Source organism: Paenibacillus sp. FSL H8-0317 (assembly GCF_045040685.1).
Taxonomy (GTDB): Bacteria; Bacillota; Bacilli; order Paenibacillales; family Paenibacillaceae; genus Paenibacillus.
The window spans coordinates 7,150,041-7,207,711 of the sequence record NZ_CP150294.1 but is presented as its reverse complement, the minus strand read 5'-3'; the positions used below and the strand labels follow the sequence as shown (position 1 = coordinate 7,207,711).

Annotated in this window: 52 protein-coding genes (2 of these 52 cut by a window edge); 42 read left to right on the top strand and 10 right to left on the bottom strand. The window is 44.6% G+C overall.

Annotated features, from left to right (window positions below; genetic code table 11):
- On the top strand, nt 1–648 hold the 3' portion of the coding sequence (locus tag MHB43_RS32055) for a leucine-rich repeat domain-containing protein (RefSeq protein ID WP_339180794.1). 114 nt of this gene lie to the left of the window's left edge; only the last 648 of its 762 coding nucleotides appear in the window; the start codon falls outside the window, past its left edge; it ends in the stop codon at nt 646–648.
- A gap of 158 nt (nt 649–806) precedes the next feature.
- Here the strand turns inward: MHB43_RS32055 and MHB43_RS32050 are convergent, their stop codons facing one another.
- Nucleotides 807–1,898, bottom strand: a complete 1,092-nt coding sequence (locus tag MHB43_RS32050; protein WP_339185478.1) for a GntR family transcriptional regulator — start codon at nt 1,896–1,898, stop codon at nt 807–809.
- Between the two features lie 434 nt (nt 1,899–2,332).
- Here MHB43_RS32050 and MHB43_RS32045 point away from each other — a divergent pair, with 434 nt between their 5' ends.
- The 5 genes from MHB43_RS32045 to MHB43_RS32025 all read left to right on the top strand — a co-directional run bounded on the left by MHB43_RS32045 (nt 2,333) and on the right by MHB43_RS32025 (nt 9,299).
- Nucleotides 2,333–3,949 carry an FGGY-family carbohydrate kinase gene (locus MHB43_RS32045; protein WP_339180792.1) on the top strand — a complete coding sequence of 539 codons (1,617 nt, stop codon included), beginning with the start codon at nt 2,333–2,335 and terminating at the stop codon, nt 3,947–3,949.
- Nucleotide 3,950: 1 nt separating this feature from the next.
- The gene (locus MHB43_RS32040; protein WP_036611813.1) at nt 3,951–4,646 is read left to right on the top strand and encodes an L-ribulose-5-phosphate 4-epimerase; all 696 of its coding nucleotides are present in this window, start codon (nt 3,951–3,953) and stop codon (nt 4,644–4,646) included.
- A 272-nt stretch (nt 4,647–4,918) separates the two neighbouring features.
- Nucleotides 4,919–6,337 carry an L-arabinose isomerase gene (gene araA / locus MHB43_RS32035; RefSeq protein ID WP_133386379.1) on the top strand — a complete coding sequence of 473 codons (1,419 nt, stop codon included), beginning with the start codon at nt 4,919–4,921 and terminating at the stop codon, nt 6,335–6,337.
- A 160-nt stretch (nt 6,338–6,497) separates the two neighbouring features.
- Complete coding sequence (locus tag MHB43_RS32030; RefSeq protein WP_339180789.1) at nt 6,498–7,268, top strand: AAC(3) family N-acetyltransferase; 771 nt, start codon at nt 6,498–6,500, stop codon at nt 7,266–7,268.
- A 336-nt stretch (nt 7,269–7,604) separates the two neighbouring features.
- Nucleotides 7,605–9,299, top strand: a complete 1,695-nt coding sequence (locus MHB43_RS32025; RefSeq protein ID WP_339180786.1) for a diguanylate cyclase — start codon at nt 7,605–7,607, stop codon at nt 9,297–9,299.
- A gap of 75 nt (nt 9,300–9,374) precedes the next feature.
- Here the strand turns inward: MHB43_RS32025 and MHB43_RS32020 are convergent, their stop codons facing one another.
- On the bottom strand, nt 9,375–9,722 hold the full coding sequence (locus tag MHB43_RS32020; RefSeq protein ID WP_339180784.1) for a helix-turn-helix transcriptional regulator: 348 nt from the start codon (nt 9,720–9,722) through the stop codon (nt 9,375–9,377).
- A gap of 165 nt (nt 9,723–9,887) precedes the next feature.
- Between MHB43_RS32020 and MHB43_RS32015 the strand changes: the two genes are divergently transcribed.
- A complete protein-coding gene (locus MHB43_RS32015) occupies nt 9,888–10,703 on the top strand; it encodes an LLM class flavin-dependent oxidoreductase (protein WP_339180781.1) in 816 nt (271 codons plus the stop codon).
- Between the two features lie 99 nt (nt 10,704–10,802).
- Here the strand turns inward: MHB43_RS32015 and MHB43_RS32010 are convergent, their stop codons facing one another.
- From MHB43_RS32010 to MHB43_RS32000, 3 genes are all read right to left on the bottom strand, one after another.
- Nucleotides 10,803–11,459 (bottom strand): DUF1871 family protein, encoded by a 657-nt coding sequence (locus MHB43_RS32010; RefSeq protein ID WP_282319805.1) that lies wholly within the window; start codon nt 11,457–11,459, stop codon nt 10,803–10,805.
- Between the two features lie 143 nt (nt 11,460–11,602).
- Complete coding sequence (locus MHB43_RS32005; RefSeq protein WP_339180778.1) at nt 11,603–12,034, bottom strand: SMI1/KNR4 family protein; 432 nt, start codon at nt 12,032–12,034, stop codon at nt 11,603–11,605.
- 94 nt (nt 12,035–12,128) lie between these two features.
- Nucleotides 12,129–12,251, bottom strand: a complete 123-nt coding sequence (locus MHB43_RS32000) for a hypothetical protein (protein ID WP_339180775.1) — start codon at nt 12,249–12,251, stop codon at nt 12,129–12,131.
- Nucleotides 12,252–12,533: 282 nt separating this feature from the next.
- Here MHB43_RS32000 and MHB43_RS31995 point away from each other — a divergent pair, with 282 nt between their 5' ends.
- A complete protein-coding gene (locus MHB43_RS31995; RefSeq protein WP_339180774.1) occupies nt 12,534–13,079 on the top strand; it encodes a hypothetical protein in 546 nt (181 codons plus the stop codon).
- 58 nt (nt 13,080–13,137) lie between these two features.
- Here MHB43_RS31995 and MHB43_RS31990 read toward each other — a convergent pair whose 3' ends face one another.
- A complete protein-coding gene (locus tag MHB43_RS31990; RefSeq protein WP_339180772.1) occupies nt 13,138–13,398 on the bottom strand; it encodes a hypothetical protein in 261 nt (86 codons plus the stop codon).
- 153 nt (nt 13,399–13,551) lie between these two features.
- Between MHB43_RS31990 and MHB43_RS31985 the strand changes: the two genes are divergently transcribed.
- The 16 genes from MHB43_RS31985 to MHB43_RS31910 all read left to right on the top strand — a co-directional run bounded on the left by MHB43_RS31985 (nt 13,552) and on the right by MHB43_RS31910 (nt 28,056).
- Nucleotides 13,552–13,809: a DUF3221 domain-containing protein gene (locus tag MHB43_RS31985; RefSeq protein WP_405132490.1), complete on the top strand. Its 258-nt coding sequence runs from the start codon at nt 13,552–13,554 to the stop codon at nt 13,807–13,809.
- A 392-nt stretch (nt 13,810–14,201) separates the two neighbouring features.
- Nucleotides 14,202–15,404 carry a WXG100 family type VII secretion target gene (locus MHB43_RS31980; RefSeq protein ID WP_339180770.1) on the top strand — a complete coding sequence of 401 codons (1,203 nt, stop codon included), beginning with the start codon at nt 14,202–14,204 and terminating at the stop codon, nt 15,402–15,404.
- A 2-nt stretch (nt 15,405–15,406) separates the two neighbouring features.
- Nucleotides 15,407–15,823, top strand: coding sequence for a hypothetical protein (locus tag MHB43_RS31975; RefSeq protein ID WP_339180768.1), 417 nt, complete (start codon nt 15,407–15,409; stop codon nt 15,821–15,823).
- Between the two features lie 62 nt (nt 15,824–15,885).
- Complete coding sequence (locus tag MHB43_RS31970; RefSeq protein ID WP_339180767.1) at nt 15,886–16,287, top strand: Imm7 family immunity protein; 402 nt, start codon at nt 15,886–15,888, stop codon at nt 16,285–16,287.
- Nucleotides 16,284–16,880: a pentapeptide repeat-containing protein gene (locus tag MHB43_RS31965; protein WP_339180764.1), complete on the top strand. Its 597-nt coding sequence runs from the start codon at nt 16,284–16,286 to the stop codon at nt 16,878–16,880. The genes MHB43_RS31970 and MHB43_RS31965 overlap by 4 nt, the downstream gene beginning before the upstream one ends.
- A gap of 579 nt (nt 16,881–17,459) precedes the next feature.
- Entirely contained in the window at nt 17,460–17,759 is a 300-nt protein-coding gene (locus MHB43_RS31960; RefSeq protein ID WP_282319815.1) for a hypothetical protein, read from the top strand.
- 555 nt (nt 17,760–18,314) lie between these two features.
- Nucleotides 18,315–18,719, top strand: coding sequence for a hypothetical protein (locus MHB43_RS31955; RefSeq protein ID WP_405131064.1), 405 nt, complete (start codon nt 18,315–18,317; stop codon nt 18,717–18,719).
- A 118-nt stretch (nt 18,720–18,837) separates the two neighbouring features.
- The gene (locus MHB43_RS31950) at nt 18,838–19,320 is read left to right on the top strand and encodes a hypothetical protein (protein ID WP_339180756.1); all 483 of its coding nucleotides are present in this window, start codon (nt 18,838–18,840) and stop codon (nt 19,318–19,320) included.
- 31 nt (nt 19,321–19,351) lie between these two features.
- Nucleotides 19,352–19,681, top strand: a complete 330-nt coding sequence (locus MHB43_RS31945; protein WP_339180754.1) for a hypothetical protein — start codon at nt 19,352–19,354, stop codon at nt 19,679–19,681.
- A gap of 64 nt (nt 19,682–19,745) precedes the next feature.
- Nucleotides 19,746–20,246: a hypothetical protein gene (locus tag MHB43_RS31940; protein WP_339180752.1), complete on the top strand. Its 501-nt coding sequence runs from the start codon at nt 19,746–19,748 to the stop codon at nt 20,244–20,246.
- 811 nt (nt 20,247–21,057) lie between these two features.
- The gene (gene nikA / locus MHB43_RS31935; protein WP_339180747.1) at nt 21,058–22,608 is read left to right on the top strand and encodes a nickel ABC transporter substrate-binding protein; all 1,551 of its coding nucleotides are present in this window, start codon (nt 21,058–21,060) and stop codon (nt 22,606–22,608) included.
- Nucleotides 22,608–23,555, top strand: coding sequence for a nickel ABC transporter permease (gene nikB, locus MHB43_RS31930; protein ID WP_339180743.1), 948 nt, complete (start codon nt 22,608–22,610; stop codon nt 23,553–23,555). The genes nikA and nikB overlap by 1 nt, the downstream gene beginning before the upstream one ends.
- On the top strand, nt 23,552–24,406 hold the full coding sequence (gene nikC / locus MHB43_RS31925) for a nickel transporter permease (protein ID WP_339180740.1): 855 nt from the start codon (nt 23,552–23,554) through the stop codon (nt 24,404–24,406). The genes nikB and nikC overlap by 4 nt, the downstream gene beginning before the upstream one ends.
- Nucleotides 24,403–25,203 carry an ABC transporter ATP-binding protein gene (locus MHB43_RS31920; protein ID WP_339180737.1) on the top strand — a complete coding sequence of 267 codons (801 nt, stop codon included), beginning with the start codon at nt 24,403–24,405 and terminating at the stop codon, nt 25,201–25,203. Before nikC ends, MHB43_RS31920 begins: the two co-directional genes overlap by 4 nt.
- Entirely contained in the window at nt 25,200–26,171 is a 972-nt protein-coding gene (locus tag MHB43_RS31915) for a dipeptide/oligopeptide/nickel ABC transporter ATP-binding protein (RefSeq protein WP_339180734.1), read from the top strand. Before MHB43_RS31920 ends, MHB43_RS31915 begins: the two co-directional genes overlap by 4 nt.
- A gap of 379 nt (nt 26,172–26,550) precedes the next feature.
- Complete coding sequence (locus MHB43_RS31910; RefSeq protein ID WP_036611787.1) at nt 26,551–28,056, top strand: malate:quinone oxidoreductase; 1,506 nt, start codon at nt 26,551–26,553, stop codon at nt 28,054–28,056.
- A 259-nt stretch (nt 28,057–28,315) separates the two neighbouring features.
- Here MHB43_RS31910 and MHB43_RS31905 read toward each other — a convergent pair whose 3' ends face one another.
- Complete coding sequence (locus MHB43_RS31905; protein WP_405131063.1) at nt 28,316–31,312, bottom strand: ATP-binding protein; 2,997 nt, start codon at nt 31,310–31,312, stop codon at nt 28,316–28,318.
- A gap of 270 nt (nt 31,313–31,582) precedes the next feature.
- Here MHB43_RS31905 and MHB43_RS31900 point away from each other — a divergent pair, with 270 nt between their 5' ends.
- The 5 genes from MHB43_RS31900 to MHB43_RS31880 all read left to right on the top strand — a co-directional run bounded on the left by MHB43_RS31900 (nt 31,583) and on the right by MHB43_RS31880 (nt 41,557).
- A complete protein-coding gene (locus MHB43_RS31900; protein WP_339180726.1) occupies nt 31,583–32,719 on the top strand; it encodes a response regulator in 1,137 nt (378 codons plus the stop codon).
- Between the two features lie 178 nt (nt 32,720–32,897).
- On the top strand, nt 32,898–36,677 hold the full coding sequence (locus MHB43_RS31895; RefSeq protein ID WP_339180723.1) for an S-layer homology domain-containing protein: 3,780 nt from the start codon (nt 32,898–32,900) through the stop codon (nt 36,675–36,677).
- 329 nt (nt 36,678–37,006) lie between these two features.
- Nucleotides 37,007–39,115: a TerD family protein gene (locus MHB43_RS31890; protein WP_339180721.1), complete on the top strand. Its 2,109-nt coding sequence runs from the start codon at nt 37,007–37,009 to the stop codon at nt 39,113–39,115.
- A gap of 209 nt (nt 39,116–39,324) precedes the next feature.
- Nucleotides 39,325–40,134, top strand: a complete 810-nt coding sequence (locus tag MHB43_RS31885) for a hypothetical protein (RefSeq protein ID WP_405131062.1) — start codon at nt 39,325–39,327, stop codon at nt 40,132–40,134.
- A 472-nt stretch (nt 40,135–40,606) separates the two neighbouring features.
- A complete protein-coding gene (locus MHB43_RS31880; protein WP_405131061.1) occupies nt 40,607–41,557 on the top strand; it encodes an SMI1/KNR4 family protein in 951 nt (316 codons plus the stop codon).
- 184 nt (nt 41,558–41,741) lie between these two features.
- On the opposite strand, the gene MHB43_RS31875 is transcribed toward MHB43_RS31880, so the two are convergent.
- Nucleotides 41,742–42,239: a DinB family protein gene (locus MHB43_RS31875; RefSeq protein ID WP_339180715.1), complete on the bottom strand. Its 498-nt coding sequence runs from the start codon at nt 42,237–42,239 to the stop codon at nt 41,742–41,744.
- Nucleotides 42,240–42,413: 174 nt separating this feature from the next.
- Between MHB43_RS31875 and MHB43_RS31870 the strand changes: the two genes are divergently transcribed.
- The 6 genes from MHB43_RS31870 (at nt 42,414) to MHB43_RS31845 (ending at nt 50,796) form a co-directional block, all read left to right on the top strand.
- Entirely contained in the window at nt 42,414–43,571 is a 1,158-nt protein-coding gene (locus MHB43_RS31870) for a response regulator (protein ID WP_339180714.1), read from the top strand.
- 3 nt (nt 43,572–43,574) lie between these two features.
- Nucleotides 43,575–46,712, top strand: coding sequence for an ATP-binding protein (locus MHB43_RS31865; protein ID WP_339180712.1), 3,138 nt, complete (start codon nt 43,575–43,577; stop codon nt 46,710–46,712).
- A gap of 92 nt (nt 46,713–46,804) precedes the next feature.
- The gene (locus tag MHB43_RS31860) at nt 46,805–47,494 is read left to right on the top strand and encodes a helix-turn-helix domain-containing protein (RefSeq protein WP_339180709.1); all 690 of its coding nucleotides are present in this window, start codon (nt 46,805–46,807) and stop codon (nt 47,492–47,494) included.
- Between the two features lie 127 nt (nt 47,495–47,621).
- Nucleotides 47,622–48,368, top strand: a complete 747-nt coding sequence (locus MHB43_RS31855) for an IS3 family transposase (protein ID WP_083656962.1) — start codon at nt 47,622–47,624, stop codon at nt 48,366–48,368.
- A gap of 243 nt (nt 48,369–48,611) precedes the next feature.
- Nucleotides 48,612–49,931 carry an ATP-binding protein gene (locus MHB43_RS31850; RefSeq protein WP_237178029.1) on the top strand — a complete coding sequence of 440 codons (1,320 nt, stop codon included), beginning with the start codon at nt 48,612–48,614 and terminating at the stop codon, nt 49,929–49,931.
- The gene (locus MHB43_RS31845) at nt 49,903–50,796 is read left to right on the top strand and encodes a response regulator (RefSeq protein ID WP_339180706.1); all 894 of its coding nucleotides are present in this window, start codon (nt 49,903–49,905) and stop codon (nt 50,794–50,796) included. Before MHB43_RS31850 ends, MHB43_RS31845 begins: the two co-directional genes overlap by 29 nt.
- Before the next feature lie 108 nt (nt 50,797–50,904).
- Here MHB43_RS31845 and MHB43_RS31840 read toward each other — a convergent pair whose 3' ends face one another.
- On the bottom strand, nt 50,905–51,522 hold the full coding sequence (locus tag MHB43_RS31840; RefSeq protein ID WP_339180703.1) for an NUDIX hydrolase: 618 nt from the start codon (nt 51,520–51,522) through the stop codon (nt 50,905–50,907).
- Nucleotides 51,523–51,734: 212 nt separating this feature from the next.
- Between MHB43_RS31840 and MHB43_RS31835 the strand changes: the two genes are divergently transcribed.
- Nucleotides 51,735–52,103, top strand: a complete 369-nt coding sequence (locus MHB43_RS31835) for a DUF4180 domain-containing protein (protein ID WP_339180700.1) — start codon at nt 51,735–51,737, stop codon at nt 52,101–52,103.
- Nucleotides 52,104–52,167: 64 nt separating this feature from the next.
- Nucleotides 52,168–53,292 carry an SGNH/GDSL hydrolase family protein gene (locus MHB43_RS31830; protein WP_339180696.1) on the top strand — a complete coding sequence of 375 codons (1,125 nt, stop codon included), beginning with the start codon at nt 52,168–52,170 and terminating at the stop codon, nt 53,290–53,292.
- Nucleotides 53,293–53,409: 117 nt separating this feature from the next.
- On the opposite strand, the gene MHB43_RS31825 is transcribed toward MHB43_RS31830, so the two are convergent.
- Nucleotides 53,410–53,976: a dihydrofolate reductase family protein gene (locus MHB43_RS31825; protein ID WP_339180694.1), complete on the bottom strand. Its 567-nt coding sequence runs from the start codon at nt 53,974–53,976 to the stop codon at nt 53,410–53,412.
- Between the two features lie 69 nt (nt 53,977–54,045).
- Between MHB43_RS31825 and MHB43_RS31820 the strand changes: the two genes are divergently transcribed.
- The 5 genes from MHB43_RS31820 to MHB43_RS31800 form a co-directional block, all read left to right on the top strand.
- The gene (locus MHB43_RS31820) at nt 54,046–54,954 is read left to right on the top strand and encodes a YafY family protein (RefSeq protein WP_339180691.1); all 909 of its coding nucleotides are present in this window, start codon (nt 54,046–54,048) and stop codon (nt 54,952–54,954) included.
- Between the two features lie 60 nt (nt 54,955–55,014).
- Nucleotides 55,015–55,941 (top strand): oxidoreductase, encoded by a 927-nt coding sequence (locus tag MHB43_RS31815; RefSeq protein ID WP_339180688.1) that lies wholly within the window; start codon nt 55,015–55,017, stop codon nt 55,939–55,941.
- Nucleotides 55,942–56,212: 271 nt separating this feature from the next.
- Nucleotides 56,213–56,482 (top strand): CD3324 family protein, encoded by a 270-nt coding sequence (locus tag MHB43_RS31810; RefSeq protein ID WP_221820118.1) that lies wholly within the window; start codon nt 56,213–56,215, stop codon nt 56,480–56,482.
- A 185-nt stretch (nt 56,483–56,667) separates the two neighbouring features.
- Nucleotides 56,668–57,222, top strand: a complete 555-nt coding sequence (locus tag MHB43_RS31805) for a hypothetical protein (RefSeq protein ID WP_339180685.1) — start codon at nt 56,668–56,670, stop codon at nt 57,220–57,222.
- Nucleotides 57,223–57,335: 113 nt separating this feature from the next.
- Nucleotides 57,336–57,671 carry the 5' portion of an IS3 family transposase gene (locus MHB43_RS31800; protein ID WP_338539556.1) on the top strand. 993 nt of this gene lie beyond the right edge of the window, so 336 of the gene's 1,329 nt are visible here — the first part of the coding sequence; it begins with the start codon at nt 57,336–57,338; its stop codon lies off the right edge, out of view.

Below are 57,671 nucleotides of genomic sequence, written 5' to 3'. Positions count from 1 at the left end.
ATTCGAACAGATTTGAAGCTGTCGGCTAAGAAGGAAGTAAAGGCTACCGATTTGAAAAAATTAAAATCCATATATGCTATGGAAACGAAAAATAAGATTTCTAACCTGCAAGGTCTTGAACATGCCGTTAATATGACGGATTTATTCTTGCCTGGTCAAAATATAAAAAATATTAAACCACTTAACAAGTTAAAGAAATTGACGTTCTTAGCTGTTGAAGGCAATCAGATTGCAGATATCTCGCCACTTTTAGGTCTGACTAATCTGCAAAATCTGGTTATGGACGATAACAAAATCAAAAGCCTGACTCCATTAAAAAATATGCATAAGCTGACCAGTCTACTCGCCAGTGGGAATCAGGTGACTGATCTAAGTCCTCTTCAGAAGTTAAAGCTGGAATGGGTCATTATGAATGGTAATAAAATTCAGGATCTAACTCCTTTAAAAAATCATCCGACCTTGGAGTACCTTTATGTAGAAGATAACCTCATCGAGGATATTACAGTGCTCGAAACCATCCCACATCTAACAGAGGTATATTTGGCTAACAATCCGTTGAATGAGCGTGCAGAGCAGGTTGTGAAAAACTTGGAGAAGAAAGGCGTCGTTGTAAGTCTGGTAAGCGATGAAGAGGGTCAGGCGAAGTAGTTTTGATTAGAGAAAATGTATATGTATATGTAAGAAAGAAGTTAATCCCTCATTATATTGAACAAAAACAAAGAAGGCCGCAGATATTCTGACGGCCTTCTTTAACTATGTTGGACAGAAACGCTCGGTAACAACTTAACGCTCGTCCCACAACAATATTATTCCACTACGATCTCCTTCACCGTCTCCCCCTCAACCAGCACCGGCTGATAGTAGGTGTTCGTTGGCAGATCCTTTTTGCCTTGCAGATTCTTGATCACCCAGTCGGCAGCATCGCGGCCCATCTGCTCTTGGGGATGGGTTAGTGTTGTTAGCCTGATGTTGGCGTTCTTGGCAATGTACGAATTGTCCTGTCCAATGATGGATAACTCATCCGGGATCGAGATGCCCAGTTGCCTACAGGCGTGCACGACTTCCAGTCCTACCTCGTCGTTGTAACAGACGATTGCTGTAAGAGAATCTCTGTTTTCGTCCAGATACGCTGCTACATTGGAGGAAAGTTCTTGCTTCGATGCGGTATCAAAGGAGAGCACTTGCTCAGGATGGAACCGTAACTTCGCTTCACCCAGCGCCTTGATGTACCCCTTCATCCGGTACTTGCCCTGTAGATCATCCATTTTGGCAATAATGCCGATCTGGGTATGGCCTTTAGAGATCAATTCCCGTGTGGCAAGATAGCTGGATTGCACGTCATCCAGGCAGAAGAAAGGAACTTCCAGCTCCTCATAAAATGCATTAATCATCGTAAACGGCACATCCTGCTCCTTGAACGATAGGTAGTATGCAATGTTGGGATTGTAGAGATTACTTTTGGTAGGTTCGACAATTAGGCCATCCACGCCGTAGGAGAGCATCATTTCGAGGGCTTTTTTCTCCTGTGCTACATCATTATTAGTACTGGCCAGCAGTAACGAGTAGTTGTCCTCATTCAGACGACTCTCGATGCCGCGAATAATGGACGGAAAGATGTAATCCGAGATGTATGTCGTGATTACACCGATCGTTTTCTTCGACGTGTTTACGCCTGATCGTGATCGATACTGATTGCTAACGTAGGTCCCTGACCCCTTTTCGCTTCGTAAAAATCCTTCGTTTGACAACTCTAAAATAGCCTTCCGCACCGTCTGGCGACTTACGGTGTAGCTTTCCTGTAATGCCAACTCGGTGGGGATCTGTTCGCCTATGCTATATGTCCCCGAGAGGATATGACTCTTTATATCATCAATGATGACCTGGTATTTTGGCTTCACGTAGTCCACTTCTTTCATCGTTACTCATCTATATCAACGTTATTGTTCAAATAGTTGTACGTACATATTTTAGCATGATTCAGTTTAAATGCATATAAAACAGCACAATTTTTGAAATAAACCGTACATATCAGGTCTTTTTAGAAAGAGGTGTACCTTACAGCATAGCCAATTTATAGCCATTTAAGTCCTTTTATTAATCAAATAGAGCACGATATGTGCTCTTTGTAAGTATAACTATTATATATTATTGACAAATGTACGTACAAAAAATATACTAAGGCTGTCAGAAAAGGAAAGCGCATTCTTTGAAAACACAACAGGAAGTATCTATACAAAATTCATCATTAGCTATCGCCATAGGTAAAAGCTTCACCTTATATATGCATCCTTTGGGATGTGAAATCGTGACCGGAGAGGGGATACACGTGATTATGAGTCAATTGGACTTGAAAGAAGCCATTACCACGGGCGCTACTTCACTTGGGATTGAATTTGGATCAACGCGGATTAAGGCGGTATTGATTGACGAGCGTTTTGAGACCATCGCGTCAGGCAGTTATGAATGGGAGAACCTCCTGAAAGATGGATATTGGACGTACAACCAGGAGGATATCATCACAGGCCTGCAAACGGCTTATCGTGAGATGAAGCAAGATGTGGAACAGAAATACGGAATCACGCTGCGCACGGTTGGTTCTATCGGATTCTCGGCCATGATGCACGGATATATTGCGTTGGATAGCGAGGGCGAACTGCTGGTACCTTTCCGCACTTGGCGTAATGCTACTACAGGAGCAGCTTCAAGAGAGCTAACGGATCTTCTGCAATTCAATATTCCGGAACGCTGGAGCATCGCCCACTTGTACCAAGCGATTTTGAACGAAGAGGCGCATGTGCCACAGATCGATCACCTGACAACCTTGGCTGGATACATCCACTGGTTGCTGACGGGCAATAAGGCGATTGGGATCGGCGATGCTTCAGGCATTTTCCCAATTGACGAGTCTACACATAACTATCATCCATCCATGATCCAACAGTTCGACGAACAGATCGCAGGCAAAGGTTATCCGTGGAAAGTTGAGGACCTTCTGCCCAAGGTATATCTCGCGGGTGAGAATGCAGGTGAGTTGACGGAAGCGGGAGCCAAGTTACTCGACCCTTCGCAAGATCTGCAAGCAGGCATTCCGCTCTGCCCGCCAGAAGGCGATGCCGGAACGGGTATGGTGGCAACAAATAGCGTGAGAAAACGTACGGGGAACATCTCCGTCGGCACATCCGTATTTGCGATGATCGTACTGGAGAAGGAATTATCCAAAGTGTATCCCGAGATCGATATGGTCACCACGCCGGATGGTAGCCCAGTAGGGATGGTGCATGCTAACAACTGTTCCAGTGATATCAACGCATGGGTTGGACTGTTCCGTGAGTTCTCTCAAGCAATGGGATATGAAGTGGATAACGCCAAGTTGTTTAGCGTGTTGTTTAACAAGGCTTTGGAGGCAGACCCTGATGGTGGCGGCTTGCTCAGCTACGGTTACTACTCGGGTGAGAACATTACGGGACTTGAGAAAGGCCGTCCATTGTTCGTCCGCTCCCCGGAAAGTAACTTCAATCTGGCAAACTTCATGCGGGCACATCTGTTCAGTGCCTTCGGTGCACTCAAGTTGGGTATGGACATTTTGACGGAAGAAGAGAATGTAGCCATTGACAGCATTTTGGCTCACGGTGGCCTGTTCAAGACCCCTGTTGTCGGACAACGTATTGTAGCTGCTGCGATGAACGTACCGGTGTCGGTAATGTCTACCGCTGGTGAAGGCGGCGCATGGGGTATGGCACTTCTGGCATCGTACATGATCAACAAGGATCAAGAGGAGAGCCTGGATGTGTTCCTGGAGCAGAAGGTCTTTAACGATGTTGAGGGAGTCGAAGTGGCACCGGATGCATCGGATGTGAAAGGGTTTGAAGCATTTATCGAACGCTACCGGAATGGACTTGCGATTGAGCAATCAGCCGTAGATCATCTGGTAGAGAACGGGAGGGAATAACATGTTAGAACAACTGAAAGAAGAGGTATTCCAGGCGAATCTGGAACTGCCAAAGCACGGACTTGTGAAATTCACATGGGGTAACGTCAGTGCAATCGATCGGGAAAGTGGTCTGTTCGTCATCAAACCAAGTGGCGTCAGCTACGATACGATGAAAGCAAGCGACATGGTTGTGGTTGATCTGGACGGTAACGTGGTGGAGGGTGAGATGAGACCTTCCTCGGACACCGCAACACATGCCGTACTATATAAGCATTACTCGGAGATTGGTGGCATCGTGCACACACACTCCACATGGGCGACCATCTGGGCGCAAGCCGGACTGGACGTACCTGTGATGGGAACAACACATGCGGACACGTTCTATGGGGCGGTGCCTTGCGCACGTTTCCTGAACCAGGACGAGGTTGATCGCGGATACGAAGCAGAGACGGGACGCGTCATTATTGAAACGTTTGAACAGCGTGGGATTGATGTTATGGCTGTTCCGGCAGTGTTGCTCCATGGTCACGCACCGTTTACATGGGGGAAAGATGCCAAGTCTGCGGTGGTGAACAGTGTCGTGCTGGAGGAAGTGTGCAAAATGAACCTGTACGCGCGGCAATTAAATAACTTCGCGAAAGAACTGCCGCAAGGCATCTTGGATAAACACTATCTGCGAAAACACGGAAAAGACGCGTATTACGGACAGAAGTAATTAGGTTATAACAGTGACTGGAAGCATGTCCTGGCTTCCAAGTGGTTTAGTGTGGGAATGATTTGTTCAACTATACTTTTTACACGATAACGGAGAAGACAGAAGAAAGCTGGAGAAGCGGAGCGTTCGCGTTTATCACAGGATTTTCCCTTTAAAAAAGGGAATCAAAAAAATCCGGGGATAACCAGCGATCGAAAGATTATTCTGGCTGCGCAGTGTGCTAGTGTAAACCCATTGGTTCAACTATAAAATAATGAAATGAGGATGATTATATGTCAGCAGCAAAAGAATTCTGGTTTGTGGTCGGTTCACAGCATTTGTACGGAGAAGAAGCACTGGGCGAAGTAAAAGCCAACGCACAGAAAATCACGGATGCGCTTAATGCAAGTGGCGTACTGCCGTACCCGCTCGTATTGCAGGATCTGGCGGTAAGCGCAGATAAAATCACGAGTACGATGAAGGAAGTCAACTATCGCGACGAAGTAGCAGGTGTGATTACGTGGATGCATACGTTCTCCCCGGCGAAAATGTGGATTCGTGGTACAAAATTGCTGCAAAAACCTTTGCTTCACTTGGCAACCCAATTCAACGAAAGCATTCCGTGGGCAACCATCGATATGGACTTCATGAACTTGAACCAAGCGGCACATGGTGACCGCGAATACGGCTTCATTAATGCCCGTCTGAGAAAACAAAATAAAATCGTTGTTGGCTACTGGGAGCGCCCAGAAGTGCAACAACAGGTTGCTGACTGGATGGACGTAGCGGTAGCTTATAATGAAAGCTTTAACATCAAAGTAGCGCGCTTCGGTGATAACATGCGTAACGTGGGCGTAACCGAAGGTGATAAAGTGGAAGCACAGATCCAATTCGGATGGACCGTTGATTACTTCGGCATTGGCGACCTTGTGCAATACGTGAACGCTGTAACAGAGCAGGAAATCGATGATTTGATCGCTCAGTACGGAGACCTGTATGAATTCGATTATGGCACGAATAGCAAGGAAGCTTGGGAAGCCAGCGTACGTGTGCAAGCGAGCTATGAGATTGCAATTAAACGTTTCCTGGACGAAGGTGGATACAGTGCCTTCACTACGAACTTTGAAGATCTGCATGGCATGAAACAACTTCCGGGTCTGGCTGTACAACGCCTGATGGCTCAAGGGTACGGATTTGCCGGTGAGGGTGACTGGAAAACAGCTGCGCTGGATCGCTTGCTGAAAATCATGGCCCATAACGAGAACACAGGCTTCATGGAAGACTACACATACGAGATGGCCACTGGACAGGAAGCTATCCTGCAATCCCACATGCTTGAAGTAGACCCTACACTGGCTAGCACGAAACCAAGAATCATCGTGTCCCCACTGGGTATTGGCGATCGTGAAGATCCGGCACGTCTCGTATTCGATGGCAAAGCAGGCGAAGGTGTCGTGGTATCCATGGCAGACTTCGGTACACATTACAAACTGCTGATCAATGAAGTATCTGCATTTGAGCCAACCGTTCCAGCACCTAACCTGCCGGTAGCACGTGTTCTGTGGAGCGTGAAGCCTAACTTCCAAGATGGAGTGAAAGCATGGATCGAAAATGGTGGTGGTCACCATACGGTTGTATCCTTGAACTTGACGACAGATCAGATCGTAACGTATGCGAAGCTGGTGAATCTGGAGTACGTTATTATTAAGTAAAAGTGGATCAGCAGCTACTGCCTGAACTCAACCAATTTTTTTCTCTGTGGCCGGGGGTTAACCCTCGGCCCTTTGTTTGTTATGCTGAGAAGCATGATGTGAAGCTGAGCAAGGATTTGCTTTTTCATCGAAAAGGGGTAAGAAATGAAGGAGGAAGGACATGTATACAAAAGAAAGCTTGATGCAGCAACTAGAGCAGCTTGGTTTGGATCGCCAAGGTACGTTGCTTACGCACTCTTCCATGAAAAGTATAGGCGAGGTTGAAGGTGGAGCAGACACGGTGTTGGATGCCTTTAGCGACTATATGAGAGACGGATTGTTGGTGCTTCCCACTCATACATGGTCTACCATTAATGCAGATAACCCATTGTTCCACGTGGAAAATTCTACCTGTTGTGTCGGTATTCTTCCTGAACTTTTTCGTAAACGTCCGGGTGTAGTTCGTTCGTGGCACCCAACGCACTCGGTAGCAGCACTGGGACGGGACGCAGAGGCATTTACGAAGGACGATCATCTCTTCGATACACCATGTGCGAGAGGTTCAGCATGGGGGAAACTGCTTGATCGGAAAGCGACGATCTTGTTAGTAGGCGTTGATTTGAAGCGGAATACATTTATTCATGGGGTCGAAGAGTGGGTGGACATCCCTGGCAGAATGACGGACGAGCATGAGATGCTTTATACGGTTTTACCAGATGGAAGCCAGATTTCAGTACCGTCCCGCAGACATTGTGGATTGCCATGGTCGGAGCATTTCTGGAAAGTAGACGAGGTGCTGGTTCGCGAAGGTGCGATGCGTAAAGGAAAGCTCGGCGATGCGGTCGTAAGAGTGTGTGATGCGGCTAAGACGGCAGAGGTAATCACGGAAATGCTGAAGGATAACCCCGATCTATTCACGGACAACCTCCCTCTACATGCAGTAACCGAATGATATAAGGGCCGTCCGATAGCCGGATGGCTTAATATGAATCACATGAAAATGCCCAAATATCTCCCGAGCAGATGACCTTCCTCTCCTGTTTGTACTCTAAACCTTCAAAAGCATTCATAAATAATCAGAAATAGATCAGCATTTCGATCAGAGGTTGGTCAGACTTCCAGTGTATGGGCTACTCACCCTTAGGGTGGTGTGATAAGATATGGTTAAATTAACCAATAAGTATGGCGTAGCAGTATTGTATAGGTGTTTATTGAAGTTTTATATAAGTATCCCATAGAATTATGAGCAATCACGTTGTCATTGTAGCATCTAAGAAGGAGAAGATTCGTGAACCCATTAGTATGGTATGATCTCTTTTTATTTGTCCTATTGTTCGGTGTAGGTTTATATGTGTTTGCTACGGTTAGAATTACGAACTTACATAAGGTGTACTTTTTGTTTCACGGGTTGATGATGCTCTGGCCTTTCTGCCAATTTGCGAGTACGCTCACGGATGATTCCGGTCTGCAATTGTTCTACGTTACCTTATCTTTCGTTGCGGTCTCCTTGCTTGGAAGCGGGTGGCTTCTACTGACGATCTTTATTACCGGTTATTCAGAGCGTCTGAGTGCAAAAGGAACCTTCTTGCTATTTGTCCCTGCGGTGATCGGGGCTATAGGTGTGGTCGCAAATCCATGGAACGAATTCGTCATTCCACTGGAGGGCGGGTACATCGAGCGGGATTATGGCCTTTGGTTCTGGGTTGTGATGACTATTCTGGTGAGCTATTTCTTGACTTCTCTCGTGGTTCTATTCCGGGCGGTGTATTCTTCGCAGAAGTCTGCCATGATCAAAAAACAGGTGAGAATTACCCTGTGGGGCATCTTGGTGTTAGCTGTTTTTGCAACGATTGATGCGATTCTGAATGTCGTTCTAGCCCGCTGGTTGCCGATCATTCCTGGCATGACTTCGCTGGGGATCTTTCTGTCGGACCTCTTCTTCGTCTATGTGATCAAAAGATACAATGTGTTCGATCTGGTCTCCATCGCCCATGAGGACGTAATCAATACCATTCCTTATGGCATCCTGGTACTGGATGAGAATGAAGTCATTGTTGAAGCGAACAAAGCCTCACGATCCTTTATGGATCTGCATGTGGGGGATTCTTTTGATATGGAAGCCTTTCTGGAGTCTGTTCATGTTGTGGGTAGCTGTCGGGAGTTCGCCAATCATTATAAGAAAAAAGAAAATACCCTCTCTCACATTGAAGTGATCGTGGAGCGAGACAACAATATCCGGCACTATATCCTGCAATCGTCTCCGATTGTGGATTCGGCTCTTGTGCCGATCGGTCATATTCTCACGTTCCAGGATGTCTCGCAGGAGCGTTTCTACGTGAAAGAGATGAATCGCCAGAACGTAACACTCCAGGAGCGAAACCAGGCGCTAGACTTGATACGTCAGGAGTTATCCGAGGCCAATCGCAAACTTGAGGAACTCGCCCTGACGGACAGTTTAACCAACTGTTACAACCGTCGTTATCTGACCCAACATCTGAATCACGAGGTCATTACCAATATTCAATACAAAACACCATTTTCACTCCTGCTGCTCGATATCGACTACTTCAAAGCCATCAATGACCGCTACGGACATGTCATCGGGGATGAAGTGCTCGTTCGCACGACGGAGGCCGTCAAACAATCGATTCGCAGTACCGATATACTGACGCGTTATGGCGGGGAGGAGTTCATGATCTACCTTCCCCACACGGAGCATAATTTGGCGAACCAGATCGCGGAACGCGTGAGAACAGCTGTGGAGTCCAACCACATCATGGTGGATCACGAGATTATGCAAGTGTCCATTACGATAAGTATTGGGATTCTTTCCTTTGAGGACTTTGAAGTTGTGCATGTACCGGACAACCCGGAGGGGTATTTGACGCATCTATTCGCTGCGGTGGATAAGGCGTTGTATCAGGCGAAGCAGAATGGGCGGAACAGAGTGGAGTTTGCGGAGTTTGAGCGGGGAGTTGTTTGAGAAGAGAAATAAGAGAAGAGTGGGGACGCAATCCACTCTTTTTTGGTATTAAAGAATGATGTTGGTACAGATATATTAATCGGAAATTTTATGTGATTTTTCGATAGCATTTAAAACTTCTTTGCTAATTTTGGTCAATGATACGATTGTATCTGTACTTTTGCCACTTATTAGAGTTATATGTTCATCCAAGGCTCTTTTGTTCTCAGAGTCTTCTTTAAATTTAAAGATTTCTTCAGCATTGACCTGCAATCCATTCATTATTTTTTCCAAAGTCTCCAATGAAATATTTCGATCTCCACGTTCAACCCCACCAATATAGCTATAATGAAGACCTGCTGCTTCCGCCAGTTGTTCCTGAGTCCAGCCTTTTGCCTTCCTTAACTCACGTATTCGATTTCCTACGTCCTCTGGTAAACTCATTTGATCACCTCCACTTAAGGTTAGAAGAGGTTATAGAATCCTTACAGACTAATATGTGCAAATTGTTTTGTTGAATAAAAGTACTTATAAGTACAATTTATATTGATCTTCTTTTGATTTATCTATACAATTATAAGAAAATGGATAATTAAGGAGGATCTCCTTTTGCGAAAATCTATCCTGAAATCACTCAAACCGGACATCATTGTTGAAATGTTGGACATGGCTGTGGCTTTTGAAAATTGGAACAAGGTGATGGAGAGGGCGGACATGTTATATCAATGTGTGCAGTCTTTCCATGAAGAGCGGCAGGAGTTTCAGTCAAAGGGAGTGCCTGCACCACATATACACATCGAGCGTCCCTTGGTTTACTATTACGGGTTCAGTCACTTAATGCGGGGTATGGCTCACCAGAAGATGGGACAGGCAGACCAGGCGCGAGCATGTATCGATCAATATGCAGAACTAGGATGGATGGAGGTTCTAGATGAGGTAGGTATGAAGGTGGTGCAGGAGTTCAGACATAAGGCACAGGTGAATCGGTATGCTCTTGAGATTGAAGCCGGGCAGGTGCAATTGCTGGAGGAGTTTGTGGACTTTTTGCTTGAGCATCCTAAGGAATGGTTGGTGGGTCTGAAAGTGATTACGGAAGCAGCAGTGCGGCATAGGTGGCAGATTGATCGAGTTATACATTTGTTTGAGGATCAGATGCTGGGCGATGGCACAAAAATGAATTCTTCAAACAACGATGATATGTACCATTACTGTTATCAGCGGGCTTTGTATGAACGGTGGATGGGAAGACCGCAGGAGGCCGTGGAATTCATTTTGCAGGTGATTCGGTTAGCGGATAAGCTTGGGTTGGATCGGTATTTTATAAGGTGCATAGCATTGTTGGAGTCATTACGGGGAGAGGCGACGGCGGAGCAGCTTGGGCGGTATCGGGCATTTATGAAAGGGATAGGACAGGAGCGTATCTAAGTTGGGTAAAATAGACAAACACTCTGAGCGTTGAAAAGACTGCCTACGATTTAATTGATCATACGCAGTTTATATTTTACCTGAGTCACAGTCGTATACTTAGTCACGGTCAGGAAAGATCGGCTTTTTATTTACTAAATTAAACCAATCTTCAATATGATCACTTAAAGATGGAATGTCGTTGATCCCTTTTTCACATATTTCGTTATACTTATCGCCTAAAATTCCTTTCAGATTATAATTTTTCTTATATTCGTCCGTTAATCTTGCCTGATATACTTCATATGGTTCCAAGCTGTAATTATGGTTGCGAGTCTCACGACCAAGATACAACTTCCATTGTAACTCGCCCTGGAAAGCATCTATACATGTAGCTAATTCGTTGTACATCTTCCCTGGATTGAAAAATCTGAAATAAAATCCGGGCGTGTGATGATAAAGATCCTCTCTTGCAAACATATTATATCTGACCCATTCGTAGGTACGAAGCTTAGATAATGTATAGCCTATGAAGTGCGGCAGTCCCAGAATTTTATTCGCAATATTTGTACATGACTCTAAACTCTCAGTGAATATATCGCTCCCAAATTTCTCACTGAACATCGTGTATATTTCTTTAGCTAAGTTATGTTTGTCCAAGCTGGCGGTGCGAATATATTCTTCAATTTGTGTTACCTCTTCCTCATATTCATCCTCAGGAGCGTAGGGGAATAGATTAATGGGGTCCCAATCGTTTATTATTTTTTTAACTAACATATGTAACACCTCTTTTAAAGTTCTTTATTGATCCTTCGGGTCTGGTCGTCACATAAACATCTTCCCATATCAGAAGCTTGATGAGAGCATCCTTTGAAGAATTCTAGTATAGACTCCATCCTTACTGGATGAAGTCAGATTGTTTAATTAAATTGTTGGATAAATGCTGTAAAGTCTGTGGCGGCCAGATGACCACCCAAGGTGTTGTAAGAATATATCGTTTCAATATAGATAATATTAGGCTGAGAATTGTGGCTGTAATTAAAACAAAACAGGTTACCCTCTACATCTATAGCAAAAGGAAAATGATTAGGAGGAAGGTTGTTCTTTTGCTCATTATATAGATCCAATATATCAAGCTCATCAAATGCGATGAAGGTTAAGAAGGAAGAAAACATCACTTTTTTTCCACTAATGTTCAACGTCCGTTGGGCAGGTTCTGCACCGTGATATTTTTCTATGAAATGAATGTACTCAGAGGGAAATTGTATACCCCAAGTCTTTTCCACTGTCTTTACGGTATGAATATCAACAGGAGGATACTCCGTGCTCCATGCATTATTATTATCGACCATTTGATCTACTCCCTAGAGATAATCATTTTGGCTACTTCGTTTTTTGATCCACTAATTTCAAGGAATATAGTAATTACGGTCCTCTTAGTATGAGTCATTCATCTTCGGGGAAAATCGGCATTTTATTCTCTAAATTAAACCAATCCTCTATATGATCGTTCAAGGCCTGTATATCCTCAATACCTAACTCACAAATTTCATTATATCTTTCTTCCAAAATCTGATTCTTCTAATTGTTCAACAGATAGTTGTATTTTTCCGTTATTTTGTTCTTGTATCGCTTTTAGATAACTATCGTATCTTTGTCATCGTCTCAATCCTCAGTTCTTGATCTGTACTATATTTTAATCCATGTTAGATGCTGTTTGTGAGGACCTATAGTTCTATTTGCTTGTACCCATTCTCCTGAAAATCTCAAACGGAGGTGTATTGTTTGTGCCTAATTCCGTATAGTACACATATATATAATTATTATTTTAATAGGTCAGGGTGTTCAATTATGTTCACTATTTCATTTAAAGCAATTGATAACTTTGATGAAATTAAACAAATGTCTGCAAAGCGGTTTGATCTAACGAAACAAGATATCGAGGGAAGTATTGAATTGGATTTTAACGGAAGTAAGTACGGTATGTTCTTTGACGATTGTCCATTTGGTAATGAAAGACTTATTAGATGGTTTGTGGACTTACTGACTATAGTCCAGAAGATTAGAATACATCAATATGTTGCTTATCGAATTCCTGATAGCGCTAATTTGTGGCTTGAGTTTATACAGCAGGGAGTGGAACTACAAGTTAGTTTAGTAGAAGGTATTGATCGGGAAGTTATTCTGGACTTATTTATTACTGAACCAAATGAGGAATTTAGATACTCAAATTGGAATGGTGTTAATGTAAGTTCGGCATCCTTTACAGAAGAAATTATGAAAAATGCACATCAGTTTCTAGATTTTGTTACTGAATTGAATCCTGACATACTGCAGAGTACGAGTATTCAAATACTTCAGGAAAAGTTAAACGATGTAAAGCAATTGACTTCATAGAGAATCTACTTTAATGAAAATGTTGATTACGATGGATAATTTCATATCGAACTTTATCTTATTCTATGGCATCATAAAGTTCCGACATTCGGTCAGCTAATTCCAACTGCGGCTCTATTCGCTGATGATTCATATCGGTAGGTGTCATGTACAGCAATTCTTTTCCCTGCTCAAACATCGTGACATGGTACAAAACCCCTGTTGAATCTTCTTGATCTGGATCAAGTACGATTTCTAAATCGCTTACCTTTTCAATCCATTCCTTAATCAGCACTTGATCTGTAGTTGTTCTTTTAGTACCATCACTGCCACTCATCATTTCAATAGAATCAACCTGTGTAATATCGCCAGGATAGAAGGTCGAGGTTACTGGTGGAGGTGTGTCCGTATGAAATTTATGAAGGTGTTGTTAATATGTTCACTGTTATTTATATTGAGTGCATGTACCATTTTTAATTCAAATGATTAACGGATTCAAGGGTATGTAAAAGAGATTGATCAATCGAACAAAAGAATTCTTGTAATAAGTGATTTGGTACCAGATGATTTTCAGGAAGATACGAATAAATTAATACAATCCAACAAATATAGTGAAGCATATTGGGTTAGTGGTATAAACCTGTCTAAATTTAATGTTGGGGACGAGATAGAAATAACTTATGATACTTTAGAGACATCGTATCCCGGGATCCTCACTGCTAAGAAATATACTAAGTTAGCAAATGAGTAAAACAAGGTAACTTAAATCAATTAATATATGTAGAGTGTTGTCTATGCTGATTTAGTGCAACACTCTTCTTTCCTTTTTCTTAGAAACCTGTATGTGGTTTAGTTCATGAAATAGTTCGCACGTCAAACTTCACTTTTGAATCATTGAGAGAAGAGGCGACAGAGGAGCAAATTGGACGGTATCGGGTGATGTTGGAGGAGATGAAGTAGGGGGGGCTTACTGGAACTGGTAGAATATGCCTTGAAGTGGGTATATGCATATAGGACCATAGCACCGATGAGGAGCACAGCTTATGTTTTTACCATGGTAAAAACAGGATGTTAGCTGGATAGTTTACATATTACACTTCTGCTAACATAGGATAATCCTATTTCAAATGAGCGGAGAAACGTATGAGTACAATTAAAGTTACCCCTGAACAACTACATCACGTATCGAATCAGGTGGATCAAGCAAGACAACAGTTGGAGAGTATACGAAGTGATCTGACGAGACAGATCATGTTTGTTCAGATGATGTGGATGGGCGCAACGCAGGAGCGATTTTACTATGAGTTCGAGCAGTCACGACCTATACTGGATAAAGCGCTGGAGAGTATGGTGAATACATCCAAGGAATTGAAGGATATCGCCACGCGTTTCCAAGATGCAGATGCTCAGAAGGTAAGTCTGGGTGGTGCGTTTGGAGCAGTCGGTGTCGCAGCTATGATGACCAAGTCAACAGGTGATTCAGGTTCGGGTGACAAGGGCTATCGGATGGCGCAAATCAATATGTTTGGTAAATTGGTATGGATGCCTGTCAACGAGAATGGTGTTGCGGATCAGGCTGCTCTTCAGGCGTATCAGAGAGATCAGGGAAATCTGGACTTTAATCGCATGCAAGCTGTGAACGTTGAACCGCCTGGGGAAGATATTTTTGCGTTACAGATCAAGGCATTTGAGATGGGCATTCATCCTACGACAGGAGAGCCTGTATCCGATAAGTATGCTCAGATGATGGTGACCTCTCTGAAGTTTAGTCAGATATTCATGGCGATTCAGATGGTTCGCGGGAGTATGCCGGGTGGTAAGGGGCCTTATCGATTGCCTGCTTCTAATCCAGCCGTGGCGAAGATTAAGCAGCATATTGAGGCTGCAAGTACAGGTGGTAAGAGCCCGGGAAATATAGTATCATCACAAAAAATCAATAATAGGTTTCCTGATGATGCTCAAGCTGGGAAAGAGTTCACCTTTAGTATAGAGAGCGGAAGACTGAAAGATGTAAATGGACTTAATGAGATGGATTTTGTTGTAGACATGAAAAACAAACTTCATATAGGAAGAGGTCATTCTTTTCTAGCAAATGGTGAGTCTGTTCAAGCAGCAGGGAAGCTAAAGATAAATGCGGATGGACAAGTTAGAAGAATCACTAACTTATCTGGACATTACACTCCCTCAGTTGAACAAACAAGGGCATTTCCACAAATTCTGGAACAGGCTGGGGTAAGAACCAAAAATGCATGGTTAGAAATATTCTCTATAGATACAACTCCTTCAGGATATGTTAATACCAATGAACTTGTTAAAGTCTCAAGTACGAAAATTTCAGGGAAGTAGGAATGACTTTGGAACAAATAAAACAGATGAATAAAGAAATATTCAAAGAAAATTTATTAAAGACAATTCAAGAAATCTCAAATGAAATTGGGTTAACATCTAATGAATATAGATTCATTATCGAGCCTGTGAGGGAAAAGGATAAGCCATTGAATAGTGCAGATGATATGATGCGATTGAATATTTTGAGTGAGGATAATATAGGAGGAAAGCAGTTACCGTTAATCAATACGGTGAATGTTCTTTGCGGTTTAGAGCCAATGGTGCCTATATGGATTAATGTAATCTTTATAGGTTTAGATGAAACAACAGCGATCTTTAAATTACAGTGTAGTTTAAGGTTTAGAAAGCCTACTTTGCTGAGAAATGTTGAAACAGGACATGCCCCCTTTAAAGCGATTATTGAAAGAACAGATTAAAGATAATGACCTTTATAGTCAACTAGCCCACATAGATACAGATGAGGGGTTGTGAAGAGATTATGTATGAATATCATGGCTGGGCAACCATTAGAGAGTGTGCGTCGTTTGAAGAAGATGAGTATCAATATGGTTTAGTTATTCAACATCTGCGAGAATATGTAAAAGTGCTAAATTGGCCTACAGGTGTTTTGGACGTGAGAGCAGTTAATGGTGACTTTCAACTATGGATAGCGGGCCTAGATAATCACAAACCTGTATCAAAGTATGATCCCGCCGAAGTGTTGAAAAAGGTAGGTGAAATAGCTCCGGGTTCCTACGGAATTCTTTATGTAAGAGATAGTGATGATACGGAATCCTTCAATCAGTTTAAGGTCTACACTTTAATCCGAGGTAAAGTAATGGAGAATAATGATCCGTTTCTCTCCCCATTCATACCTACACTAGAGGATGAAGAGCTATGAAACAAGAGTTAGATCTTAAATTTGAGCTTCACAAAAAGTGGTTAGAGACTAATGGTCAAGAAGGTGAGAAGCTACGATTACAGGAAGTTGATTTTCAACATTATGAGTTAACTGGTGTGTGTTTGGCACAATCGTATATGACTAGCTGTAATTTTGATAATCTTAGCCTGAACAACATGGATTTCCATGCCTCAGTTTTAAGTTCGTCAACTTATAACGACGCAGAATTAGTGAATTGTGATTTTTATAAGTCGGACCTATCTTATACTGAATTTTCTAATGCAACTTTGAATGGTTTAAGATTTGCTAGAGGTGATTTTTGGGAGGCTGATTTTAAAAGGGCTACGATTATAGATTGTAATTTTTCGGCAAGTAGCTTCTCTCTAACTGACTCTAGTAACGCTTCATTAATAAATATAGATATAAGAGAATCGAGGTTTGAAGGAGTTTCATTCTATGGAGCAACTTTGAAAAATATGAAAGGAATAACCGAAGCGAATTTCCATAGCATTAATGTCGGCACTCCTGACAACCCAACAGTCCTTCTAGGTCAAGATGCAGCAAAATGGTTAGAAGCTACCGTGGAAGAATAAATTTTAAATTATATCTTAAAGACAAGTGCTGAATTGAATTTAAATTAACGGAGTAGGCATGTTGATAAAATATATGGACCTAGATTCTTTTAAGGAATACTTACTAAAAACTGTAGATGAATTATCCACCTATCATAACGAAGTACTGGGTGAAACCAGTAAATTCATAATTACTACGATTGAGGAGCGGGGTAAATCTTTAAATTCTACAGACGAATATCTTTACCGGGGAATGTTAAATTCGAATAATTTAGATGGACGCGAGTTCGATATTGATTCTGTTATAAAGATGTTGGGTTGTAGAGTACCCTTGTGCCCCCTTTGGATAAAAGTTTTGCTTAAAGAAGTCAGGGCTGAAGCACCTGTAATTGAACTACAGACGAGTCTAAGATTTCGTAAACCAAGTTTGTTACAAAACCAAGAAACGGGGCATCCTCCGTTCATAGCAGTTCTACAGTCTTTAAACTAATAAAGAAGAGAATAACGAATGTTTATGAATACCTGAATCTTAATAGATCGGACTATTTTTGGGTGTCTGATTACGATTGGGCTGAATCTTCTAAATGGAGGTCACTATAAATGATCGAAGAGTCTAGAGAAGTAATACGAAAAAGAGCGGCTCTTCATATGAACGATCCAGTAATCGAGCAATACAGAGATGAACTAATTAATATACTAAGTCAAAATGAAGATGAGACGATTCAATTCCTCAAGAACTGTAGTAAGGACGAACTTATTTGGGTTAGTGAGGTGTTTGAAGAAATAGCTTATAATCTCCAAAGTACAGAATATATCAACACCCTCAAGGAATGTGATAAAAAATATCCTGAATTAAAATTAACGAATATTATCAAGACGGCCATTTCTTACATGGATTAATCTTACCGGTATACAGAAAGTAGGATCAAACTGGGAGATGACTAAGATAGAGGTTAATGTTTAATATGTACAAACAATTAGATAATCTTTTATCAGCTGTGACGACAGTTGATTCCTGGTATGATGACGGTTGTATTATAGCAGCAGAATCATTGGAGGAATTCGGACAAAGTGATTGGGATAATTAACCATTGAGGTGTTAAATAAGCCACTGTACTGGAAGAAAAAGCTGGCTTACTGTCTAGATAGTACACAGCACACACAAGAATTTGAAATCCTGCTTTCTCTACTTTCTGATGAAGACAGCGAGTTATTCGAAATATGTATAGATACATTAAGAAGTTACACATCTACTGAACATAAGCAACGAATTATAAATCATCCTATAATATTAGATCGTGTGCATAATGCAATTTCAGGAGCAGGAACTGCTAGCCGAAAAATATTAGAGGAATTTCTTAAGGGGTTAAAATAGGTGAAATGAGTATAATAAGCGAGTGCCTAAGTTCATTAGAGCGAGGGTGATGCTCTTTATGAGCGTTGGAGAGTTGAGCTATGATAGAAGATAAAGTTAATGACTTTTATTATGTTGGTTACGAGGGGCAACCGGAAATATTAATTGTATTTGAAAACTCTGCGGAGAAAAATATCCTAAAGATGTGGAATGGATATTTTGAGACATTATTGGATCTTATGTGCCAGTATGAGTCTACTGACAATGGTATTCTACAAGAATACTATGCCCATGAAGGTTGGTATGAGGGAAGTCCATGGGAAATACAGGACCTTGATTTAGCTATTCATTTATTTAAGTTCTTCAATGTGAGTAAAGTAACTGATGAGCAAATAGAGAATGTTAAGAACGTTGTTCCTACTCTCCCAGAAGTAGCACATCAGATATCAACATTTTTAGAATTAGCCAAAACGAACGGTTGCATCGTGTATATTGAATACGTCTGATTGAGATTAAGGAACATAATTTCAAACGATAACGCAGTTGCTAGGGCTGCGTTATTTAGTCGTTACCTTTGAAGTAACTCTAAATAGGTTTAATAGTCAATCAAGAGGAGAGCAACGCATGGGGCAGCTACTGACCAAAGCTATTGAACGATTATCGTCTATTTCATTTGAGGATACAGAAGATAGCTCACTAGAATCTTCTTCTCATGTTTTGATTAAAGAATATCTTAGACGCGTTAATCAATTATTAAACGAGATGGATGCTTCAATAGATCAATATCCCCTACTTAGTTTTGCTAAAATTCATGGAAAAGCTATAGATGAAAAGGTATATCGAGCTTGTTCAAAACTCGACACGCTAGGAAAACCTTATGTGAAGGTAATTTGCTACGGTTATTTAGAAGTTTCCGAATTAGCAGATCAAGGAGTGGATGAAGCCATTCAATACATCGACCTCTACGAACCGATGATAAAACTCTTTGAACGAGGTGAGAGTTTTACCATAAGACAAGGTGAAATGGTTGTAGGTGGTTCAGCTTATCCTCTTAAGTATTGGAGACATTTAAATATTTCAGTACAAGATATTAGCAACATTGAATAGGATCATGTAGATCAAACTTGGGGGGATAGTAATGTCCGTAGGTCTATACAGATATAACGGGGATATAGAAGATCGGAATTGTGAACTTACACTCAGTGAGAATATTGCTACTCAGGAATTTTACGATGAGTACTGGGAGGCAGCAATACATGAATTAGGAATAGCCCTGATTCGGGATGGATCTAAAATATATTTTCACCAATTAGAAGCTGCTGTAGTTGAGTTAAAACGATTAAGTGAGTGGACAAAGGAACATTTAAACGGGAGTGAGTTAGATTATATGACGGGTAGGATTGAAAATTTACAAGATATTTTACCTAGCGCATTTATTAGTGAAAGTACAATTCTGTATATATTCTGAGGTTGGTAGCTTTATATGGGAAGTTATTAGAATTGAATAGTTGACTCTAGAGGAGGAGGTATTAATGAATCAATTATGTAGAGGTATAGAAAGAATAAATAGCATCAATTGGGGTACTTCCGGTAGAACAGATGAGCCCTCAAACATGGCATTATTACAGGAGTATATTAGAAGAGCAGCAATATTGACCACTACATACCGTTTGAAAACATCGTATCCTTTCTTCAACGCTTCTCGTGCGTTTGGATATGACGTTGATCTGGATATAACTGAAAAATGTCCTCAATTAAAGGGACTAAAAAATAATTTCCTAAAAGGAACGTGTGAAGCATATTTGGAATGGTTGTTATTATTTGATTCCGGAAATGAAATTGCGTCGGAGTTTCATGATTTGTATGAACCTTTGATTCTTTTAATCGAAAGAGGAGGAACCATTAGAAGACAGCATGGTGAGATTATTACAGGTGGCTATGCTTTTCCTCTAGCGCATGCCGAATACATGTCTAAGCAGGCACCAATTGATATAAGTGATGAGGGACTACTGGGCGCACCAGTGATTTCTTAAATCAGTCGTATGGTTCTATCTCAAGCATTTTAAAAGTTAGAGGAGTGAGAGCATGGATTTTGATATCGTAGAGATAAAGGACTACTATGAATCGGAAATAATTAATTATGACTACACTATACTAAAGATTGGGGCATAAGTGAAGAGAATGCTCATTTTTTAATCGACATAGGAGTTCCAGAACAATATGATGATTTTTCCTTTTATGAATCTGAAGCTTTCCAAGTAAAAGTTATTGAGGGAGAGGAATATATTCAGATTGGTCACTTTGCAAGTTATGGTATATGCGAGACTCGTATGGTCTCTATCTAAAACAAGGGAGCGATATGTTTTTCACAACATCATCATTGGATAAGTCCAACATATATATGCTCAATAAGAATTTGGGAACCTTCTTTTTGTTTCATCTAATTAGAAGTGAACTGGCAACTAAAATGAGACTGGAAGGTACATATACCTCAGATGAGTATGCTAGAGCACTTCGTGGTTATTTTGAGAAGATTGATCCGATAGCAATGAAGAATGTCGAAGGTTACTGGTCACATTTGCTAGAAGACGACGATACAGGGTTGTAACTCTTCGAGTAATCTTGCATGGTTCTACATGTAAACAATCCAGGATCGTAAAGGAAATGCCCACTAATAAAGCCCTCATATGTAACAAAAAACATGAAGAATCCGCTCTCATCCGAGAGTCGGATTCTTTCTCGTTCTAACACCAATATAACTCTTGTCAAAACGTAATCATTACGATATGATAATACTCATTGTTTAGATCATAATGATTACGATTAAGAGAGAGGGGCATTACCTTGAATAAAAAGACGCCACTGCTAGCGCTGGTCTCCTTGGCCTTAAGCGCTGGACTGTTGAGCGCCTGCGGATCATCTGAGTCCAGTCCCGCTGCGCAACCATCCACCGATAATAAAAATGTTCACTTCCTATATAACTTCTCCACCAGTTCGCTAGATCCACATGTGGATTCTAGCTATGTGCCGCTGCGCGCGGGCATTACGGAAACGCTGGTTCGTCTCGATGAAGAGAATCTAACGGTTGCTCCATGGCTCGCCGAGAGCTGGGAGAGCGAAGACGGTCAGCATTGGACGATCGACCTGCGAGATGATGTGACCTTCCAGAATGGCAAACCAATGACGGGCGAATCCGTTAAGGCATCCCTTGAGCGGGCACTGGAAGAGAATGTAGCCATCCAGAACGCGCTGAAGATCGATACGATTGAAGCCGAGGGTGATAAGCTGGAGATTACCACAACTCAGCCGTTCCCGGAGTTCGCTTCAGAGCTGGTGAATCCGAACACGGCGATTATCGACGTGAGTGAGCCGGACGTTGTGAACAAGCCCATTGGTACGGGCCCGTTCAAACTAACTTCTTTTACACCAGGCAGCAAGCTGGATCTGGATCGTTATGATGAATATTGGGACGGAGCATCTCCACTGGATTCCATCACGTTTTCATTCAATGAAGATGCCAATGCCCGCACGCTAGCGCTCAAATCTGGACAGGTTGATATCGTATACCGTCCAGAGGTCGAGAGCCTCGAATCGCTCAAAGCGATGGACGGCATGACGGTTGAGTCCACGTCTACGTTCCGCGTGCATCAGCTAACGATGAACATGCAGCGGGAGAGTATGAAGGACCTCAATGTTCGTCGAGCGTTGGACGCGCTGATTGACCGTCAGGGCATCGTGGACACGATCCTGCTCGGCTACGGCGAAGCGGCCATCGGACCATTCCTGCCATCGCTGCCGTTCGCGCCAACTTATGCAGAGACTGCTAAGCAATCCGGGCCTGAAGCCGCAGTGAACTATCTTAAGGAAGCTGGATACGAGCTGCAAAATGGCGTGATGACGAAAGATGGCAAGCCGCTGCAACTGACGCTGCTTACCTATTCGGCTCGTGCCGATCTGCCATTGATTGCTCAAGTGTTCCAATCTGATGCGAAGAAGATCGGTATCGACGTGCAGATTCGCCAGATTGACACGCCAGAAGATTATATGGCATCTAACCGTGACTGGGATATTGCGACCTACAGTAATTTGACAGCTCCTCGTGGGGATGCTGGATATTATCTGAATGCGACGTACCATCCGAAAGGTGCTCTTAACTTCAGTGGATCGGAAGATCCAGAACTGACCAAGATCATCGACGAACTGAATCTCACAGTTGCACCGGAAAAGCGCGCAGAGCTTGCTGAGAAGGCAGCCAACTACGTGCATGACAACGTGCTGAATTCATTCGTGCTGCATCCTGGTACGATCGTTGCCTATAACGGTAAGAAGATTAAGAACTGGGTTACCACCCGCAGTGAATATTACATGATTACCAATAAGCTGGATGTGATGTAATGTTTCGCATTTTGCTTCGGAAGTCCCTTGAGGTATTTATCTTTCTGTTGTTCATTATGTTTGTAAGTTTCCTGTTCATTCGTCTGGCTCCCGGTGATCCGGTACTGACGATCCTGAACGTAGACGAACTTTCCGTTAGTCAGGAGCAGGTCGAAGCTGTACGCGAGGAGATGGGTTTCAATGATTCGCTTCCTGTCCAGTTCGGCAACTGGTTGCTCGATTTCGTTCGACTCGACTTCGGTGTATCGTATTCGACAGGCCAGCCCGTTATGCAGACCTTGATGCGTGCGCTGCCAGCTACGGCTGAGCTGACGATAGGCGCACTGCTGGTCATGCTCGTCATAGCGATCCCGCTCGGCTCGCTGTCAGCGCTCCATCGTGGCAGTTGGATTGACCGGGGCAGCCGAATGCTCTCCATTGTGGGTGCGGCGGTGCCGAGCTTCTGGCTGGGTCTAATCCTGATCGACATGTTCGGCGTACGCTTCGGCAATCTGCCGACGATGGGCCGGGATGGATTCACATCGCTTATTCTGCCATCTCTGACGCTGGGACTTGCCATCTCCAGCGTCTATGTGCGTCTTTTGCGTTCCAGCCTGCTAGATTCATTAAGTCAGGAGTTCGTTCGATCCGCCCGGGCAAGAGGGTTATCTGAAGGCCGGATTTTCATGCTCCACGCGTTTCGGCACAGTCTGCCGCCTGTCATTACGGTATTCGGCGTCAGCCTCGGCAGCCTGATTGGCGGAGTCGTCGTGATTGAAGTGTTGTTCGCCTATCCGGGCATCGGCAAGCTCGTCGTGGACGCGATCCGCCAGCGTGATTATCCACTGATCCAGGGTTACATCCTGATCATGGCGATCGTGGTATTCCTGGTGAATACGGCGGTTGATCTATCTTATCGTTATTTGAATCCTGAAATGAAACTCAAGGAAAAGGAGGCCCACCGATGAAAACCATGCCCCTGCCTATTTCAAAGACAAAATCTAAAAAACATAGCTGGCAGGCGATCGTTGGTTTGCTATTTGCACTTCTAGTCATCGCGGCCTCCGTATATGCCTTTTTCGTTCTAAAACATGATCATACCTTAACCGATCTGCGCGGACGATTGCAGGGCGCAAGTGCTCTCCATCCGTTCGGCACCGATCATCTGGGCCGCGATGTACTGACACGTCTGCTGCTGGGTGGCGGCCAAACACTGGGTTATAGCCTGCTGGCACTCGGTGCTGCATTGCTGATTGGCATTCCGTTTGGCTTGATTGCGGGTTACAAACGTGGCTGGGTCGATAAGCTGTTCATGCGCATCGCTGATGCTTTTCTCGCTTTCCCTGATACCATCGTGGCGATTGTGCTCAGTGGCCTGCTTGGCGCGGGAATCGGTAATTTGGTATTAGCGATCGTAATCGTAAAGTGGGTCAGCTACGCCCGTCTCGTTCGGAGTACAGTTTTATCGGAGTCACAAAAGGATTACATTCGCATCGCCCGGACCAACGGACTATCGGACGGTCGTATCATGAGAAAGCATCTGCTTCCACATATCGCAGGCCATGTGCTCGTACTGGCCAGTCTCGATCTGGGCAAAATCATCCTGCTCATCTCTTCGTTGTCCTACATTGGCCTTGGCGCACAGCCGCCAACACCTGAATGGGGTGCGATGCTGAACGACTCACGGCCTTACTTCCAGTCTCGGCCAGAGCTGATGATCTATCCGGGCCTTGCCATTGTCTCGGTAGTCCTGCTTGCCAACATGCTGGGTGACTATCTGCGAGACCGGTTTGACGTGAAGAAGGAGGTGCAGCCATGATTCTCTCCATTGAGGAACTGAGCATCTCCAGTCGAGATCGCACTATTGTAGATCAAGTCTCTCTGGCTGTTCGCGAAGGTGAGTTCATGGCACTCGTTGGACAGAGCGGTAGCGGCAAAAGCTTGCTCTCGCAAGCGATTGGTCGTCTGCTGCCGCCCAACCTGCATGCGTCGGGGCGAGTCATGTTCGAAGGTAGCAACCTGCTCGAACGGAAGCCGAAGGATATGCGCGCCCTGCGAGGAAGCCGCATCTCATATATTTTTCAAGACTATCAGGGAGCGTTTACGCCATTTCGTAGCATTGGCGGACACTTTGATGAATACCAGAAGGTACATGGAGAAAAGTCTTCTGCTATCCGCAAGAAACGAGCGGAGGAAGCGCTGGAATCGGTTGGCCTTAGCGCTGAATTGCTGCGTCGCTATCCGTTCCAGTTGAGCGGTGGACAGCTTCAGCGGGCTTCAATTGCCACGTCACTGATGTTGTCTCCACGTCTGCTGATTGCTGACGAAGCAACAACGGCACTGGACAGTGTGTCCGGGCATCGCGTGTTGGAGCTGCTGGCACGCAAACAAGCGGAGACGGGCTGTGCCATTCTGTTTATCACACATGATTGGCGCCATGTACGTCGCTATGCCAACCGTTTGGCTGTGATGAAGGAAGGGCAGATCGTCGAATCTGGGGGGAAGCATCGCATTCTTGACCATCCCCAGCATGAATATACGCGCCAGCTGATTGATGCGGCTCCCGTTCTGAGTCGTTCGCTGAAGTCGGGATTGAAGGAGGCGGGAACGGAATGAAGATGAACGAAAATGAAAAACGCCGTGGACTCGTGCAGTCTGAAGAATCCGGTGTGCGAAGCCATGATTTTGCTAGAGACTTAAACCATACAGACACAGACAGTACAGTCATAGATATTACAGATACAGATCATGCAGACACAGATGCTGATATAAATACCACGGGTACAGGCAACGTTTCATCACCCAGCATCCCTGGCAATCCTGTGCTTCACGTGGAACATCTCAGCCGAACGTATTCAGGTGCAGACCGACCGGCTGTGAATGATATTTCCTTCACTCTGAACCATGGCGAATGCCTTGGCCTTGTTGGGGAGAGCGGCTGTGGCAAGAGTACACTCGCACGCTGTCTGTTGAGGATCGAAGATGCAGATGCAGGCTCGATGATTACACTGGGTGGACAGGATATTGCGCGGCTGAGCGGCCGACGGTTGCGGCCACATCGCCGGAAGATTCAGATTGTTTTCCAGAATCCAATGGCAGCACTAAACCCGAAGCTAAAGATTGCTGATTCGCTGATTGATCCGTACGAACAACTTGGACGGAACGCGGAGCTGTCCCACTTTACCTACACATCGAAGGAGGCATACGTCCAAAAGCTGCTTGAAGCGGTCGAGCTTCCTAGCGATTTGGCTGGACGATACCCCCATGAGCTAAGTGGTGGACAGCGTCAGCGCGTGACGATTGCACGTGCTATTGGCATTGAACCGGACGTTGTCGTTCTGGATGAACCGACAGCCAGCCTGGACGTGATCTCGCAAGGTGCAGTTCTGCAATTGCTTACGGATCTCCGCACATCGCTTGGTCTTTCATACGTGTTTATCTCGCATGATCTGGCTGCTGTACATCGCATGAGCCAGCGTATCATTGTTATGCGGGAAGGTCAGATCGTTGACCGCTTCGGTGCAGAAGCGTTGTTCGCTGAAGAACGCCATCCGTATACGAAAGAGTTAATTTCGATCTTCTGAGTACTCCCGGAGACGCCGGGGGTGGTAATCGTTAATTTATATATGAAGCCGCCTTACGAAGAGATTCGAGAGCGGCTTTTAGTGCATTCATTTGATCACCCAAAGTCCCCCTAAAACCGGGTTCCTTTCTTTGTTTTGAACAAATATATCTTTCAGGCCTATAACCGGGCTAACGTTCCGATGTAAACTAGCGTATACTGATGGAATAGCAAATATCTTGAAATTGCATATTTAAATTGCTCTATATTATTGATACACTAGATCAAGGTTATAATCATTCAGAGAAGGTGCGATCCCGTTCAAGAATGGGCTTGCTGCAAATGCCAAATCGATAACGCTTACATCCTTTTGGCAAATATAGGATATAAGGACGGTAGACATGAGCCAGGGACAAACGAGTACAGATGTTATCTTGATTGGTGCCGGAATTATGAGTGCAACTTTGGGAACTTTGCTAAAAGAATTGGCACCAGACTGGAATATTAAGGTTTTCGAAAAGCTAGCCACTGCAGGAGAGGAAAGCTCCAACGAATGGAATAATGCCGGAACCGGGCATGCTGCATTGTGCGAACTTAACTATACCGTTGAACGACCAGACGGAACCGTAGATATTAGCAAAGCGATTAAAGTGAATGAACAATTTCAGATCTCAAAGCAATTTTGGTCCTATCTCGTCAATAGCCGTCTGATTCGTAATCCACGGGACTTCATTATGCCGATTCCTCATTTGAGTTATGTACATGGAGAGAGCAATGTCCAGTTTTTGAAAAGACGGTATGACTCCTTGTCGAATCACCCGTTGTTCGCAGGCATGGAATTCTCGGATGACAAGAAAGAGCTGGCGAAATGGATGCCGCTGATGATGAAAGATCGTACCAGTAATGAACCTGTTGCAGCGACCAAAATTGACTCCGGTACGGACGTTAACTTTGGTGCTTTAACGCGTATGCTGATCAAACATTTGAAGGAACAACACGTGGGCATCCACTACCAACATAGCGTGAAGAATATGAAACGCACCAGCGATGGACAATGGGAATTATCCGTGAAAAACCTAAAGAGCGGTGCAGTCGAACGCCATAAGGCGAAATTTGTCTTTATCGGCGCGGGCGGTGGGAGTCTGCATTTGCTCCAGAAGACGGGCATTCCGGAAGGTAAACATATCGGTGGATTCCCGGTCAGTGGGATCTTTATGGTGTGCAAAAATCAAAAAGTCGTGGAACAGCATCACGCCAAAGTATATGGCAAGGCTTCGGTAGGCGCTCCGCCGATGTCGGTTCCGCATCTGGATACTCGATTTATCGACAATAAGAAGTCGCTGTTATTTGGGCCGTTTGCCGGGTTCTCGCCGAAGTTCCTGAAGACGGGTTCCAATGCTGACTTAATCACGTCGGTTAAGATGCATAATCTGCTTACGATGCTCGCAGCAGGTGTCAAAGAAATCTCTTTGACCAAATATCTGATCCAGCAACTGATGTTATCCAAAGAACAACGTATGGCTGAATTGCGTGACTTTGTTCCGGGTGCGAAGAGCGAGGATTGGGATATGGTTCTGGCGGGGCAGCGTGTGCAGGTGATCAAGGATACCGTCCAGGGCGGAAAGGGTACGCTCCAATTTGGTACGGAAGTGGTCACGTCTGCAGATGGAACGATTGCGGCTCTGCTAGGTGCATCACCGGGTGCATCCACCGCGGTTCAGGTCATGCTTGAGATTCTTCAGCGTTGCTTCCCGCAGCATATGGAGGCATGGGAGCCAAAGATTAAGGAAATGATTCCTTCCTACGGTATCTCACTTGTGGAGAACTTGGATCTTCTCAAAGAGGTTCATTCTTCAACAGCCAAGGCGTTGGGGTTATCGGATGAAAAACATGTCATGCACGTATAACCGTTAGCTTATCGTGTTAGGTCATAATGAAGTCATAGAAAAGAGAGCTAAGCCGGGATGAAACCCGTGCCTAGCTCTCTTTTGGTTTATTTGGTATGTCAGAACCTGAACCTGAACCTGAACCTGAACCTGAACTTGAGCTTGGAATTGAACTTGAACATGTCCGCTATCATCGCGTTCCCCGTAGACCTTTTACACAAAGCATACGGATACCGATCGTACAGCATGCGGCTGTAGAGTCATAGAAAGATCGTATCGCTTAGACTCCTGTGTTGCGGTCCAAAGGGATGACAAAGGAAACTTTCGTACCTTGGCCCGGCGAGCTAACGATGCTTAAGCCCTGTCCGTACATCTGGGTCAACCGGCGATGTGTATTGGTTAATCCAATGCCTCCGGTTCCGCCGGGACCTTTCTTGGGCCAAGCCAGGGCCCGCTCGATCTGCTCGGGCTGCATCCCCACACCATCATCCTCGATTTCAATCAAGGTGGACGCTGCTTGGTTGATGATTCGGATATGCACGGTTCCACCCTCCACTTTGCTGAGAATACCATGTCGAACAGCATTCTCAATGAGCGGTTGAATGGTGAGTGGCGGCAGGGACAGATCAAGATCCTCTGGAATATCCCAGATAACATTTAGCCGGTCCATGAAACGTTCTTTCTCAATGTAGAGATAGGCGCGGGAAAGATCCAACTCATGAGTGACCTCTACCATTTTCTCCGAATTGACGAAATGAAAGCTGGTCTGAAGATACTCGATAAAAGCGTCACCCAGCTTCTGCATTCGCTCCGTGTCCATCTCACTAAGAACCATGATTGAATTGAGCGTATTAAAAAGGAAGTGTGGCTGAATCTGTGCTTGTAAGTAAGCAGCTTCCATGCGCAGTCGCTCATCAATGGATTGTTTCAGTACGATCAGAGACCCGATGCGATGCCTTAATTCAACGGCATCCACGGGCTTGGTGACATAGTCCGTAGCACCGGCCATGAATCCGGCGTATACATCCGCTGGTTCGTTACGGGCCGTCAGTAACAGGATGGGAAGCTCCGATACCGAATAACGCTTGCGTACGTTCTCGGTCAATTCATAACCGGACATATGGGGCATCATGACATCCGCAATCAGTAAATCCCAAGGCTCCTTATCCAGCAACTCTAGTGCTTCAAGTGCGGAAGCTGCTGGTTGAATGTGGTATGGTTCATTCGCAAGCATGGAGACTAGTACTCGCAGGTTTACAGGATCATCATCGACGGCAAGAATTCTTGCGGCAGTCTTATCTTGAGAGATGGTCTGCTGCTGCGGCTCTGCAATCGCAATTTCATCGAAGCTGTGAGCGTCCCATTGCTGCTCAGTCTGGTCCGATAGCGATGCGGTACCTTCCCGTGGAAGCGAGATCTGGAAGGTTGATCCTTGTCCAGGTACAGATTGCACGGTGAGCTGACCGCCATGGAGCTCGGTGAGCTGCCTGCTGATATTAAGACCGAGGCCGATTCCTCCGCTTAAACGAGCCTCTGGGGTCCCCTGTTCATACGCCTCGAATATTCGCTGTTGTATCTCCTCACTTATACCAACACCTGTATCTGAGACTTGAATTACAATGCTTTCTCCATTTTCCCGGACAGATACGGTAATCGTACCCTCATCGGTAAATTTCAGTGCATTATGCAACAGGTTGTAGAGCACCTGAACGAGTCTTCTCTCATCGGCTTGAATTAAAGGCAGTGATTCAGGAATATCTACCTTCATGTGGACAGGCCTTCCCTCTGCCATGAATCGGAACATACCGATCACGCCTGGAATGACAGATGCAAGAGATAAAGGTTTCTTCTGAAGCGTAATGCGTTTTTCCTTCAAACGAATGACATCCAGGAGGTCATCAACGAGTTGAGACATGCGACGACCGATGGTAACTAACAGTTTCATGTCTTCTGCCTGCTGCCCACCTGATTTACGCCGTTCACGGACTGCAATACTCTCAGCAATGTTGATGATGCCATGCAGCGGTGTACGCAGCTCATGAGCCGTATTCACAAGAAATTGATCCTTCTGCCGATCCTCCTCTTTGAGCTGTTCGTACAACTGCTCAATCTCACTTGAATTGCGGAAGTATTTCCTGAACCAATAGGCGGAGAAGCCGAATATGGCCGCGATCACATCTATCGGATAATACACGTTGGTGATCTCGCTACGCGAGTTCACAATTCCCCATAACACGCTTGATAGGCTGCTAGTTGCCGCAAAGAGCAAAAAGCTGGCGTCACTTCGTTTCTCGGCTGCCATTCGGAAGAACAGGTACACAGACCAGCCAATGGCAAACAGATAAAGGATGTCAGATAGTCCAATCTCAAGTACATGGTAGATCAGGGTCACTGGTGCGACTAGCAGAAATAAACAGTAAGCGCCAAGCACGCTGGCATAGATACGGAACAGTGTACGCCCTTGTAGATTATGGGAGAAGCTTCTAGCCATCTGTATAAGGAAGAATGCGAACAACGGATAGGACAACGCTTTGGCCTTAACGATCCAAGTGAAGTTGAGTGGCATCCAACTCAATAACAGATTGTCATGGTCGGAGGCGACCGTTAGGGCAGCTACCAATGTTAGCATTGAGAACGTCAGCAGAGCTCGTTCCTTCCGGATAAACAGAAACATGACAAAAGCATATAAACTGTGCAAAACCAGTATGGCGAACGTGATCTTTTGCAGATCGATAGACAATCCTCGTTCACTTCCAATGGCTTCTGGAGAACCAAAATAGAGAGAGCGCGTGATCCCTCCGCTATAAGGATCGTCAAAATTGGCGGTCTGCACCAAAAGATTGAGTTCGGTAGAACCGTTAAGCACATAGGAAGTCGTAAATGCAGTCCTTTCTGGTCGATAGGCTTCGGCATGAGTGGCAGGTTGGCCGAATTCGGCCACAATGGTCCCGTTCATCTCGATGATCGATGATGTCTGGATTTTCTGAGCCCAGAGAGCGATTTCCTTCACAGATGGATCTAAAAGTATGCGAAGATGATACGTTCCATATCCGAATGACGATGAGGATTGTGGTAATGCATTCCGCCAGTCACCGGGAACTTGAATCCGTGTGGATGGGTTTTCTGCTATTTTCGCGTCACGATTAGAGATTAACGCCTGGGGGTAAAATTCCCATTCTCCATCCAGGGATATGGGTGAAGCGTTGGCGAGGTCCCAGCCTCGGAGGTCCAACACGCCTTTAACGGGTTCAGGATGTGCGGGTATAGTGAAAGACACGGACCATATCCAGCGAAAGCCAAGTAAAATAGTCAGAAATAGAATTGACAACATTACATATCGGGGTATTTTTTTATAGGTTATTAGTTTCATGGCAGACTTTAGTTTTCGACAGTTTACTTCAAATTCCTGCATGCCCTCCGCCAAAGAAGAACATTTTTTTGAATACCGGAACATAGATTCTATATTTAAATGATAGCGGTCCCACGTCAGGATTTATGGTAAAATTATAGATTAAAGGGTGATCAGTGAGCCAGAGGAGTTGTGCATATGAGAGTGATTTTGGTAGATGATGAATATCTCGCTCTGAGCAGGTTGAACAAACTGTTGCAAGAGAGAGAGGATTGCGAAGTTATCGGCTCTTTTCTGACGGCACAGGAAGCCATAGATCAGATCGAAATTCATCTGCCGGAAATCGTCTTTATGGACGTTCAGATGCCGGGGATGAACGGGATCGAGGCGACCGAACGTATCCATGAGGTTTCTCCTGGAACAGAAGTTATTTTCACAACCGCATATAACGAACATGCACTCACGGCCTATGGGCTTGAAGTGCTGGATTATATTATGAAGCCTGTAACGCGTGACCGTTTGGAAAAAACGATGAAGATGTATCAACGCCGAACGGTGTCAGCAAGTCTGAATATAGCAGAAGGGCCATCCATGTTGATCCGTTGTCTGGGGATGCTCCAAGTCCAAGTGCACCCCAATGAGCCGCCAAAACATATGAAATTCAGAACAACCAAGATTAGAGAGTTATTCGCTTATCTGCTCCACCATCGGAACAAGCCGATTAAGCGGGATACGTTACTTGAACTGTTGTGGCCAGAGTTGGATGAGCGGAGAGGTATATCCAATCTGCACAGTGGGATCCATCGCTTACGCAGCATGATGAACGAACTCATGGGTGAGGATAAGATGTCCATTCGCTATCAACAGTTTGGTTATCTATTGGAAACGGGTGAATTCAGGATTGACGCGGAAGAATGGGAGAGCCGTCTTAACCGATTGCCTCTATTATCTTCGTCTACAATAGCTGAACATCGACAGACCTCAGATCAATATGAAGGCAAATATTATGGTGAGGACGATTACATATGGGCTGAGCTGGAGCGTCAGCGCTTGCATGCACTCTGGCGTAATCACGCCATGCAACTTGCACAATACTATATTGAAATGGGACAGAATACGGAAGCAATCACGCTATATCACCGGGTACAGCAATTCGAGCCTTCATTGGAGCAAGTTGGACTGGCGTTAATGAAGACCTATGATCGATTAGGCAACAAAGATCCTGTGATTGCTCAATATAATCAGTTAGTTACTGCGTTAGAACAAGAGGCGGGCATACGTCCTGGCCTGGAAGTCGAGTTATGGTACCAACAATGGAAAAATTCGAATATATAATTGAAAGTACACAGCCTTGCAGCTTCATCTGCAGGGCTGTTTTTTTGTTGTATTTGTTATCGAGGAGTTTGGTAAGAGTTTGGTAAGAGGCTATGTGTAGAATAAGCAAGATGAGGGTAGATATGATGTTTTGAGTCAGTAAGCAGTCCAAAAATAACATATTAAGTAGGAGGAACCTATGTACACAGCAGAAATCCGGAAGAAACCATGGCAAAGAATGTCCATGCTGGTTCTTTCCTTTATTCTGGCGATTGGAACGTTGCCAATGAGTTTAGCTCAAGCGGAGGCGACTGACCAGACTCCTGTTGGTCCGGGCGGAGTTGGATCCCCTTCACTATGGCTACGACCAGAGCGGGTAAACGGAGTTACCAGCGGCGAAAAGGTGAGTATCTGGGAAGATCAAGGCAGTAAAGTAAATAACGCAACGCAAAATGAGGTCGATAACCAACCAATTTATTGGGATGATAAGAGTCATAATATTAATTTCAATCCGGTATTGGAATATAACGGCACAAGTAGTTTTATGAATCTGGATGTAAGTAAGCTTCCTCAAGGGAAGAGTCCCAGATCGATCATTACTGTTAGTAAAACTAATATAACTGGAGTAATCAGATATATCACTTCCTGGGGGAGTCATACGGGGCCTTATACGGGTATGGGGATGCTGCAAGTTGACACAATAGGCGGCTTGACGACATTTAACAGTTCCCCTAATCAGACATTATACTCTCCCGACAGCTTTATGGAAACGACGTCTCCAAACGAGCTATTTGTTACTTGGACAGGTGGGAACACGGAATCCAACATAGCTAGATTATACAGCAAAATGAAAAAGGTACAGGATCTGAATGGATATGGAAAAGAGTTTAATAAGGAGTGGGATACCGGTAATTCTGACGGAGCTGTAGTTGGTAAGCTTATCCCGGCAACTGCAAATAATAAAAGCTATTGGCAGGGTACAATTGAAGAAATTATCGTATTTGACCATGCTCTGACGGACCTAGAACGTCAAAAAGTCAGTACATATCTGGCAATCAAATACGGCTATACGCTGGATCAGGCGACAGCCAATTCATATTTTGATTCCAACATGGATATGATCTGGGATTCAAGTGTAAATAAGGTCTATACCCATCGCATTACAAGCATCGGTCGAGATGATCAGAGCGGCTTAATGCAGAAACAAGCCAAAGCGCAGGAACAGGGATCTACGTTGACGATTGCATTGGGCGACAGTGTTAAGGATACCAATTCTACAAATAAAAATAAATTTTCAAATGATTCTTCTTTCTTTACGTTTGGTGACAATGGTTCAAGTACTGAATTCAAAACACCGATTACGAAAGATGAGAAAAAGCTGCTTGGGATGGAGCGTATCTACAGAGTACATAAATCAAAATGGGCTGAAACACAAATTACACTCCAAGTGGACGAAACGGGGGATACCCCGGAGTTGCCTCAGTATGTTGTAATCAGCGAGGATGATCAATTTGGTGCTCCAGACTCAATACATTTAATTGAGAACGGCGAAGTAACCCTTAATACCTCAAACTTTGTTCCGAACTCGTATTTTACTATTGCAACTGCTGCCATTCCTTTGACGGTACCAGACGTCACACTGACCGACGATGACTTGAAATGGGATGCAGTTGAGCATGCAGATAAATATGAAGTAAAGATCGAAATGGAAGACGGCAAGAAGCGGACGGTAGAGGTAACCGATAGAGTACTTAACTTGTCGCAGTTGGAACCGCCGCTGGAAGCTGGCACCTACACGGTGACAGTCAGAGCGAAGACGGACAATCCAGCCTATTCAGATTCAGAAGAGTCCAATTCGAAAAGTTATGTTGTTCCTATTGATAAAGCGAAGTTGAAAGCTAAAGTCGATGAGATTAACGGTAAGATCGAAGCAGGCGAACTGGACGAAGAGGAGTACACACCAGAAACATGGCAAACGCTGCAAGATGCGTTAGGAGTTGCTGAATCCGTGTTCGACGACGCGAATGCAACACCGGAGCTCGTGGAAAAGGCTTATCAGGATTTGGTGGATGCCCGGAAGGGTCTTACCAAAAAGCCTGGTGCTGGTGTCGACACGACAGCACTAAAAAACGAATATGATAGAATCAAGGGTGAAAATCTAACTGAAACGGAATATACGGTAGAGAGCTGGGTAGCACTCAAAGATGCGATGAATGAAGCAGAGCGTGTGTTGAATGATCTGACAGCGAATCAAGCGCAGGTAGACAAGGCATTTCAAGACCTGACTAACGCTAGAACGGGACTTACCAAAGTGATTGGTACGGATGCATCTACCTTGCAGACACTGGTCCCTTCCGTGGGAAGCTTGTCCCCGGCATTTGATCCGGCTAAAGACACGTACACCATCTCTGTGCCAAATAGCGTATATCAATTCCAGCTGACGCCAACGGCGCTTGATCCACTTGCTAAGATTGAAATAGCTGTTGGAGATGGAGAATGGAACGAGGTTTCAAGTGGTACTGTAAGTGAGAATCTACCGCTCCAAGTTGGTGGAAATAAGATCGTTGTTAGAGTAACGGATTCACTTGGCCATGTTACGGAGTATAAAATTAACGTGACCAGAGCATCAAATGACAATGGTAACAATGATGGAGGCAACAATGGGGGCGGAAATACGGGAGGTAACGGTGGAAGCACACCAGCACCTACACCAGCGCCAGCACCCGTGAAGGATAATTTGGAAACAACTCGGGATGGTAACCATCAATCATTTGCTACATCCAAACCATCTAATAACAAAGAAACGTTGGTTCATGTTAATCCAGCCAAGCTGAATGTTGCCATGTCACAAGGCACAGGCCAGCAGTTCGCCATTCACTCACCAAATGATGGACATATGAAGGTGGACGGTTTAACCCTGGAAACACTGAAACAATTGGTAGATCAAGGTTCCAAACTAAACATTAGCAATCCGCTGGCAATCTATCCGGTGCCTGGCAGCAAAATGGATGTGAGTGGTGTGTCCAGACAGCTTGGTGATGCAGAATTGAATGATATTGATGTCCATATCAATATTAAGCAATCCTCGGATCCTATCATCGATAGTGCCGAGACGAGAGCCGCATCCCAAGGATACGAGCTACTTGTCACACCGGTTGATCTGGATCTGACGTTTACGAAAGATGGACAGACCGTGCGATCCGGCCAGCTGAACGGTTATGCACCGAAGTATATTGCACTTCCGGAAGGTATCGACCCGAACCGGATTACAACAGGCGTGATTATCAACCCGGACGGTAGCATTTTCCATGTACCAACGGTTGTCACGAAGATCAATAGTCGTTACTACGCGCTCATTAATGACTTGCGTAGCAGCGGAAGTTACTCGGTTATCTGGAACCCGCAGGATTTTGAAGATGCCAGAGCCCATTGGGGCAAAACCGATGTGAACAACATCGCTGCGAGATTAGATCTGCAAGGTAACGGAGATAACACATTCTCACCGAACCGTCAGGTTACTCGTTCTGAGTTTGCCGAGATTGTTGTACTTGGACTGGGCTTAATGCGTCAGGATGCACCACAGAATCTATTCCCTGACGTTAACGATTCCGCATGGTTCCGCTCCGCGGTAGCCCTTGCGAATGAATTCGGTATCGTTCGCGGTTACGATAATGGGAACTTCTACGGTAATCAGGAGATCACACGTGAGCAAGGATTTGCGATGGTTGCTCGTGCCTACCGTCTGATTGAACCGGAAGCGGCAATCAGCCCGGATCAGATGAACTCTGAACTTGAACGTTACAGTGATGCAGCGGATGTATCGAATTGGGCGAAAGAAGATGTAGCCCAGTTGATTGCAGCGGGTATCATCCAAGGTAATGGGCCAGAGGTTCTGAGTCCGAAGACTACGATGACCCGTGCAGAGGTCACAGCATTGATTGCAAGAATGTTGAAAGTAACAAACTTGATTGATCAATAAACACAATCTAAAATGAAAAGCCTTTGCTGACATTGGGGGTCGGCAAAGGCTTTTTTTATTTCATCAAATTCATGTCGTAATACTTTCGCCCTGTTGGCAGATCGTGGAATCTGAGATGATGGGTTCACCAGAGGTTCGGGTGACAAACTTCGAACCGCTGGCCTTCAGGCTATTGCGATCCTTCCTTCTACAATCATTGGAGATCATAGGGTCGCAGCTCTCCTGAAGATTTTATTTCAGAGAGGAGGCGTCCAGGCTATCATATTCCTTCCTTCTAACCCTAACCTTTCACGTTATATAGGGATGTGGCTTTCCTGGACTCTTTTATCATGAACAATACCATCTATTTGCGCAGAGCAAACAAACTCATTATCGAATCAAACGAAGGGAAGCAACAGTTGCCTAAGACACATCTGGCGACTGCCCTCAAAAATATTGAAGCACTCGGATACACCTTCTCGGATGAGCTAATGCAGGCGATGCGGCAGCTGTCCAAGGAACAGTTTGAAACAGTATATCATCAACTGGTGGCTGATCTGAGAGTCATGGTCGGTGCACATGTGAAGTATCAACCAATGTATGCAGGATTCCCGATGCAGGTGATGCAAGCGGATGAAGCGGAGTTATACCTTAATGCAATTATTCATTATCTGACCAACCTGACTGTGGTATATACGGATCAACAATGTGTGGAAAGAATGCCTTTGCTGGAGAAGACGGACTTGAAAGTCATTGGTTTGGGAAACCAGCAAGCATTCCAGACGCTCATCCGTCAGATCATTGAAGCAAAAGGTTCCATCTCGGAAACGGACAAGGCGGATATCGATATGGTATTGGAGCATGCAGACCCGGAAGACGTGGATGCGCTATTACCCGCTGAGATTCCGTTCAAAGAAAATGTGGGCTCTGTGGTTGCCTCGCTGTTGAAGCATGAAAAGGCAAACATCGACCGAATCGGACCATATTTCAAAACGGCAAGTGATGTCCTGCGTCTGGCTGTTGCTTGGTCCGATGGTGATGTCAGCCTCGCAACGGCTTCTCCCTTCCGGAAATTCAAACGCCGCGAGAGACGCCTTTTGCTCGGATTGCTGGAGCAATGTGGCTCCATCACGGAAGATATGCTGCGATATAAGGATCGCTGGATTCGCCTCGGCGAAATCCTTCATCCTTCGGAATATAAACTTCGGTATCCACGATGTGAAGAAGCCTTTGCTATTTTGCGTAATAATAAGCCGTATTCGACCTTCAACGGAAGTGTGGAACTTGCCTTCCAATATCGGAATGTCTGGAGTCTGATCGATCTGTTATCACAGCGTCCAGGTGAATTCGCGAGAAGACTGGATCACTTGTTGCGGATGACCGAAGATGAAGCGTATGTACTGCTGGCATTTGGTGAGGTTTTGGAGCAGGTATCTACCCCGGTCTTGTTGCAAGTGAGACAGCATTTTACACAGCGTAATGAACCGCAAGATCTGCGTGTCTTCTTCCCAAAAGGCAATGTAGCCAAAGCCTTTGCTGTTCCGAATGAGTTGCCAGACATCGATGAAGCCACGTGTCAGGAGGTCGTGCAATTATGCGAACAGGCGCTGGTAGAGCGCTTCGCTGCCCTTCCCACGCTAGGAAAGACCTATGTCGATCTACAGCTTCATAATTATCTGGTACCCTTTTCCCAGAGATCGGCAAGCAAGGCTCTACGTACCATCGTTCGTGGAAGCCGTGTGCCGATGGCCGAGGGAGATACGATTCGTTTCTTCAACTGGTGGAAAGAGGGGGACGTGGATGGAAAGTCTACAGGGCGTGTGGACATTGACTTGTCTGCGGTGATGTACGATAAGGACTGGACCTATGTGGAGCATATTTCCTATACGAATCTGCGCTCCTCCAACTATAAGGCTGTCCATAGCGGAGACATTGTGACCGCACCTAACGGAGCAAGTGAGTTCATTGATCTGCATATTCCATCCATCGTGGCTTATGGTGGACGATATGTGGTGGCAACCCTGCTTTCGTTCACCAGTCATCCGTATTGTGATCTGCCGGAATGTTTTGTAGGGTGGATGATGCGGAAGAAGCCGGGGTCTGGCGAGATTTTCGAACCGTCTACCGTAGCGAACAAAATCGATATTACAGCAGATACCCAGATTGCAATCCCTGTCATTATGGACCTGGTCGAACGTACCGTCATCTGGACAGACCTGGCGCTGACAAGCCACCCGGATTACTACAATAATGTGGAAGGCAATCAGAAAGGCATGGTCCTGATGGGTAAAGCACTAACGAATTTACGTAAACCCGATCTGCATGACTTGTTCATGCTCCATGCCAAAGCTAGAGGAGAACTGGTGGATACAATGGATCAGGCGGATACAATCTATTCGGTGGATCAAGGCGTTACGCCGTACGATATCGAGCACATTATGGCGGAGTATCTGGGTTGAAATAGATTCATATCAAATGTGTAGGCAAGGGCAGCGGATGCTGCTCTTTTATTTTTTTAGCAAATCAAATCTGATAAAGATATATTTTAGTGATTTTATTCATATGTGATAATCAATTATTTAAGTGGGATATTTATAATATAATATGTTGTTCAATAATTCACTCTCAGTTATTATACAAACATGAGAATAAATATCAGGATGGTGAATTGGATTGTTTTCAAATTAATGAAGTGCAGCTTGATAGAGCTGTAAGATTACCAGTAATGAAACAAACGGATGGCCAACAAGTTCCGGACGTAGTAAATGCTTACAAGCTTATGCTCTGGAACATGCATGATATAACCTCAAAATTTAAGGCTTATAATATGGTGCAATGGACTAAGTACATAGATCATTGGTCGAATACATATGGAAGAAGGTTTACAACCAACTATTCCCGCGGAGATATTTTGATGGTGGATCTTGGAGCAATGAACTATGGCTATGAATTTAGTTATACGCATCCAGTTATTGTAGTTTATGAAACTTTGGATATGGTATTCGTTGTTCCTGGCAGTTCTAAAAAGTTTGGCATTCATCAGCAAGGGGTGGTTGATGCTACTAGTGCAAACGATGGATTCGACAGAGATACGGGACTGTTGTTGTACAACATGCGTTGGATACATAAAAATCGTATTAAACATGCCACCGGTCGTCAAACGAGTCAACGGATTCTTAAGAAAATTGAAGAATTTAATTTAAGAATAAATCATGAGTATCATCAAGAAGTACAGCGACGTGCTGAGAGTAATAAAAAGTTAAGGACTAAAGTATATGATCTTAACCAAGAAATTCGACAGTTACAAAATAGTATTAATCAAAATGAACATAAGTTAATACAAAGTGAAACTAAAATACAAACCCAAGAACGAATTATAGAAAAATACAGAAAAAATCTAGGGAAAATTGATATCTTATTGATTTATTTAAAAAACAACAAATTAGCCACGAGGCCCAAGAATTCTTTGATTTATTAAACGAATTGAAGGAAAGCAGCAATGAGTAAAATGAAAAAGTGTAAGCGGACGTTTACATTTTAAGATGTATGTCGTATAATATTGATATGAAGATGAGACTGCCAAAACAGTTAAACATCGAACTGGCCCAAACGGGTAACCAAGAATGAGGGAAATCTGCTCTAAAAAGCAGATTTCTTTTTTTATTTACTTTTGCTCTCGGGAAAATTAAGGGAAATTTCTCAGACTAGAGTTCTCTCTCTCAGACATATCATAGTGAATTGATATTCTAAAAAGCCCATGTACCTTAATAAGACAGAATTCTCTTTGTTATACATAATTTTGTAAGCGTTATATAAAATGATCACAGCTACTCTTTGTATACCTTGTACTTACTCTCGTTCTATCTCTCACCTTGCTGGAGATGGTGATCCGGATAGTGGTATAATTTTCAGTACGTAATCATGAGTGAATGAACGGGGAGGCCAAAGGAATGAGAGACGATCTGTTGGTTCAATTGCAAGAGTGGCATGAAGAAGATGAATTTCAAGAAATTGTAGATGCAATTCAAGCAATTCCTGTGGAAGAAAGAGATTATGAGCTGGTTAACCATTTGGGACGAGCGCTGAATAACCTGGAACGGTATGAAGAAGCGGTCGAACAATTCCTGACGGTTGCCAAAGAGGGAACAGGTGACCCACTCTGGCATTATCGGATTGGACTGGCTTATTATTATCTGGAGCAATATGCGCATGCACTGCAAGCGTTCGAAAGAGCGGATGAATTGGAGCCTGAGGATGAAGATACGCTGGAGTTTCTGGAATGGATTCGAAGCAAAATGGAGGAGCCGTCCGAGTCTGAACCTGAAGTTGAAACGGGCCCAGAGGCTGTCGAGGAATTCCGTGTACCCGTTGACGTTGTAGCGACTCTTCAAACCGTTCCGAGGTCGGAATCGGGTGAATTCTGGAACGATAGTGAGCAGGCACTGGAACATTATGTGTCCAATCCGCCAAGTGACGGTCTCATTGATTCTGTCGAGGAGCAGTTGGTGTTCCGACTCCCAGCCTCGTACATTGAGATGATGAAGGTACATAACGGCGGTATTCCGTACAATCGTTATTTCCCTGTAGCGAACACAGATACGGGAGCTACGGATTATGTTGAAATTGAAGGCATACTGGGCATTGGCCGTGAGAAGCCTCGCACACTAGCGGGTGTACAAGGCAGCTGGAATTTGATTGAACGTGAAGGCTACCCGGAAATTGGCGTGGTCATCGCGGTATCTCCTTCGGAGACAGGGGTCGTCATGCTGGATTATCGTTCATTTGGCAATGACGGAGAACCCGAGGTAGTCTATGTGAAAAGGGACAATCCCAAAGAGATCACTCCACTGGCACCGAACTTTGAGACGTTTATCCAAGGGTTAATGACTCCGGGGGTTTAGAACCTTATGAACGGTAGCACGTTCAGACATATGGAATGCAGTAAAGTATGTATAATACCGTTGTGTTGAAGTGCTTCTACACTATCGCTATCTAGACAATGCACAGAATGGTAAAAGCAAAACAAGCCGCGAGGAACAGACATTCCCTTGCGGCTTGTTTTCGTTCTATCGGATTCTTTCCAGTTTACGCCGGGAATCCACCACCTGGAGGCGGCCATGCGCCGTAGAAGCGACGCAGCAGAACAATCTCACCCAAATGGTACGAGTTATGGGATGCGATATTGCGCAGAAGTCCTGCCTTGGTTTCACCCGGGAAATAGAGCAGTGGATCATCTAATTGTGCAGACTCTGCAATGGCTACGGCTTGATCAACCCCATCCAGGAATGCCTGAATATCTGCCTTCCACGTGGCTTCGTCTTGTGGACCCTTCTCTTCAGGCCAGCTCTCACTCACGTTAGCAGGGAGCTGTGGCTTGCGTCCTTCCAAGTGTTCGAGCATGAATTGCTGCCAATAATGCATATGCTTCACCAACTGATAGATCGTATATGGCATGGCATCGTGTGTACGAGCAGCAAGTGTGACATCGATATCGGGTAGAGCACGAGCGATGCGGATATGACCGCGTTCGCCCGCTAATGATTTGACTAGGGCTTGCCCAAAGCTATGATTAGCATCTGACATATGGAACCTTCCTCTCTTCCAGACCGGATCTGTTAACCTGTCTTCTATTTAGTATTATACAATTAAATTGCTAAAAATTAAAAATGGATAACGAAGAACGCTAAATACTTAAAATGTCTATGATATAATAGTTAAAATAAATCTCAAGACCTCAGGGTCGAGGAGGAAGCTCCTGTGAAAGTGATATTGGTTGACGACGAACGTCTAGCGTTGATAGGCCTTCAAAAATCACTAGAGAAAGAAGTAAGCGGTATTGAAATTATCGCTACATATATGAATCCGACAGAGGCTATAGGGGGAATTATGGAGCACCGCCCTGATGTGGTGTTTCTGGATATCCATATGCCAGAGATGGACGGTATGGATCTGGGGAAACAGATTCAGGCCACAGTACCTGGGGTCGAAATTATTTTTGTGACCAGCTACGACCAATATGCAGTGCATGCCTTCGATCTACAGGCTTTGGATTATGTCATGAAGCCTATCCAGAAGGATCGATTAAAGCAGACGGTGAGCCGAGTACGGGAGAAACTGAGTTCGAAACGCGAGCAGCGGTCAAAGGATATAGATGTGCCATTAATTTGCTGTTTTAATCAGATTCAATTTAAGCTTCCAGACAAGGATATCCAAGTTGCCAAGTGGCGTACAAGTAAGGCACAGGAGCTGTTTGCCTATTTACTTCACCACCGGAATCAGACAATTCATCGCAGTGTGTTGCTGGAGATGCTGTGGCCTGAATTGGAAGAGGACAAGACGGTGCATCAGCTCTATACCGCAATGTATCATGTCCGACAAACCCTGAAAGCATGCAACATGGATATGATCACCATTCAGAGTGGACACTTGGAAGCCGGCTATCGACTCGAATTGGGTGAAGCTCAGTTGGATAGTGAGCAGTGGGAACAAGAGATCAGGCAATGGAAAGTCGTAAACGCAAGTACCGTTCATGCCTATGAGCAAGCGCTCCATCTATATAAGGGTACCTATCTTGGTAATTATGAATACATGTGGGCTGAACCTGAGCGGGAAAGATTACGCTATCTGTGGTTGTATCATATGAGACAACTAAGTCTGTACTACCAGCAGCATGGGCTGGCGGAGAAAGTGATCGAGAGTACACAACGTATCCAGCACATGCTTCCGGATGAAGAAGAAAGTTATTTTATGCTAATGAAGTTATATGATGAAATGCACAACGATCTCGGTGTGGAGGAGCAGTATCGTCTCTTAACCACCAGAATGGAGCAAGATTTGGAGATACCGATCAGTGAGGACATTACCGAATGGTATCAGGACTGGAAGCTCGGTTTAACCAAAGTCATGAGAAAATAATTAATGAAATTACTTCAAACGAAACGTAGGGACCGTTACAAATATTTGATCATCATGCTAATCATTTTTGGAGTGTTAATTGGCATGCGCTCGGTATGGTCAGAGTTATTCGACACAGTAGATGAGCATCGCGCCGTTAACGGGGTGCTTGATCTGAGAGATGTGGATCTGGATCAGTCCCCTGTCATGTACTTGAATGGGGAATGGGAACTTTACCCGGATGAGTTACTAACCCAACAAGATATTGCGAAGAGGAATGGCGGTGCGAAGAGTGTTCAGGTCCCAGGAGACTGGAGGATTGGACAGAGTCAGGAACAAGAGAATTCGTTCGGATACGGAACGTATCGATTGCGCATTTTAACAGATCCGCTTCAGACGCCGGTAACCTTTTGGTTCAAAGGGATTCAAAGTTCATCCGAGGTTGAGATGAATGGATACAACGACGGGGGTATGGGTGAGGTCTCCGCGGATAGCAGTACATATATACCCCGAAGCACTTCATATACAGCGACCTATGATCAGGAAGGAACAACCTCCATTGAACTATTGGTTCGTGTAGCCAATTACGATAGCCCGTATATGGGCGGAATTAGCAAACCTGTTCGCTTTGGTTCACAGGCAACCGTTGATTTTTCGCGTTGGTATTCCATTGGTTTTCAGATGCTCACCTTTCTGGTTCTGCTCCTCCACGGCATGTATGCCTGTATTCTTTACGCATTTAATCGACAGGAACGTTCCTTGCTGGTTGGAGCCGTATTAACTTTATCTGTGGGCATCACGGTTACGATGGGTCATGACAATATATTGATGTTATGGCTTCCAATTAATTATACCTGGGGCATTAAAATTCGATTGATCTCATTGTTACTGCAAAATGCTTGTATCCTTCTGTTATTCCAGAGATTAACGGTGGTTCACGTACGAAAGGCATGGCTAAAGTGGCATGTTGTCATGACCTTGATCTATACGGCCGTGATTGTGGCGGTGCCCATTCATATTACATATGCCATGATCCATTACAACGTTATTAACCTATTCTTTCTTGTATCTCTGATCTGGTTCCTATATATCGTCGGAACGATGATCTTCAGGAAACAGGCGGACCGGGATATTGTTTTTCTGCTGCTTACTGCAGGAGGCATTACATCCAACCTGTTATGGAGTGTGGCTGAGACAGCCAGAGATGTGACAACCGTCTATTATCCTATTGACATCATTTTTGCCATTACCGGCTTCTCCGCCTATTGGTTCAAGAAATACTTCAGGAATGCCAAAGAGAATATGAAGCTGAATACAGAACTGCAGAAGGGTGACAAAATTAAAGATCAATTCTTGGCGAATACATCACATGAACTGCGGACCCCGCTGCACGGGATCATTAACATCGCTCACAACGTGATCACCCGAGAGAAAAGCCGGTTGGATGAACGGAGCCTGGAGGATATGGAGTTGCTGATTACGATCGGTCGACGGATGTCACATCTCCTTGGTGATCTACTGGATGTAGTCCGGCTGAAGGAGCACCGTATTGTGTTACGTCAGGGGCCTCTTTCCATACAGTCGGTTGTGCCTGGCGTTATCGCCATGCTGCAATTCATGGCAGAACGAAAACCAGTCCGCCTTCATATGGAGATTACGGAATCGTTCCCACTGGTCATGGCTGATGAAGAAAGGCTCGTTCAGATTTTGTATAATCTGCTGCATAACGCGCTTAAACATACAGAGGAAGGAACGATATCCGTAAGTGCCGAAATTCGTGAAGGACATGCTCTGATTCATGTGACGGATACAGGCATTGGCATGGATGAGGATACACGGATGCGCATTTTCCTCCCGTATGAACAAGGGTCGTATGGAATCAGTGATGGACAAGGCATCGGGCTTGGACTGAACATCTGCAAAGAGCTCGTAGAACTGCACGGCGGGGCACTTACGGTTCACTCGGAACTCGGAAAGGGCTCGGTATTCAGCTTCAATCTGCCGCTTGCGAATGAAATCACCCATCAGGCTCAGTCACAACTTCCTCTGATATGGGAACAGGCCGCCGAGATGATGGAAGATGCACCTAGCGGATTCCTGTTACCCCGCCCAGGTATGGGGGACACGGAAGCCTTGGCGACAGCGGAGATTGCTCCGTTGCTAAAAGAAGGGAGAGCCACCATTCTGGCTGTGGATGATGATCCGGTGAATCTGGATGTGCTGGTCAGCATTCTTTCGACGGAACCATACGATATAACTACAGCAGGTTCGGGTCAGGAAGCGATGGAATTGCTCGGCACACGTCAGTGGGATCTGCTCATTACAGATGTGATGATGCCCAATATGTCCGGGTATGAGTTAACCCAGAAGGTGAGGGAACAATTCTCGATGTCGGAGCTTCCTGTGCTGCTGTTGACGGCACGAAGTCAGCCGCCAGATATCTACACGGGGTTTGCATCGGGGGCCAATGATTATGTCACGAAGCCTGTAGATGCGGTGGAACTGAAATACCGGATACGTGCATTGACCATGCTAAATCAGTCTATCCAAGAACGTCTGCGTATGGAGGCCGCCTATTTGCAGGCTCAGATCCAGCCTCACTTCCTGTTCAATACCCTGAATTCACTTATGGTTTTAAGTGATATTGATACAGAGCATATGCGGAAGCTTGGTGAAGCTTTTTCATCTTATTTACGGATCAGCTTCAACTATCTCAATACAGGGGAACTGGTGAAATTATCATACGAGCTGGAACTCGTTGAAGCCTATCTTTTTATTGAAAAAACAAGATTTGAAGACCGATTGTCGGTGGTATTAAACGTAGAGCCGGACCTTCCGTTGCTTCTCCCGCCGTTATCAATTCAGCCGTTGATTGAAAATGCCGTCAGACACGGACTATTAAGCCGCAATGTAGGCGGTACGTTATGCCTATCCATCACTCGTCATGAGGGTTATACCCGTATTGAGGTGAAGGATAATGGCAAAGGCATCGAACCGGAGAAGGTTGCAGAGCTGTTACATGCTACGCCAGGTGGAAAAGGCGGAATAGGCATTGTGAATACAAACCGCAGATTGCTACAACGTTATGGTCAGGGATTATCGATCGTAAGTGAGCCGGGTGAGGGCACGATGGTGTCATTTGATATTCCAGATGAGATATAAGGAAAAGGCCGCAGAAGTGAATGATATGCTCCCATCACAGTAGACAGTAGAAAAAACAAAACTCTACTTCTACCATGATGGGAGTTTTTGTAATGTCCAAAAGAAGCCCGGTTTCATATGAAATCAAGATTCAGGTTGTAAGGCGTTGCCTGCAACATGAATCCAACCCCAACCATGAGGCAAAGCAACTGGGGGTCCATAAAAACACGGTTACCGATTGGATAAGAAAATACAAGGTAGATGGAGAAGAAGGATTAAGAGAATCGAGGGGATGGAAATCTTACTCCAAGGAGCTAAAGCTATCTGCCATTCAAGATGTACGCTCTGGCGAATACTCTGTACGAGCGGTGGTGAAAAAGTACCATATTTCGAGTAAATCTGTGTTAGAGAGCTGGATTTCCAAGTATACTGAAGGGGTGAAAATGAAACCAACTCGGAACAGGATTGGATCCCCTCATATGAATAAAGGACGGAAAACGACTTACGAGGAACGTATTGAAATTGTACAATTCGCCATCGCCCATGATTTAGATTACCAGAAAGCCATCGACAAGTACGGTGTCTCTTACCAGCAAGTGTACGCATGGGTTCGTAAATATCAAGCGAGTGGTCATGAAGCTTTAAAAGACCTCCGAGGTCGTAAAAAGCCGCTAGAAGAGCTAGACGAACAGGAACGGCTAAAGCTTCGGATCAAGGAACTCGAGGCACGAAATGAGCATTTAGAAATGGAGAATGCACTCGCAAAAAAGTTGGCAGAGATCCGGCGAAGAAATACACGTTAACCTTTGTTCGACATGCAGACATCTATCAAGCGATTACAGAGCTGCATGCCGAGAAAGGGTATGCGGTCACCAAGCTCTGTGAGCTAGCAGGAATCGCCCGATCTGCCTATTATAAGGGCTGAAATGGATGCCATCCGACAGGGAACTTGAAAACCTTGCACTAGCCAAGGAAGTCAAACTTCGCTATGACAAACGAAACGGGATACTCGGTTATCGCCAAATGCGTACTCAGTTGAATCGTAAGCTTAAAAAAAGGTACAACCGTAAACGGTATTACCGCATCATGCGAGCCCTTGAATTAAAGGCAGTGATTCGCAAAAAGCGGCCCAATTACGTGAAAGCTCCAACCCTTCATATCGCTGAGAATGTCATGAACCGAAAATTCCAAGCGGAGGTCGCCAACCAAAAGTGGTGCACCGATGTAACAGAGTTAAAATACGGAAATGGCCGTAAGGCCTATCTGAGTGCCATTATCGACGGTTATGACAACTCTATTGTTTCATGGGTGCTCAGCCACTCCAATAACAATGAGCTTGTCATGAACACGGTAAAGAAAGCTTATAAAAGAAACCCGAATGCTACGCCGCTCTTGCACAGTGATCGGGGCTTTCAATATACTTCGCTGGAATACAAACAACTTCAAAAGAGATACAAGTTTACAAAAAGTATGTCTCGTGTAAGCCGGTGTTTGGACAACCAACCCATTGAACGATTCTGGGGTACCTTTAAAGCAGAAAGCTTTTATCTGGAGAAGTACGATACGTATGACAGTCTCCTTCGTAGCGTAAGAACGTATATCCATTATTACAATAATTTTCGATACACGGAACGACTAAACGGCTTATCCCCAAACGAATATCGACGAGCAGTTTAATTAAGAAAAATAATCCCCTCAATATAACCGAGGGGATATTGAATACTAATGATTTTGTTTTTTTAGTCTGTCTACTTGACAGGGAGCACTTCAGAAAACTTCCGGCCTTTTTATTTTGCTTGAGCGTTCATTCCCTAATTTTAATTATTTCTAATGCTTCTTTCATATGTTAGTATGTTTAACATTAGAAGCGCGGGTTCCGGCATTGGGCGCTAAACGTTGTTATAGTGGGTGAAGAGATCGATGCGCAATTGGGTCAAAAATGAGAATGTGCAGATGACGGCCATTGCCTTTGCCACAGCGGTAGGGGCGCAATTCAAGATAAATCCGTTCCGGGAAGATTACTTCCGAATCGGGCTTGGGGTTAGCATCCTTTTATTTCTGCTGATGATCATGCCACACTTGTCTTATGTGAAGACAGGAATCCTGACAGGCATCGCGAATTTGCTGTTTCAGTCGGCAGATCTCATCAATCATGTGCAGACTGTGTCCATACTTGAAAGCATGCGGGACAATCTGGGGGCAGGTGTGTATTATGTGGTCTTTGCCTATGGGCTTAGCAAATTCAAGCATCGATTCCATGAGATGCAGCCTCTTCTGCTCGGTGGGCTGATTACCTGTATCGATTTCTCCTCTAATCTTGTTGAGTTGTTTCTTCGTGGAATGTTAAGCGGGACCAATATCTTTTATATGAAGGAATGGTTGTATCTGCTTGTGGTAGGCGGTCTGCGAAGTTACTTTGTGATTGGGTTATATAACAGCATTGCGGTGAGGCAGATGCGGCTATTACATGCAGAGCAGGAGAAGCGGATGGAGCAGATGCTGAGTGTGAACTCAGGTCTGTACAGCGAGGTATTTTACCTGAAGAAAGCGATGAATACAATTGAAGGCATTACGGCAGACAGCTATGATCTATATCGCGATCTCCGGGAGCAGGACATGAATCAATACAGTCAGCGCACCCTGGGCATTGCTCAGCAGATTCATGAAGTGAAGAAGGATTCACAACGCATTCTGGCGGGTCTGTTGAAGCTGTATGATAACGAAAAAGCAGTCAACATGAGCCTGTCTGAAGTACTGAACTTTGCCAGTAAAGCAAACCGAAAATATAGCGAAATGCTGCATAAGCAGGTCGAGATCGACATCGAACAACAGTATGATTGTGAGTCTCCGTATTACATTCCTCTTCTCACGGTAATGAATAACCTGATTGCCAATGCGGTAGAGGCGATTGAGCGTGGTGGGCAGATCCGAATTCGTGTGTATGAGCAGGAAGATGATGTACATTTCGTCGTGATGGACACTGGAAAAGGTGTACCTGAAGCCAAACGGGAGGTTATCTTCGAACCGGGCTATACAACGAAGTTCAATGAAGTCGGCATTGCCGCGACGGGCATTGGCCTGTCCCATGTACGTGATATCGTTCAGTCGTTGGCGGGACAAATGAAGGTAGAGTCGGCGCCTTCAGGAGAGACAGGAACAACATTTGCTATAGCTATTCCCAAAGTGAATCTAATCAAGGGGGCCGATGTCGATGACACTCTCTATCATGATCGTGGATGATGATGTGGTGAGCCGTAGCATGCTGCATGATATCATTGAATTCTGTGGTATCGGCGAGCTTGCGGGCATGGCTGAGGGCGGCATAGAAGGAGCGCGGATGATCATGGATCTGCGTCCTGATGTGGTGCTGATTGATCTGCTGATGCCGGATCAGGACGGAATTGAGACGGTAGGGAAGCTGAAGCAATGCGGTTATACCGGTAAATTCATCATGATCTCTCAGGTAGAGAACAAAGAGATGGTAGGGGAGGCCTACCAAAACGGAATTGAATTCTTTATTCATAAACCGATTAATCGGGTGGAAGTGGAGCATGTGCTCAGCAAAGTGAATGACCAGTGGAAGTATGAACGATACGTGCTGGAGATCAAGCAGTCGATGGCTCGATTGAATCTGGTGGAAGCGCCGGCCCCTGCCCAAGGTCGTACGGTGCGAGATGCGGCAAGAAGCATTCTAATGGATCTGGGGATCATCGGAGAAAGTGGTAGCAAGGACATCATTGCGCTCATGGAGTATGCGATTGATCAGAAGCAGGTCGCAGAGTGGCCGCCACTGAAGGAGTCCTATGAAGCGGTGGCCCAGACGTATAAGTCCACGCCCAAAGACGTCGAGAAAGAGAGCAAGGCGATGGAACAGCGCATTCGCAGAACGGTAATTGCCGCGTTAACAAACATGGCCTCGATTGGACTCAACGATTATAGCAACCACAAGTTTGAGCACTATGCTCCCCTGTACTTCGACTTCCAGGATGTTCGAATGAAGATGAGAGCCATGGAAGAAGATCAGGCAGGCGACAAAGGCAAGGTTAATATCAAAAAGTTCCTGCATGTGTTCTATATGGAGACGCTTGAAAAGATGAATAATTGAGGCATCATATGCCTCTGTCTGTTGGAGGATATGAAAACCCGGGAAGGTGACCATCGGCGGTGTCGAGGTCACTTTACCAAAGACGGGCAAGCCGAAGGGGTTATTATTTTAATCCAGAATGACTTCTTTATCTGGTTGTTCAAGAAATTCGAACATGATTTTAATTTGTTCCAGCGTATTTCTTTCCAATGATAATTCAGGTAAAGCGTCGATAGCAAAAAAATCAACTGCGCTGGTTTCTACACCTGTTTCCGCATGCCCTCCCACAATGTCACAGCGGATAAACATCTTATATACGTGATAAGGCTCAGGTGGGTGTCCATGGAATTTTTTGTCCAATACTGCTAACAACCGCATCGGCACAACATCAAAACCGGATTCTTCTTTAATTTCTTTCACAGCTACTTCTGATGGTGATAGGCCGATGTCACTCCATCCCCCTGGTAATGCCCATGCGCCATCTATTTTCTCTCGAACCAAAAGCACTTTGTTTTCCCTGAAAACAACACCGCGAATATCGACTTTAGGCGTTGCGTAACCTGAATCACTTGCAAATGTAAGTGATATTTTCTCTTTGTTAACAGAAGTATAGTTACTTAAGATATCAATACTAATGCGCCTCAATTCCTCATATCGCTCGATATCATAAACATCCTTGGCATAGGTTAAACCTGTTTGTGAGATAGCTTGAATCTGTTTTGCCCATTCTAGCCACTTTGTGTCCATGGACACCTCTTTTCTTCGCAAGTCACGAGATTTAGTTTAGTTAGGAAATAACCCCATTATATCATATGAATTACAGTCTATAACTACTAAGAAAGGACAACTCGAAGTTAATTAATCACGCTAATGATTGAACGCACTCTACGATTATTGCTTTTTATTATAAAACTACGAGATATTATAAAGAAACGATGTTCAGAGGAGGAGAAAGTGAAATGAACATAACCATTGATCAGCAAGGCAATTCCAAGGTCGCCATTATTGAAAGTGATGGCATCGTCATCAACAATGCTCAAGATGCACTGGATTTGATGGCTTCGGTAAAGTATAGCGATGATGCCGATAAACTCATTATCAACAAATCCAACATCACGGAAGAGTTCTTCGAACTGAAAACCAAGCTTGCAGGTGAGATTTTGCAGAAATACGTAAACTATCATGTTAAGCTTGCTATTGTGGGAGATTTCGATGGGCATAACAGCAAGAGCTTGAGAGATTTTATCTATGAGTGCAACAATGGCAAGCATGTTTTTTTTTTGAAAAACAAAGAGGAAGCGCTTCAAAAGTTGCATAATATCAGTTAAGCGTACATCCGAGGCATGTAGAGAGCCTGCTTATAATCTGAGCCAAACGTAGGAGGTTTGCACCGTGATATCTAATGAGAATTTAAAGGTATATGCTCTGCCTGAGATCGGAAATGTTAAAGTGCATGGCAGAACAACTGGAGAGCGATCGCCGTTGACGTTATTTTGGACGGGGAGTGCAGTTGAACTCAATGTACAGGGATCCGAACTATGGGTTGAAGTAGAGTCGCAGTATGACATGTATGAGTCATGGATCAGCATTCTGATCAACGGTGTTCCGGTGAGCAGACAGATGTTAACGGCGGGAAGGTACTGGGTCTGTGTATTCCGAGGTATGAACGCAGATGTGGTGAAGAATGTACGGATCGTCAAAGATGTTCAAGCGATGAGTGGTGACCCGGGTTGTGCCTTGCAGATTCATGCGGTGAAATCGGATGGAGCGTTCCTGCCTGTGCAGGAAAAACCGTACAAGATCGAGTTCATTGGTGACAGTATTACATCTGGCGAAGGTGCGATTGGAGCGAAAGCGGAGGAAGATTGGATTCCGATGTGGTTCAGCGCCATACATAATTATACGTTTATGACAGCAGAGGCATTGAATGCGGAGTATCGGGTCATCTCGCAAAGTGGCTGGGGTGTGCTGACAAGTTGGGATAACAATCCAAAGGGGAACATCCCCGAGTATTACGAGCAGGTCTGTGGCTTGCTTACTGGTGAGCGTAACGAAGCGCTCGGTGCAGGAGATCAGCATGATTTTAGTTCCTGGCAGCCGGATGTGGTAGTCGTGAATCTGGGTAGCAATGATGGGGGCGCCTTTCAGTCACCTGAGTGGAAAGACCCCGACACGGGCAAGGTGTACAAGCAGCGGCTGAACGAAGACGGTACGTATCATGAAGAGGATCTGACCGCTTTTGAGAAAGCGGTGGAACGGTTCCTGTTCAAACTTCGGAAAAACAATCCAGATGCACAACTCGTATGGGCTTATGGCATGCTTGGTTTTCCCATGATGCCTGCCATCTACCGCGCGGTTGATGCGTTTACGAAGGGGACAGGAGACCGCAAGGTCTCAATCATCCAGCTTCCTGATACAACCGAAGAGACGGTAGGTGCACGCACCCATCCAGGCGAGTTATCTCACCGTAGGACGGCAGAGATGTTAGCGGAATATGTACGAGGAATGATAGGATAACTTGATACATGGTAATGGAAAGACCACTCTTTCATGAACGGGTACCCCAATGGTTAGATGGTGTCTAACTTTATGGTGTCCATGTATCACAAGAATGGTCTTTCCCTTTTCTACTATCTAGACATTCGAAATTGTGTCCGCTGGGCCGCTGTTCTGTACCTCATAACGAATCGAAATGATCTGTCCGAGCGTCTGGGTCCGGACCATTTTGAATTGGCTGAGCACAGTGCCTGTCGGGAATAAGGGGATGCCTTCACCAAGAATCTTGGGAATGATGGCGACTTCAATCTCGTCCAGTAATTTTTTTGCTAACACAGCTTGAACCAATATGCCGCCACCCACAATCCACACATCTCCATCAGAAGTTTGTTTTAACCGGGGAATGAGCGTATCTACCTCCTCGGTTGTAAACTGTACATGCGGAGCGGGCGGCTGTTCCGAGCGGGAAAGCACATACGTTGGGCGATCCGCATAGGGAAATTCTTCGGAAAGTGTGAGCACCTCTTCATACGTATAACGTCCCATAACAACGCTACCGATCGTTTCATAAAAGGCAGCATACCCGTTGTCTCCACCATCACCCTCCACATCAAATAACCAATCGACCGAACCGTCCAGTCTTGCGATATATCCATCCAAACTCATAGCAATGTACAAAATTGTTTTGTTATCAGACATGTTCATCGCTCCCTTCTAAAATGTATGATACACTTTAACTATGACAAAAGTTGACGTAGTTAGGATGTTGAATAAATGAATCATCGGAAACTGGCTATCATGCGCCTGATGGATTCCAGACAGAAGTTCACTGCACGGGAACTGGCAGAACGGTTCGACGTTTCGGTTCGTACGATCCAGCGCGATCTGGATGCATTGCAGGCGCTGGGTTTTCCCTTGTACACAGAAGTTGGCGTGAACGGAGGATACCAGGTGTTGCCCAATCGGATTTTGCCACCCCTTCAACTGACACAGCAGGAGGCATTAGGGCTGTTTATGATGCTGGAATATCTACAGCAAGTACCGGATTTTCCATATGGATCAATGCGTGAGCATCTGGCTGAGCAATACTTCTCTACTTTACCCGAAGATGTACAGGATCTCATTATGCGAATGAGAGAGCATATCACCTTTGTCCAGCACCCCGGTGGGCATTCCGAGCCTTTAACAACAGCGATATTGGGTGCAGCGGTAGAAAAGAGAGAAATGGAATTTATGTATCATGCCCGCAGTGGTCCTAAAAAAGTACAGGTCTTTCCCTATGGCATCTACTATGAGCAGGGACATTGGTACATGCCAGCCCGGAATAAGGATCGTGTATTGTTGTATCGGGTGGATCGCATGCAGCAGTTGGTTGTTATGGAATCAGTGGATAAATCTGTTCCAAGTCTAAAGGCATGGCTAGCTGCCAAAGAAGATAGAGCAAGCGTAGAAGTGGTGCTGCAATTCACGGAATTTGGAGCAAGGATTGCTGCGTCAGATGTGTTGTTCAAGTCAGTTGAAGGCCATGAGTGGCGCGGACTGATTCCGCCTGAAGAGTTTTCTTTTACAGCACGAAAGTTACTCTCCTATGGGCCGGAAGTGAAGGTGGTGTCTCCGCTCGAACTGCAGCAGCAGGTTAGAGGGATGCTGGAACGGAGTTTAAGCCAGTATGGTGGGGGATAAGAGCTTTCAAACGCTGGATATTAGGGTATCAAGGAAGAGATAAGAAAGGTGTGTAGACAAATGAGCGAAGTTTGGACTAAAGACATCATCCCGACTGTATCCGATAAAGTAGTGATTGTGACAGGTTCGAACGGCGGGTTAGGGTATGAAACGGCATTAGCGTTAGCTGAAAAAGGCGCAAAAGTTATCCTTGCAGTTCGTAATATGGAAAAAGGTGAAAAGGCAGCTAATAAAATAAAGTCGTCTGTGCATGTAGCTGGAGAGGTAATCGTTATGCAGCTCGACCTTAGCGATTTAGCTAGTATCCGTAAGTTCGCAGCCGCTTTTCTTGAGCAATACGATTCTTTGTCCATTCTCGTTAATAATGCAGGAACTATGAACCCTCCTTTCCAGTTGACGAAAGATGGCTTTGAATTACAGTTTGGTAGTAATCATCTAGGCCATTTTGCGCTTACGGGTCTACTATTGCCTCGATTGATCTCTACTCCGAAATCGAGAGTTGTCACTGTAAGTAGTATGGCAGCTCATAATGGTGCGATTGATTTTAATAATTTAGATGGCTCCAAAGGATATAATCCCATGAAGTTCTACAGTCAAAGCAAGCTAGCCAATCTGATGTTTGCGAGAGAGCTGCAGAATAAATTTAATTCCGCCCATATTGATTCCATGAGTATCGCCGCTCATCCAGGGATTTCGCATACCAATCTATTTTCCTTTGGTTCGGGGAAACAGACCAATATATTCATGCGCAGTCTTTTGAAAATCATTAGTCAACCGGCACATATGGGGGCATTACCTACCTTATATGCTGTAGCAGATCCGACGATCACGGGAGGGGAGTATATTGCTCCCAGCGGTATGGGCGGCACTAAGGGCTATCCCAAGAGCGCTAAGATCATCGAAAAATTATATGACGCTAACATTTCAAACAAGCTATGGAGCGTATCAGAAGAATTAACAGGGGTATATTACAGATTCGACGTGTAGATTTTGCCATTAGGGAAAGTAAACCTTATTATGGTATAGACAGTTAAAAGTTCTTCAGCACGAATAAGATTAACTGAATGGGGGGCTACCATGATTCGATTCATAATAAATTTAACGACCCGCTCTATGCAGAGTCCATGTGATGAACAACGGCGGTTGTTTGCATAGAGCTTGAAATTCTTTTCCGCCATATCATTGTAGTGCATATCCAATGTGTTCATTGTACGACTCTGCTGCCTTAAAGATTTTAACTTTTAAGGAGTGGAGCAACGTGAAATATATTAATGCGGATACAATCTTCCCGGAAGAATTACTCAAAGAAATACAGCGTCATATCTCTGGTGGCTTGATCTATATTCCGAGGCCCAAGGATGCCCACAAGAAGTGGGGCGAGAATTCGGGTGGCAGAAGGATTGTCAGGGAGCGGAACGACGAGATCCGCCAGCTTTTTGCTGCCGGAACAACCATCGATAAGCTTGCGGACCAATACTGTTTATCCATCGATAGCATCAAGAAAATTGTGTATTGCAAAAAGGGATGAAACTATAAAAGCCATGTTCGAGCAATCGAATGTGGCTTTTTCCTGTAAGAATAAAGAATAGTTATTAAAGCTTTTTTACATATTCGAGGTTGTTAATTACGCGTACAATTCATTTGACGGTACAAGGATATGCGTTGAGAGTTCTTGAAAATAACTCCTTAAATCATCTGGTAAGGTTGGTGAATATGAATAATATGAATATAGAAGTGAAATTAACGAATAAAGACGAGGCGTATGTGATTAAAAATATGTACCCGCTATACCTTCATGATCTATCCGGACATTATGGTCTGGGTGGAGAGCATACTCCGAACGAACATGGCATTTTTGAGCCAAGTCCTGATTATATAACTTTGCAGGATCAGTATAACGTCCAGAACATATGGTGGGAAAAACCGGAGTGTCTTTATCCGTTCCTCATGATTGTGGATGGCATACCGGCAGGTTTTGCGTTCATAGCTACTCCGCCATATTGTTCACAAGGCACGAATTTCTTTGTACATGACTTCTTTCTGATGCAGCCGTTTCGAGGTGTAGGCGTTGCTGAACACGCGGCATCGACGATCTTCGGAATGTTTATAGGAAACTGGGAGTTGTTCACCAATCCATCGGAGAAAAATAAGATTGGCCAATCTTTCTGGCGGAAAACAGTGAATAATTATACCAAAGGTAACTATCGGGAGATGTACGGGCAAACGTTCGATGGTTATAAATTGATTTTTCAATTCTCCAATATATAAAAAGAGAGACCGTCTCCCTACACTGGTACCCATAGACTGGACACTTTGAAAAAAGGTGTGCGGACTGTGGGTACCTTTTTGTATACTGAAGAAGCAATGGAGGGGATTACATCGTGAGCAAGAAGCGATTCACAGAAGAAGAACGTGAACAGATATCAAAGAACAGATATGTAAGGAATGTTAGCGACAAAGCGATAACCTATGCAGATGAATTTAAGCAGTTATTCATTGACGAATATATGATGGGAAAGACACCTAGAGAGATCTTTGAAACTCATGGGTTTGATGTTACCGTAATTGGAATGAAACGAGTAGAACAATCTGCCGGACGTTGGAAAAAAGCCTATGACCTTGGAGGGATTATTGGGTTGTCTGACTCCCGAAAAGAAGCCTCGGGTCGCCCTTTACATAGAGAGTTATCGCAGGAAGAAATCATTGCAAAACAAGAA

Excerpts from the sequence above, each read along its gene's own strand:
- MHB43_RS32045 (WP_339180792.1), top strand. The coding sequence starts at position 2,333 with ATGAGTCAATTGGACTTGAAAGAAGCCATTACCACGGGCGCTACTTCA.
- MHB43_RS32040 (WP_036611813.1), top strand. The coding sequence starts at position 3,951 with ATGTTAGAACAACTGAAAGAAGAGGTATTCCAGGCGAATCTGGAACTG.
- araA (WP_133386379.1), top strand. The coding sequence starts at position 4,919 with ATGTCAGCAGCAAAAGAATTCTGGTTTGTGGTCGGTTCACAGCATTTG.
- MHB43_RS32030 (WP_339180789.1), top strand. The coding sequence starts at position 6,498 with ATGTATACAAAAGAAAGCTTGATGCAGCAACTAGAGCAGCTTGGTTTG.
- MHB43_RS32020 (WP_339180784.1), bottom strand. The coding sequence starts at position 9,722 with ATGAGTTTACCAGAGGACGTAGGAAATCGAATACGTGAGTTAAGGAAG.
- MHB43_RS32010 (WP_282319805.1), bottom strand. The coding sequence starts at position 11,459 with ATGTTAGTTAAAAAAATAATAAACGATTGGGACCCCATTAATCTATTC.
- MHB43_RS32005 (WP_339180778.1), bottom strand. The coding sequence starts at position 12,034 with ATGGTCGATAATAATAATGCATGGAGCACGGAGTATCCTCCTGTTGAT.
- MHB43_RS31995 (WP_339180774.1), top strand. The coding sequence starts at position 12,534 with ATGTTCACTATTTCATTTAAAGCAATTGATAACTTTGATGAAATTAAA.
- MHB43_RS31990 (WP_339180772.1), bottom strand. The coding sequence starts at position 13,398 with ATGATGAGTGGCAGTGATGGTACTAAAAGAACAACTACAGATCAAGTG.
- MHB43_RS31980 (WP_339180770.1), top strand. The coding sequence starts at position 14,202 with ATGAGTACAATTAAAGTTACCCCTGAACAACTACATCACGTATCGAAT.
- MHB43_RS31975 (WP_339180768.1), top strand. The coding sequence starts at position 15,407 with ATGACTTTGGAACAAATAAAACAGATGAATAAAGAAATATTCAAAGAA.
- MHB43_RS31970 (WP_339180767.1), top strand. The coding sequence starts at position 15,886 with ATGTATGAATATCATGGCTGGGCAACCATTAGAGAGTGTGCGTCGTTT.
- MHB43_RS31965 (WP_339180764.1), top strand. The coding sequence starts at position 16,284 with ATGAAACAAGAGTTAGATCTTAAATTTGAGCTTCACAAAAAGTGGTTA.
- MHB43_RS31960 (WP_282319815.1), top strand. The coding sequence starts at position 17,460 with ATGATCGAAGAGTCTAGAGAAGTAATACGAAAAAGAGCGGCTCTTCAT.
- MHB43_RS31955 (WP_405131064.1), top strand. The coding sequence starts at position 18,315 with ATGATAGAAGATAAAGTTAATGACTTTTATTATGTTGGTTACGAGGGG.
- MHB43_RS31950 (WP_339180756.1), top strand. The coding sequence starts at position 18,838 with ATGGGGCAGCTACTGACCAAAGCTATTGAACGATTATCGTCTATTTCA.
- MHB43_RS31945 (WP_339180754.1), top strand. The coding sequence starts at position 19,352 with ATGTCCGTAGGTCTATACAGATATAACGGGGATATAGAAGATCGGAAT.
- MHB43_RS31940 (WP_339180752.1), top strand. The coding sequence starts at position 19,746 with ATGAATCAATTATGTAGAGGTATAGAAAGAATAAATAGCATCAATTGG.
- nikB (WP_339180743.1), top strand. The coding sequence starts at position 22,608 with ATGTTTCGCATTTTGCTTCGGAAGTCCCTTGAGGTATTTATCTTTCTG.
- nikC (WP_339180740.1), top strand. The coding sequence starts at position 23,552 with ATGAAAACCATGCCCCTGCCTATTTCAAAGACAAAATCTAAAAAACAT.
- MHB43_RS31920 (WP_339180737.1), top strand. The coding sequence starts at position 24,403 with ATGATTCTCTCCATTGAGGAACTGAGCATCTCCAGTCGAGATCGCACT.
- MHB43_RS31915 (WP_339180734.1), top strand. The coding sequence starts at position 25,200 with ATGAAGATGAACGAAAATGAAAAACGCCGTGGACTCGTGCAGTCTGAA.
- MHB43_RS31910 (WP_036611787.1), top strand. The coding sequence starts at position 26,551 with ATGAGCCAGGGACAAACGAGTACAGATGTTATCTTGATTGGTGCCGGA.
- MHB43_RS31900 (WP_339180726.1), top strand. The coding sequence starts at position 31,583 with ATGAGAGTGATTTTGGTAGATGATGAATATCTCGCTCTGAGCAGGTTG.
- MHB43_RS31895 (WP_339180723.1), top strand. The coding sequence starts at position 32,898 with ATGTACACAGCAGAAATCCGGAAGAAACCATGGCAAAGAATGTCCATG.
- MHB43_RS31890 (WP_339180721.1), top strand. The coding sequence starts at position 37,007 with ATGAACAATACCATCTATTTGCGCAGAGCAAACAAACTCATTATCGAA.
- MHB43_RS31880 (WP_405131061.1), top strand. The coding sequence starts at position 40,607 with ATGAGAGACGATCTGTTGGTTCAATTGCAAGAGTGGCATGAAGAAGAT.
- MHB43_RS31875 (WP_339180715.1), bottom strand. The coding sequence starts at position 42,239 with ATGTCAGATGCTAATCATAGCTTTGGGCAAGCCCTAGTCAAATCATTA.
- MHB43_RS31865 (WP_339180712.1), top strand. The coding sequence starts at position 43,575 with ATGAAATTACTTCAAACGAAACGTAGGGACCGTTACAAATATTTGATC.
- MHB43_RS31860 (WP_339180709.1), top strand. The coding sequence starts at position 46,805 with ATGTCCAAAAGAAGCCCGGTTTCATATGAAATCAAGATTCAGGTTGTA.
- MHB43_RS31855 (WP_083656962.1), top strand. The coding sequence starts at position 47,622 with ATGCCATCCGACAGGGAACTTGAAAACCTTGCACTAGCCAAGGAAGTC.
- MHB43_RS31850 (WP_237178029.1), top strand. The coding sequence starts at position 48,612 with ATGCGCAATTGGGTCAAAAATGAGAATGTGCAGATGACGGCCATTGCC.
- MHB43_RS31845 (WP_339180706.1), top strand. The coding sequence starts at position 49,903 with ATGACACTCTCTATCATGATCGTGGATGATGATGTGGTGAGCCGTAGC.
- MHB43_RS31840 (WP_339180703.1), bottom strand. The coding sequence starts at position 51,522 with ATGGACACAAAGTGGCTAGAATGGGCAAAACAGATTCAAGCTATCTCA.
- MHB43_RS31835 (WP_339180700.1), top strand. The coding sequence starts at position 51,735 with ATGAACATAACCATTGATCAGCAAGGCAATTCCAAGGTCGCCATTATT.
- MHB43_RS31825 (WP_339180694.1), bottom strand. The coding sequence starts at position 53,976 with ATGAACATGTCTGATAACAAAACAATTTTGTACATTGCTATGAGTTTG.
- MHB43_RS31820 (WP_339180691.1), top strand. The coding sequence starts at position 54,046 with ATGAATCATCGGAAACTGGCTATCATGCGCCTGATGGATTCCAGACAG.
- MHB43_RS31815 (WP_339180688.1), top strand. The coding sequence starts at position 55,015 with ATGAGCGAAGTTTGGACTAAAGACATCATCCCGACTGTATCCGATAAA.
- MHB43_RS31805 (WP_339180685.1), top strand. The coding sequence starts at position 56,668 with ATGAATAATATGAATATAGAAGTGAAATTAACGAATAAAGACGAGGCG.